Here is a 57,671-nt window from a genome sequence, read left to right on the forward strand (position 1 = left end):
TTTAAAAGCACTTATTTAAACAAATAAGTGCTTTTTTTATTGGCTATTTTAAAAGAGATTAATCTTTGAAAAGAGATGTTAATAGTGTTTTTAAAGCTATAAAACCCAAGACAATAGAACCAAAAGATATACTAAGCCCGATGATTAAAACAGGAATATACCAAGGATGTTCTTCATTTTTAAAAGCCTGATATATTATTATAGGCCCTGTAAACATAGCTATTAGCGTAAAAACAAATAATTTTGTGCTTTTTAATAATGCTTTTTTAGTTTTCATATAGAAACGACTTCTTCTTTCAAAAATAATTATTTAAAAGTATATTTAACATTCTGATTAATTATTTTATTAACCTTAGTCTGAATTGGATTGATTATAGTATTATTGTTTGCTTCCATTCCATCGTAGATATCTTATCTCGTAATGCATATATTTCTAATGAAGGAAAATAAACTCATTTAAATTTAAGCTGTTAAAAGAAAAGTAAATGAAAATTATTATAGCTCCTGATAAATTTAAAGATTCGATGAATAGTTTTGAGTTCTGTGGTATTGTAGAAGAAGGTTTATTAGCAGGTTGCCCGGGTATAGATATTATCAAACTCCCTATGGCTGATGGGGGTGATGGTACTATGGAAGTAATTGATCACTATATAGGAGGAGAACAGCTAAAGGTAGAAGTACAGAATCCTCTTTTTAAAAAGATAGAAGCTTCTTATTTGTTTTCTTCAGTTTCTAAAACAGCTTTTATTGAAATGGCAGCAGCTTCCGGCCTGAAGTTATTAAAACCTCAAGAAAGAAATTGCATGTACACTAGTTCTATGGGTACAGGTGAGTTAATTTTAGATGCTATAAAAAGAGGTGCAAAAGAAATATTATTGGGTATAGGTGGGAGCGCAACGAATGATTGTGGTATAGGAATGGCATCGGCATTTGGATATCGTTTTTTAGACAAAAAAGGAAATGAGGTTTTGCCTATAGGGAAACATTTATCAAAGATTTGTATGATAGATGATTCGAATGTTACTTCGTTGATGGAGAATGTTGTATTTAGAGTTGCATGTGATGTAACCAATCCACTTTATGGTAAAAATGGCGCGGCATATAGCTATGGGGCTCAAAAAGGTGCTAATATGGAAGAAATTAAGGTGTTGGATAAGGGACTTTGGGATTTTTCTAAAACTTTAGATACTCATTTTAATACTACTGTTCAAAGTATTAAAGGAGCCGGAGCAGCAGGGGGAATGGGTGCAGGTGCTGCTACCTTTCTCAAAGGTGAGTTAATATCAGGTATTGAATTGATTTTGGATTTAGCTAATTTTGATAAGTATGTCAAAAATGCTGATTGGGTTATTACGGGAGAAGGGCTTTTAGATCACCAAACACTTTCAGGGAAAACAATTTTAGGAGTATTGAAGCGAGCCAACACTTATCAAGCACCAGTAGCAGTTTTTTGCGGAGGCGTTACTATAAATGAAAAGACACAAAATGAGTTGGGGATTACCTATGTTACTTCTATATTAAGAAATGTTAGCAATCTCAATGAAGCCTTAAGCGTAAGTAAAGAAAACTTGTTTTTTACAGCTTTTAACTTTTCAAAACTCATTAGTTTGAAAAGAAAAAGAACTAAATAGTTGTCAAGGATAGCTTTGCTATATATTCTGCAATATACGGTTAAGTGTATTACTTGGACACATTGCCTGATTTGCTAATTTTTCATTCGGATTGTAATAACCACCTATATCAACAGAGCTTCCTTGCGCATCATTTAATTCGTTTACTATAAGAGTTTCATTTTTAGAAAGTTTTTCAGCAATGTCTGAAAATACATTCTTGATATCAGCATCTTTATCCTGATTAGCTAGTTCTTGTGCCCAATAAAGAGCTAAATAGAAATGGCTTCCACGGGTATCAAGTTCTCCAACTTTTCTAGAAGGGGATTTACCACTGTCCAAAAGTTTTTCTGTAGCATTGTCTAATGCTTCTGAAAGCACCAATGCTTTTTGATGGTTGTATTTTTCTCCTAAAAACTCTAATGAAACAGCAAGAGCTAAAAACTCTCCCAGAGAATCCCATCGTAAGTGCCCTTCTTCCATGAATTGTTGGACATGTTTGGGAGCAGAGCCACCGGCTCCTGTTTCAAAAAGCCCTCCACCATTCATAAGTGGAACAATGGAGAGCATCTTTGCACTGGTCCCTACTTCTAGAATAGGGAATAGGTCGGTTAAATAATCCCTTAATACATTCCCAGTTACAGAAATAGTATCTTTTCCTTCAATGATGCGCTCCAGTGTAAACTTCGTTGCTTTTACAGGGGACAGTATTCGAATGTCTAATCCTTTTGTATCATGTTCTGGAAGATATGTATTCACTTTTTTGATAAGTTGTCTATCATGTGCCCTATCTTCATCTAACCAAAATACTGCAGGTGTGTTTGTAGCTTTTGCTCTTTCAACAGCCAATTTAACCCAATCTTGAATAGGAGCGTCCTTTACCTGGCACATTCTCCATATGTCGCCAGCATCTACTTTGTGTTCAAAAATAACAGTTCCGGATTCATTTGTAACTTGGATTTTTCCATTTTCCGGAATTTCAAAAGTTTTATCATGGGAGCCGTATTCTTCAGCTTTTTGTGCCATTAAGCCTACATTCGGTACGGTACCCATAGTGGTGGGATCAAATGCCCCATGCTTTTTACAAAAAGCGATAGTGGTTTGATAAACTCCAGAGTAGCTACTGTCCGGAATTACTGCTTTGGTGTCATGTGATTTACCTTCAGCATTCCACATCTGTCCGGAATTACGTATCATAGCAGGCATAGAAGCATCAACAATAACATCACTAGGCACATGTAGGTTTGTAATGCCTTTATCGGAGTTGACCATTGCCAATTCTGGGCCATTTTCATAACATTTTTGTAAATCACTTTCAATAGCATCTCTTTTTTCTTTTGGAAGCTCTTGAATTTTGCTAATAAGATTACCCAGTCCATTGTTTGGATTTACACCTAACTCATCTAAAGTAGCTCTATACTTGGTAAATAAATCTTCAAAAAATACTTTTACTGCATGACCGAATATAATGGGGTCAGAGACCTTCATCATGGTTGCCTTCATATGCAAAGAGAAAAGAACATCTTTTTCTTTAGCGTCTTTTATTTGTTCTTTAAGAAATGTAATTAATGCTTTTTTACTCAATGTTGTAGCATCAACAACTTCTCCCTCTAAAACTTTGATATTTTCTTTTAAGATAAGAGTATTTCCAGTATTAGAAATGAACGTTATTTTGAGTGTATCAGGTTTAGAGAACGTAGTCGATTTTTCATTTGACCTAAAATCACCATGTTCCATGCTTGCTACGTGAGAGGTAGAATCAGAAGACCACGCTCCCATAGGGTGAGGGTTCTTTTTTGCATAATTTTTTACCGCCTTAGGCGCTCTTCTATCTGAATTCCCCTCTCTAAGCACTGGGTTTACAGCACTTCCTTTAATTTTATCGTATTGTCCTTTAATTTCTTTTTCTACTTCACTTTTAGGTTCATCGGGATAATTAGGAATTTTATACCCTTGCTTTTGTAGTTCTCTGATTGCTCCTTTTAACTGAGGGATGGATGCACTTATATTAGGGAGTTTTATAATATTTGCTTCCGGTTTTTTAACCAACTCTCCTAATTCAGCAAGATGGTCAGGTACTTTTTGATCACTGCTTAGATACTTTGGAAAAGCTGCAAGTATTCTTCCGGCTAAAGAAATATCTTTTGTTTCTATATTAATATTAAAAGGAGCAGTAAAAGATTTTACGATAGTTAACCATGAATAAGTAGCCAAGGCAGGAGCCTCGTCTGTTTTTGTATAAAGGATCTTAGGTGATTTTGTCATTTTAATGGATATAATTTACGAACTCGCAAATATACATTAATATGCCTTTTTTATGAAGTTAGATAATTAAAAAACGAAAGCCATATCATTATAATTGCTTATACTGACATGGCTTCCTAAGAAATAGTTCTACGATACCGTTTAACATTGCTGTTACCTACGTTGATTTTGATGATTCAAAATAACTTTCGGTTTCGCTTTCCTATCCCTTTTGAAACATCTCTATAATTATACTAACATTACTGTTGAATACAATAATAGTAAATGTTTCAAATGTTTTTTTATTCCTATACGTTTCATTAACATGAAGACTTTCGGCATATGGTTTACGTCTTGCATTTTACAAACACGCCCTCCATAACTTTCTATAAATTGTTCGTGCAACCGAAGTAACACACCAATGTTTATAGACTCATAAAAAAACAATTATTTTAAAGAACGTTTCTATCTGTAGACTTGATTAAATCTGTATCAAATATAGATGATGAAATAAAAAAAACAAATTATTTAACAAGTTAATAATCAACAAAATACAAACAAAAGATATTAACAAATGTTAATAATAAAAAAAACATCCTATAAAGGATGCTCTTCACATATTTTCTCTATGGAATACTAACGACGGATCTCTTTGATACGTGCTTTTTTACCAGTTAAGTTTCTGAAGTAGAATATCCGAGCCCTTCGTACTTTCCCTTTTTTGTTGATTTCAACTTTTTGAAGTGCAGGCATATTTACTGGAAAGATACGTTCTACACCAACAGTACCTGACATTTTTCGTATGGTGAACGTTTCATTTGCACCAGTCCCTCTTCGTTGTATTACAACACCTCTAAAAAACTGTGTACGTTTTTTTTCTCCTTCTTTAATTTCATAATAAACAGTGATGGTATCTCCTGCGGAGAATTTTGGGAAATCCTTTTTTTCTATAAATGTATCTTCTACGTATTTTACTAAAGCTTCCATGATAACTTTATTATATTAATTCAAGCCAACATTCACGTCTTTCGCCAGTGGTTGACCCAAAATAGGATGCAAAAATAAGGATTAATTGATATTAAACAATCAATATTTTAAAAAATTAGTGGTCTAACAAATCGGGACGCCTTGCTTTTGTTCTTTTATAAGCCTCCTCTTCCCTCCATTTATCAATTTCAGGAAGGTTACCACTCAATAATATTTCCGGAACTTTCATTCCTTTATATTCTGAAGGTCTGGTATATACGGGAGGAGCTAATAAATTGTCCTGAAAAGAATCGGTAAGCGCAGATGTTTCATCGTTTAATACTCCCGGAATTAAACGAATAATAGCATCACATAGTACTGCAGCTCCTAATTCACCTCCGGACAATACATAATCTCCTATTGAAATTTCGCGTGTAATAAGATAATCACGTACCCGTTGATCAACTCCCTTGTAGTGGCCACAAAGAATAATGATATTTTTTTGTATTGATAATTGATTGGCAATACCTTGATTTAGTGTTTCACCATCAGGGGTCATATAAATAACTTCATCATATATCCTTTCTTTTTTGAGTTCGGATATACATTTATCAATAGGTTCTATCATCATAACCATTCCGGCACCTCCTCCAAACTGATAGTCATCTACTGATTTATACTTATTGGAAGCATAATCTCTCAAATTATGAAGATGGACCGAAACCAATTTTTTTTCGATGGCTCTTTTTAGGATCGAAGCATTGAAAGGGCTTTCTATCAATTCTGGCAAAACAGTTATGATATCTATTCGCATTTGTTACAGCTCTCTTTTAGACTTACAGCGCTCTATAGAGTCTTTTACTTTTTTCAAAATATCATTAGATAATGTAGCTTTTCCGGCCAACCGGTAATGCTCAATGGCCTTGTCATAATCCCCTTTCTGTTCGTACATAATGCCAAACTCATTATATATAGTTGCTTTTGTAATGCCAGGAACCTTAATTGCGATGTCTAATAGTTCTTTTAGTTCATCAAATTTTTCAAGGGTGGAAAGTAAGATGGCATAATTGTAATATACACTAGGGTAGGAAGGGCTTTTTTCAATAGCCAGTTTGTAGAGTGTTTCTGCTTTTTCATAGTCTTTAAACTTGGCCTCATAAAGATACCCTAAATGGTTGTAGGCTTTTCCAAAGCTGGGATCGGTGTTGATGATTTCTTCAAGCTTGTTAGAAGCTTCTTCGTAATATCCGTCTTTGATATCCAGATTGGCTTGATTCAAAAGTTCTTCAAGGCGTGTAAGATGATCCATGTGCTAAGAAATTGATATACAAATGTATCAATTTTATTATGGAGATTCATAAGTACTATTGAAGATATTATTTTTCTACTAAGTTACGCTGTTTGATGCGCTCGTCTTGTAATTGCCTGCTAAGTTTTTGTTGACGTTCAAGGGCATTTCTTCGATGTGCTTCAAATTCATCTTCTAACTCGGAAAGGCGCATCTTAGCTTCTCGGGTAATTACATTACTTCTTTGAAACTTATAAATGAATAGGAATAATACTAGCGATAGAAAACTAATGACTCCCCACATGATTATATTGTAAGATGATTTTTGTATGCGCATACCGAAAAATGAAATACTGGATTTTTCAGCATCTACAGAGGTAAGTTGTTCATTTAGATCGTTTACATTTGTGTTTAACTGATTGATTTTGCCTTGTTGTGAATTGATTTGGTTATTAAGCTGGTTATTTAATGTTTTTGCAGTATTTAGAGAGTCTAATACGTTATTTTTCAAACGGGCAATCCATTCTTTTTTTATTACTTCATATTCTTGGTAGTTTCCGGATTTTTTAGTCACGTAGTCAAATTGACTTTCAATAGAACCACTATCAAGGGATAGTTTTTCAGGGTTGTTTTTTTGTGCAGCTAAAAAATGTACCGTAAACATTAAAGTTATCAACGTAAGCGCATATATTTTCTTCATCTCTTAGTTGTTTATATGGTTAATAAGGGGCTATATCTAGGGGTAACGTATATGTATACGAAAATATTGTACTGCTTGGAAGTTTCTGAGTACTAAAAATCTTTATTAATAATAATTGTACCTCCTTACTTTTGAAATGTATTTTGCCAGCCGGATTACTTGATGGCTGTATCCATATTCGTTGTCATACCATATATATAGGATGATGTTTTTTCCATCAGGGGACACTATGGTTGCATTGCTATCATATATGGCAGGTGCTGACGTTCCAACTATATCTGAGGAAACGAGTTCGTTACTCAATGAATATTTTATTTGCTCGACAAGATCTCCTTCCAACGCATATTTTTTCATAATAGCATTGATTCCGTTTTTAGAAGTTTCTTTTTCAACTTCTAAGTTCAGAACGACTAATGAGCCATTGGGAACAGGAACACGTATGGCATTAGAGGTCAGTTTTCCTGTTAATGAAGGGAGGGCTTTTGCTACAGCACTTCCGGCACCGGTTTCAGTAATAACCATGTTTAATGCAGCAGCTCTTCCTCGACGGTATTTTTTATGCATGTTATCTACAAGGTTCTGATCATTGGTGTATGCATGGATAGTTTCCAGATGCCCTTTTACAACTCCTAGAGAATCTTCGACAGCTTTTAATATAGGAGTAATAGCATTTGTAGTGCATGAAGCTGCTGAAAAAATTGCCACTTTGTCCGGATCGTAGTCTTTGTGGTTTACACCATGTACAATGTTTGGTACTCCTTTTCCGGGAGCAGTCAGTAATACTTTACTAACACCCTTAGCTTTTAAGTGTCTGCCAAGACCTTCTTCATCTCTAAAAGCTCCACTATTGTCAACAACCAGAGCATCTTTTATCCCATATTCGGTATAATCAACATCCTCAGGGTTATTTGTACTGATGATATAGACGGTAGTACCGTTAATTATAAGTGCGTTATTTTTTTCGTCAATAGCAACGGTCCCATGGAAATCACCATGTACCGAATCGTTTCGTAATAATGAAGCTCTTTTTTCCAATACTTCGGCATTAATAGCTCCTCTTGTCACAATGGCCCTTAAGCGAAGTTGATTTCCTTTTCCTGTTTTTAGCATAAGCTCACGGGCTAACAAACGGCCAATTCTTCCAAAGCCATATAGAATTACATCTTTTGGCTGTATCTCCTCTGCATTTTGTGCATCTTTTAATTTGTCGACTACAAAAGCTGTAGAATTGTTGTGCTTGTCATCTTGAAGGTGGTATTCATACGTAAGTTTTCCTATATCTAGTTTTGAAGGAGGAAGGTCTAATTTTTTTATAGCATTAGCAATTTCTACGGAATCAAACACAGAGATGGGCTTTTGAACAAAAGCACCTGCATATTCATGCAAGTTTATAATTTCGCTTACACTTTTGTCTATAAGTTGATTTCTAAATAAAACTAATTCAATAGCTCTATCATACCATAAGTCGTTTATGGTTTTAATAAACTCTACAGTTGCTTTTCGGCGATCAGCCTGGAAAGCGAGTTCTTTTTCGTAAGCATGTGTATAGTCCATAACTTCTGTGATTGAATCTTTTAAATAATGCGCAAAAGTATCAATTTCAATCGTTTTCGTGAAACAAAAAACAAAAAAATAAGCCCTCTTATAAGAGAGCTTAAAAACATAAAAAATACAGTTACCTGAAAATTAATCGTTCGCGTTCTCCATATTCATCAAGCATCACAATGCTAGTTGGTTCATAAGGAGATGTATTGCTAAACACTCTTTTTACATCGTCAATATTTTCAACATTGGTATCGTTAACTTCTATCAAGATTTTTCCAACTAGATCATATCCTCTAACAGAGTTTGCAACTTCGATGATTTTAACCCCTCTTCGTGTATTGTATTTATTGATGTCATTTTTTGATAGATTTTTGACAATTAGCCCTAATTCATTAATCACAAAAGTTTGATCTTTCAATAATGTCACCGGAAATGTTTTTTTAATCCCATCCCGATTTACAGTAACATTTATGATATCGTTAGGCCTTTTGGATTTGAGATAGCCTGATAAGTCGGCATATTTAGAGATGTCAATATTATCCAGTCTTTTAATGATATCGCCTTTCCGCAACCCGGCACGCTCGGCTCCGGAATCTTCCAAAACGTTTGAAATATAAAACCCCTGAGTATCATCTATCCCTAAAGTTTCTGCATTTATAGAGTTCAGTTCATTTCCTTGTACCCCCAGAATACCTTCTTGTACGTTGCCATATTCAAGGAGATCGTCTACCACTTTTTTCGCAATGTTACTGGGCACAGCAAAGGCATAACCAACAAAAGCACCTGTTTGTGACGTAATGGCTGTATTAATCCCTATAAGGTCTCCGTTGATATTTACTAATGCGCCTCCACTATTTCCGGGATTAACTGCAGCATCGGTTTGTATGAAAGATTGGTTTCTTCCGTCGCGTTCATTCAGATCACGGGCTTTTGCACTGATAATCCCAGCAGTGACCGTTGAGGTTAAATTGAAAGGGTTGCCAACTGCAAGGACCCATTCACCAATTTTAGTATTATCTGAATCGCCAAATGCTAGAAATGGAAGTGGCTCGTTTGATTCAACTTTTAGGAGGGCAATATCAGTAGAAGGGTCAGCACCAACAAGTGATGCTTCATAGGTACGGTTATTGTTTAATGTTACCTCTAACTTGGTTGCATTTTCGATTACATGGTTGTTAGTTACAATATATCCATCGGGAGAAATAATAACCCCGGAACCTGTACCGATTTGAGCACGTTCACGAGTGCTCCCAGAACCGTAGAAAAAATCAAAAATACTATTCGTCCCCCTGCTTACGGTCATATTTTTTACGTGAACTACTGCATGGACAGTTCTTTCAGCTGCTTCTGTGAAATCTATTTTGTCAGCATCTAAAAAAGGAGAAGCACTATAGTTTGTAGTAATAAAACGAGGAGTTTCTTCTTTTTGTTCAATAATATAACCCTCTTTTTCAAAGAAAACTTTGTATATGCCTAATGTAAAGAGGCCACCTAAAAAAGAAACTAAAAATAAGCTTAAAACTTTTTTCATGATACTTAGTTTTTATTTTCTTGATTAAACACTTAAAATTACTTTTTTATTATATCCTTTCTTTAAACTTTAACGGCAGTTTAACACTGATTGATATGCTGTCAAATTGTATATTTGCACTTCATTGAGCAATAAAAATGTTAGTACCATTTTATAAATATCAAGGAACAGGAAACGATTTTGTCATTATTGACAACCGTTCATTGTTTTTCGACAAAAACAATACCAAACTTGTGGAAAAATTGTGCAACAGAAAATTTGGCATAGGTGCTGACGGACTTATATTATTAGAGAACGATGACGTTTCTGATTTTAGGATGATCTATTTTAATTCGGATGGGAATGAAAGCTCTATGTGCGGTAATGGGGGAAGATGTGTTGTAGCTTTTGCAAGAATGTTAGGACTTATAAAAAATGAAACAACATTTAAAGCTATTGATGGGGAACACTATGCAAGAATTCAGGGAGATTTGGTGAGTTTACAAATGCAAAATGTAGCCATGATAGAGACCGGAGAAGGATATGTTTTTTTAAACACAGGTTCTCCACACCATGTGCAGTTTGAAAGCCAACTGAATACTATTGATGTGAAGAAAGAGGGTGCTGCGCTCCGCTACACAAAATATAGTGAAGAAGGGAGCAATGTTAATTTTGCAGAAAAAATTTCAGATGACATTTTTGCAGTCCGAACGTATGAACGGGGAGTGGAAGATGAAACACTTTCCTGTGGAACGGGAGTTACGGCAGTTGCTATCGCTGCAAATAAACTTGGCAAAACAGATGCAAATAAAATAAAGTTAAAAACCCCTGGAGGAGAGCTAACCGTTACATTTGAGCGCCAAAACAACATTTATGAAAATGTGTTCCTTACAGGATCTGCAACATATGTTTATAAAGGAGAAATTGTATGTTAAAGTTAAAGGGAGATAATCTTATATTAAGGGCTCTGGAGCCTGAGGATTTGGATTTTCTTTATACTATTGAAAATGATGAGGCAATATGGGAAATAAGCAATACACAAACACCGTATTCACGATTTGTACTAAAGAAATATTTAGAAAATAGCCACCAAGATATTTATACTGTAAAACAACTTCGCTTGGTAATATCCAATAAGGAAGGGATTTTTATAGGGCTTATCGATGTTTTTGATTTTGACCCTAAGAACAATAGAGCAGGAATAGGTATAATTATTGAAAAAGAATACCAAGGTAAGGGAATAGGGAAAAATGCCCTTTCAATTTTAATGGATTATTGCTTTGAAGTGTTACACCTTCATCAGGTGTATGCAAATGTTGGAGTTGATAATGAAAAGAGTATAAAACTTTTTACTGGGTTAGGTTTTGAAAATGTTGGCATAAAGAAAGATTGGAATCACAAAGGGGATACTTATGAGGATGAGATAATGTTCCAGAAAATAAATAACACATGTATATCCGTAAAATAGTACTTCTCACAGCTATGCTAGGAGCCTTCATTGGCCTTGCATTTGTTTATAGTATTTATACAACTATTTTTTCTTCAAACACATTGTTTAATAATGATCAGGCAACAATTTATATAGCTACAGGAGCAACTTTTACTGACGTGAAAGAACAGTTGTCTTATTTACTGAGTGACATGGATTCTTTTATTGCACTGGCAGAACGAAAAGGTTATATAACTAATGTGAGGCCTGGAAAGTATGTTTTAACAAAAGGAATGAGCAATAATGATATAGTAAACACTCTTAGAAGTAGAAATACACCAGTAACGCTAACATTCAATAACCAAGAAGCACTTGAAAAATTAGCCGGAAGGGTATCGAACCAAATAGAAGCTGATAGTATATCGTTAATAGAAGCATTTAAGGATAAAGCTTTTTTAGATAAATATGGATTTAGTGATGAAACTGCCATTTCAATGTACTTGCCCAACAGCTATGAAATTTTTTGGAACACAAGTGCCGAATCTTTTAGAGATCGTATGTTAAAAGAATATAACCGCTTTTGGGATGCACCAAGGGTTAGAAAAGCAGATTCTTTAAACCTTACGAAAAATCAGGTAATAACATTAGCTTCCATTGTCCATGAAGAATCTAAAAAAAGAGATGAACAACCGAGAGTAGCTGGAGTTTATGTAAACAGGTTGAGAAAAAACATGTTTTTACAAGCTGACCCAACCGTCATCTATGCCATTAAGAAACACACAGGAAGGTATGACACTATTATTAAGAGAGTGTTGTATAAAGATTTGAGAATAGAGTCCCCCTACAATACCTATAAGAATACCGGTTTACCTCCTGGTCCTATAGCAATGCCTGATGTTTCGGCTATTGATGCAGTTTTGAATTATGAGAAACATGATTACTATTACTTTGTAGCAGATACAAATAACTTTGGGTATCATAAATTTGCAAAAACACTCTCCCAGCATAACGCTAATAAACGTCAGTATACCAATTGGTTAAATAGCCAACAAATTCTTAGGTAACAGGGATAAGCACTAAGCATTAATGTAGTTTTAACATATTGATTCTCAGTTTAATAAAAAATTGTATCTTTGCACCTTGAAATTTTTAAGCAATTAGTTCGACTAATATTAAGACTTAAAGTAAACACATTTTATGAGAAAAAGTATATTAAAATTAATCATTTTAGTATCGGCTCTAGTAATTGTAAGTTTAGGCTTTACTTCGACAAAAAAAGTCAAAATTCATAAAAATTACCTTGTAACAGATTCCCCAAATCATACTGTAAATAAGAACCTATTCATTGAAGCCAATGTAGGTGTACATCCTCCTTTTTTAGGAAGGTCATTTATTGGTTTCAAAGAGGCACTGGCTTTTAAGGAGTCAAGGGGCGATTATTTTATTACCAATTATCTGGGGTATATGGGAAAATACCAATTTGGCGCTTCAACCCTTGAGCTTTTAGGAGTGTCTAATATCGATATGTTTCTTGCTACACCAGTAATCCAGGAACGGGCATTCATTGCCAATGTTGCCCGGAATAAATGGATATTGAGGAGGGATATTAAACGATTTGTAGGAAAACGCATTGATGGAATATTGGTCACAGAATCAGGAATATTGGCAGCGGCACATTTAGCAGGGGCCGGAAATGTAAAAAAGTATTTGCGTTCTGGAGGTACTGTCGGATTTGAAGATGCCAATGGTGTTTCGATTTTTTACTATATGAAGCGGTTTTCTGGATATGACACCTCATATGTATCCCCTAAAAAAGCAGCAAAAATTTAAAACGGGTATATATTTATTAAGAATGAAGCAACCTCGTCATATTAATTATGATGAGGTTCATTTTTTACAGGGGTTTGAATAATGAAAACACAAGGTCTTTTATTTAATTCTTGTGAACCATATAATTTCCATTCAGATATAGGCTTGGTTTTTACATGTTCTGTAATAAGGGTTATATCACAGGCTATACATAGTAGTGTGTTTGGGTTGAGATAATTAACCAAATCTTCCATTAAACGATCGTTTCTATATGGAGTCTCAATAAAAATTTGTGACTGATTTAGCTCTTTGGAACGCTTCTCTAGTTTCTTAAGCTCTTTTTGTCTTTCTTTTTTATCAATGGGTAGATAGCCATTAAAAGTAAAATTTTGGCCATTAAGACCACTGGACATTAATGCCATTATAATAGATGAAGGTCCAACAAGAGGAATTACCCTTATTCCTTTTTGATGTGCTAAAGCAACAATATTTGCGCCTGGGTCTGCTACACCAGGACACCCTGCATCAGACATTAAAGCAATATTTTGACCTTGAATACACGAAGTTAAGTATTTCTCAAGTTCAACATCATCTGTATATTTGTTGAGAATATGAAATTGTATATTAGACTGAGGTTTTCCTGAGCTCATTTTTTTTATAAATCTTCTCGCTGCTTTTTCACTTTCTACAATGTACTCGTCTATTTTTTCAATGATTGCTTTTGTAGAAACAGGCAATACTTCTAAAGGCTCGTTGTCCCCAATAGTTATAGGGATCAGGTATAAAGAACCATGGTCATTATTATCAAGCATTAATTTGGGACATTATAGCTCGCAAATTTACAAATAAAAATTGAAAACATTGTTGATTTATGTTATAGAAAATAACCTTCTAACAGCTTCTTGATATATGATCAATTATGGCATTACATGCTATATCTAATAAATCATAAACATGTTCAAACCCATTTTCATCTTCGTAATATGGATCAGGGACTTCATCTATGGGCAAAGAGGTTGTACTGAGTATTAGAGCAACCTTTTTCTTATATGCATGATTGGGAGCAAGTTTTATGACATCTTTATAATTAGAGTTATCCATTACAAAAATATAATCGAAAATTTCAAAATCTTCTTTGGTAAACCCTCTGCATTTTTGATCAGTAATGTCAATCCCGTATTTTTTTGCTATTTGAATGGACCGAGGATCGGGAGCGCTTCCAATATGGTAGCCAGCAGTACCTGCAGACTCTACAGATATATCAATATTTTTCACTTTGGATTTCAGGATACCTTCTGCTAATGGTGAGCGACAAATATTGCCTAAGCATACCATTAATATTCGGGTTGCCATTTTCTTATTGGGACAGTTTTTTGGTGAGGTCTTCTAGGTACTTTCTGAATTGCCGGTCTGTCTCTGCTAAATTATCTACTGTTTTACATGCATGGAGTACAGTAGCGTGATCCCGTTTCCCTATTTGAGAACCTATGCTAGCCAAGGAAGCTTTTGTGTATTTTTTTGCAAAAAACATGGCTAATTGTCTTGCTTGAACAATATGTCTCTTTCGTGTTTTTGATTGAAGGGTAGGAACGTCCATTTGGAAATAATCAGACACTACTTTTTGTATGTAGTCGATAGAAACCTCACGTTTAGTGTCTTTTACAAACTTCTGGACAATCTCTGTGGCTAAGTCAATCGTCATTTCTCTTTTATTAAACGAGGATTGGGCTATCAAAGAAATAATAGCACCTTCTAATTCCCGGATGTTTGTTTTTATATTGCGCGCTACATATTGTATGATGATATCATTTATCTGTACTCCATCCCGGTACAGTTTATTTTTAAGAATGGAGACCCTAGTCTCAAAGTCAGGTGTTTGTAATTCGGCAGATAACCCCCATTTGAACCTTGACAGTAAGCGTTGTTCAATATCTTGCATATCTACAGGAGCCTTGTCTGAGGTTAGAACAACCTGCTTGCCATTTTGATGCAAGTGGTTGAAAATATGAAAGAAAACATCTTGTGTTCCTACTTTGCCTGATAAAAATTGTACGTCATCTATGATGAGGACATCTATTAATTGGTAGAAATGAATAAAATCATTTCTGGTATTCTTTTTTACAGCTTCAATGTATTGTTGTGTAAATTTTTCAGCAGAAATATAGAGGACTGTTTTTTCGGGATGTTTTTCTTTTATCTCCACCCCAACAGCATGTGCTAAATGTGTTTTTCCTAAGCCTACTCCTCCAAAAATCAAGAGTGGGTTAAAAGAGGTTCCTCCCGGTTTATTAGCTACAGCTAACCCTGCAGAACGTGCCAATCTGTTGGAGTCCCCTTCTAAAAAATTATCAAATGTATAATTCGGGTTTAACTGCGATTCAATCTTAACATTTCTAATTCCCGGTATTATAAATGGGTTTTTAAGTTCAGGGCTTTTGTTTTTTATTGGTACGTCAACTTCTTGAGCCTGAACATTTGTTCTATTTGTGCTAGGGATTCGCTCAGTAAAGGGTTCTTTATTTCCATAGGTATTTTCCATCTTTATCACGTACATCAACTTGGCATTGTCACCTAATTCTCTTGTTAAAGCTACCTTAAGAAGCTTCACATAATGTTCCTCTAACCATTCATAAAAAAATTTGCTAGGAACTTGTATGCTCAATACGTTACCGGTTAATTTTACTGCTTTTATGGGCTCAAACCATGTTTTATATGCTTGAGGCTGAATATTATCTTTGATAAAAGATAAACAGTTTCTCCATACCGATTGCGCAGTTATATTCATTCCTCTTATAATTTTTTATTTTTAGGTTAGGCAAGAAGAAAAATGAATCTCATATATAGATATATCTTCTTGTTAGTTTAGGCTGAACAAATATGTGAACAAAAAAACTAAAAAAAAAACAAAATAGGGGTTGAATTTTTTATTTTTTTTTTGCATGCGAACTAATGTTAAATTTACATTTTGTTAACATTAGTGAAATAAGTTTAAATGTATGAAAAAATATCATGAAATAAAAGTAAGGGTGCGTTATGCGGAAACAGATCAAATGGGAGTGGTGTATCATGGTAATTATGTGGAATATCTGGAAATTGGCAGGGTAGAATGGCTTAGAAGTATGGGTATTTCATATCGTGAAATGGAAGAAAATGGGACAATACTCCCGATTATCTCTCTGAAAGTAGATTATAAAAAACCGGCAAAGTATGATGATGTGTTAACTGTTAAGACAATGTTATCTGGCAAGCCATCTATAAAGATCATTTTCAATTATGAAATCACGAATGAAAAAGGAGATCTTATAGCCATTGCAAGCACAACATTAGCTTTCATTGATAAGAAATCAGGAAAACCAATGAAGTGCCCGGAAATTATAAGTGATAAGCTAACGGATTAAATTATACTTTTTCAATAATGACCGGATAGAGTGATGTAAATGTATTCAGAATATCGGTAGCATTTTTTTTCCTAATTGCAATGATTATTTCTCCGTTCATTTCCATTTTTTGCGATTTTATTTCAAGTGCTTTCTCTTTGATGATCCGCATTACCTTATCCATATGTTCATATTCAAAGGATATTTTAAAATCAATATTGATTGTTCTTTCCACAATTTGCGCATTTGCTAAGGTCATTTGCGCAGTTGTTTTATAGGCATTTATAAGCCCGCCCACACCTAACTTAATGCCTCCAAAATAACGGACGACTACTAGCAAAGCATTAGTAATACCGAATGATTGTATTTGGCCATATATAGGCATTCCTGCACTATTACTGGGTTCTCCGTCATCATTTACCCGGTAGGCAGGATTGTTCACGCCCAATTGCCATGCATAACAATAATGCCGGGCACTATGGTGTCTTTTCTTAATTGATTCTAATTGGTTTTTTATTTCTGATTCATTTTCTACAGGAAAAGCATATCCATAAAACTTACTGTTTCTGTCTTTGAAGAGAACTTCTCCGGAAGAATGGACGAGTGTTTTATAGATATCATTTTCTAATCCCATATCACCGCTTCATAAAATCCTTATCAAGTAAATCGATTACGTCATCTTTACCAGGAGTTAGATGCCATGTTTTTATGCCTATTTGAGCAGCAGCATCTATATTTTCTTTGGTATCATCAATAAACAATGTTTTTTCGGGAATTAACCTATTTGTTTCAATAACATACTTATAAATAGTCATGTCTGGTTTTCTATGATGAATTTCGTGTGATAAGTAGAATTGTTCAAAACAACTCTTAAAACGTTGGTATTGTTGCAATCCCATAATTTCTTGAACCTGTTCTATGTGTAGCTCATTAGTATTGCTCAATAAAAAAAGCCTGTGGGTATTTTTCCTGGCTAAATTTTCTATAAAATCTAACCGGTGTTGGGGAAAGTCTAAAATAATAGCGTTCCATGCTTTTATCAGTTTGCTTTTAGGAACTTTAGGGAGTAGGCCATGATAATACCCCACAAGGTTATCAGTGCTTACAAGTCCTCTCTCATAATCCTCATTGATGCGATTCATCTCAGGAGTTAGTTCATTAAGCCCATAACTATTCATAATTCGGGGGGTGGCATGCTTGTCCAAATTGATAAAAATATCCCCAAAATCAAAGATGATGCTATCTATCATTGTTCCGTATTATTTTTAGTGTATCATTAGCGATAGTGCCCTGAGTTATTATTTTTCCAGATATTTCAGGGGCTTTAATTCCTAATTTTAAGTTTATTGTACTTTTAAAAATACGTGCTTCATCCCATAAAGCTGAATCTATAAAGGCTTGAATGGTTTTTGCCCCACCTTCAATAATAATACTTTGTATTTCAAGACGGTATAAAACAGCAGCAATTTGTTCAATTATATCTTCAGAAAAATTAATGAATTCAACTAATGTTTGTGTTTTATCAATGGAGAGAGGTAATTTTCCTCTGTGCTTTATATCGGTGATACAAATTGTTTCAGTGCTATCGTCCCATACATTATAATTTGAATATGTTTTTAGTGTACGGTCAATAATGACCCTGATAGGGTTATTTCCATGCCATGCTCTGGTCGTCAATTTTGGGTTATCGACAGTTATGGTGTTTGTGCCGACCAATATAGCTTGTTCTTCACTTCGCCATTTATGAACCAGTTGGCGAGAATATTGATTGCTAATCCATACAGGTTTTCCGGTCTTATTATTTGAGGGGCTAATAAAATTATCGGCACTTTGCGCCCATTTCAAGATAATATAAGGCCTTTTTTGTTTATGGTATGTAAAGAAGCGTTTGTTAAGCCCATTGCATTCATCTTGTAAAATCCCTACAGTTACATTACATCCGGCAGCCATCATTTTTTTTATCCCATTTCCTGATACATTAACATTCGGGTCTATGGTGCCGATTACTACATTTTTGATTCCTGTATTAATGATCAATTCACTACAAGGGGGCGTTTTGCCATAATGGCTACAGGGCTCTAAGTTAACATAAAGTGTAGCTTTTTTTAATTGACTTTTATCTTTTACCGCATTAATAGCATTAACCTCTGCATGAGGCATCCCTGCCTTTCTATGCCAGCCCTCTCCTATAATAGTATTGTTCACTATAATAACACTTCCTACAAGTGGATTGGGATAGGTGTTTCCCATACCATTTTTAGCTAACTCAATACATCTTTTTATATATTTTTCGTGTATATTCACTCCACAAAAATAATTATATAAAAAGAACATGGGCACTATTATTGTTCGAAACATAACAAAAGATGATAATGAAAGGGTTGCTATGATTATTAAGAATGTATTGGAGGATTTCAATGTTCCTAAAACAGGTTCTGCATATGCTGATGATTCACTGAAAGATATGTACAGTACTTATAATAAACCTAATACGATATATTTAGTTGCCGAAGAAAATGGTATGGTGATGGGATGTGCAGGTATCGCTAAACTTGATAATTATGAAGGGAATGTATGTGAACTACAGAAAATGTATATCCTGAAAGAAGGCCGGAGTAAAGGAATTGGGAAAAAACTAATGGAAGAATGCCTTGCCTATGCCAAGGACTTTGGTTACGATGCCTGTTATATAGAAACGATGCCCAATATGGATGTAGCTCAAAAGATGTATAAAAAATACGGATTTGAATACTTATCAGAACGAATGGGAGATACAGGGCATAGTGCTTGTCCGGTATGGATGTTGAAAAAATTATAACAGAATTCCAGGTGAAACTTAAAGTTATACAAGCGTTATTTCATAAGGAGTTAGACGTTATTTACGAGACTGAAGAAGTAAATCATTTTTTCTATATGTTGGCTGAAACATATACCGGAATAAAACCAATCATGTTGGTCTTGGAGCCTGAATTCTCTATAAGTAAGGAAGAGGAAAATCTTTTTTTTGAGGCACTAGCTTGTTTGAAAGAAGAAAAGCCTATCCAATATATTTTAGGAAAGGCTCATTTTTATGGATTGGATTTTATAGTGAATAATGAGGTGCTTATCCCACGTCCTGAAACGGAGGAGCTGGTTAAATGGATTATTGAAGATGTAGAAAACAAAAAACTAAAGATTGAAAAAGAAACTATTAAAATTTTGGATATAGGTACAGGAAGCGGCTGTATTGCAATTGCATTGGCTAAAAGCCTTCCTGAAACACAAATTTTTGCACTGGATATATCTCAGAAAGCTTTGGAAGTTGCTAAAAAAAATACATTGTTAAATGATGTAACAATAAAATTCATTGAAGCAAATATTTTAGAAGTCGACCATCTTACTGAAAAGTTTGACGTTATCGTTTCCAATCCTCCTTATGTGCGAATTACAGAGAAAAAAGAAATGAAAAAGAACGTAGCGTATTATGAGCCACATCAAGCACTTTTTGTAACAGATAACAATCCCTTAATTTTTTATGAAAAAATAGCAGCATTAAGTGTTGATTATTTAAAAAATGGAGGGCAACTATATTTTGAAATAAATCAGTACCTCGGTAATGAAATGATAAGCTTGTTAGAAGAGAAAGGATTTGTTGAAATACAACTTCAAAAAGATCTTTATGGAAATAACCGAATGGTTAGTGCCACAAAAACAATTAAAAACAACAAGAATAAGCATGTCTGAAATTCAAATTAAAATTGAGCAATTAAGAGAAGAACTTCGTGAGCATAATTACAATTACTATGTGCTCGACAATCCGGCTATTTCTGATTATGAATTTGATATGATGCTTGAAAAGCTTAAAGAACTGGAAGCTGCTCACCCTGAATTTTACGATCCTACCTCTCCGACACTTCGGGTGGGGGGCACCATAACGAAACATTTTGAAACGGTAGTGCATGAACACCGCATGTATTCGCTCGACAATTCCTACTCTAAAGAAGATTTAGAAGATTGGGAAAAGCGTATACAACGTATTTTAGGAGATGCTGATATTGAATTTGTCTGTGAATTGAAATATGATGGTGCTTCCATAAGCTTGACATATGAAAATGGTGAGCTGATCCGGGCAGTAACCCGGGGAGATGGCATACAGGGAGATGATGTAACTAACAATGTAAAAACTATTAAATCTGTTCCCTTAAAGTTAAAACCTAGCTATCCTTCTAAATTTGACATCCGTGGTGAAATTATTCTACCTTTTAAAGGTTTTGCGAAAATGAACAAGGAACGTATAGAAGCTGGGGAAGACCCCTATATGAACCCCCGGAATACAGCTAGTGGAAGCTTAAAACTCCAAGACAGCGCTGAAGTAGCTAGGCGGCCGTTAGATTGTTTGTTGTATACCATTGTTAGTAATAAGACCATGATGAAAACCCACTTTGAAGGGTTGGATAAAGCCCGTCAATGGGGTTTTAAAGTTCCGGGAGAAGCCAAATTGTGCAAAACAACAACAGAGGTTATGGAATATGTTACCTATTGGGAAGCACATAAACATGAACTGCCTTATGAAACAGATGGGGTAGTTGTAAAAGTTAACAATATTGCACAACAAGATGAGCTAGGTTATACAGCAAAGTCACCGAGATGGGCAATGGCTTATAAATTTAAGTCGGAACAAGCAACGACGATACTCGATACTATTTCCTATCAGGTAGGAAGAACGGGGGTTATTACACCGGTAGCTAATTTAGAACCTGTATTATTGGCCGGAACTATTGTTAAAAGAGCTTCTTTGCATAATGCTGATCAAATAGAAAAACTTGACATTCGTGAGCGAGATACGGTCTTTGTAGAAAAAGGAGGAGAGATTATTCCGAAAATAATTAGAGTTGATTTTTCAAAAAGACCACTAAATTCAGTGCCTACCATATATATTACAAATTGTCCTGAATGCGGTACTGAATTAATTAGAAAAGAAGGAGAGGCTCAGCATTATTGCCCAAATTATTATGGTTGTCCTCCCCAAATTACTGGGCGAATTCAACATTTTATATCCAGAAAGGCAATGGATATAGAAGGTTTAGGAGCAGAGACTGTAGAACTTTTATATAAGGAAGGGCTTATTAATAACTATGCGGATTTGTATGAGCTGACAGCAGATCAGATCATCCCTTTAGAACGTATGGCTGAGAAGTCAGCTGAAAATATGATAAAGGGTATAGAAGCTTCCAAGCAAGTTCCTTTTGAACGTGTGTTATACGCTTTAGGAATTCGTTATGTAGGAGAGACGGTCGCTAAAAAATTAGCAAGAGAGTATAAGTCTATTGAAGCAATACAGCAGGCCACATTTATGGAACTTGTAATGGTAGATGAAATAGGAGAAAAGATTGCAGAAAGTATTATAGAATTTTTCTCTAAGGAAGAAAACAATACAATTATTCTGCGGTTAAAACATTTTGGGGTTACATTTAATATAGACCCGGAAACAATTAAGGGTCAAACAAATAAGCTAAAAAACCTTATATTTGTAGTATCTGGCGTTTTTGAATCGGTTTCAAGAGACGAGTTAAAAAAACTGATAGAAAACAACGGAGGAAAAGTCGCTTCGTCCATATCTTCCAAAACAAGTTATGTTGTGGCCGGCAATAACATGGGGCCTAGTAAAAAAGAAAAGGCAGAAAAGCTAGGGATACCTGTTATTACGGAGTATCAATTTCAAGAAATGATATGAACATAACGGCTAACCATTTGTACAGGCTTTTCTTTTTATTTTGTACCTCACTTATCATAGGAGAGGTTTTTGATATTTTCTACATTTCAATATTAGGCAGAATTGTATTATTTCCATTAGTGTTCCTTATATATTTTAAGTCTGTAGAAAGGATTAATTATTTGATTTTTCTATTTTTCTTTCTGTGCTTTTTTGGTGATATATATTATGAAATTCTTGGAAATGAATCAATACAGTTATCACTTATTCTTTTCGGAATGAGCTACTTAATATTGGGCGGTTTTTCATATCGTCTTATTGAAAAGGATGGGTTGTTGAAGGTTGTAGCGTCATTAATTACAGTTATTGTAGTATGGATACTATATTATCAATTGTATTTAAAAGATGTTTTTAGTGATGAAACCACACCGTTATATCCCTATATTGTTGCATATGGTATTATCCTAGGGGCACTAAATATTTTAACAAACGTCAGTTTTTTTACGGATGGTTCTGAATTAACATTATATCTGATTATTATTTCGGTATCATTTGTTATAGGAGATGTATTAATGTCCATATATCTCTTTGCAAACCCAATAAAGACTTTTGAAGTTATAAACACAATATCGCATTTAGGAGCATACTATTTTATGCTGCGTTTTGCAGTAGTATATGGAAGGATTAGACCAGAATCGACGTTCCTGTAGCAACTTTTTTCTCACTGTCTAAAAAGAAATCAATTCGCCCCAGATGGATGCCATAGCAACCTACTTGATTGATAAGCATTTCTTCCCCTTTTTTGTTGATATGAATTTCCGGAGCGTCCAAGAAAGTATGCGTATGCCCTCCAATGATGAGGTCAATATTTTCTGTCTGCTTGGCTAATAGCACATCAGATATTATTTCAGGATTTCTGTAGGCATATCCTAAGTGTGATAAGCAGATAACAATATCGCATTGTTTCTCATGCTTTAATATATGGCTCATATCCTGAGCAATCTCTATAGGGTTTAAATATTTGGTCTCTTTAAAATGTTTTTTGGAAACCAACCCCTGGAGTTCAATACCAAGGCCAAACACACCTATTTTGACACCATCCACAATATAAACTTTATTCAGTTTCACATGCGTATCCATAATGGTATTGGTAAAGTCATAATTAGCAGAAAGGAGGTCGAAACCAGCATTAGGAAGTTGAGCATACAACCCTTCTATGCCATTATCAAAATCATGGTTCCCAATAGTTGCCGCATTATAGTTGAGCATGCTCATAAGCTTAAATTCGAGTTCACCACCGTAAAAATTAAAATAAGGTGTTCCTTGGAAAATGTCACCGGCATCAAAAAGCAATGTGTTTGAGTTTTCTTTTCGAATGGCTTCAACAACAGCAGCTCTTCTTGCTACACCACCCTGGTTTGGGTTTCTCGGATCATCTTTAGGCAAAGGATCAATGTGGCTATGTACATCATTGGTATGCAGAATGGTAATATGTTTTGATGTCTCTACCGTACAAGAAGTAGCGAATAGGCTTCCCAGCGCTATTCCTGTGGCTCCGGTTGCAGTTGTTTGGATGAAAATTCGTCTATTCATTGTTTTATGCTAAATCGGTCATCATGCTTAGCTATTATCGTATCCACCTTTTCAAAATAATCAATCATTGCATTTCTAATCAGATAATCAGTTTCAGTAACCCTGATAGGGTTTAAGAAGAAATCCATGTTATCCCCTCCTGTTAACAAATAATTAGACGTTGCTACATGATACGTTCGGTTTTTTACTATTGGTACACCTTTTATGGTCGCATTGTTTAATGTATAATCAGGGTTTAATATTAGTTTTAGTTTTGATATAGGATGCGCTCTTTTTCTTTTTACTAAGTAGTCAATTAACTCATACACTTTTTCACCGGAAAGCTCTGCAACAACAATAGTGTTTTCAAAAGGCATTACTTGATATGCCGTACGCGCATTTATAGCTCCTTTTGGCATAGGAGCACGAATACCTCCGTGGTTGAGAAGTACAAGATCAATCGTTTTCCCCGTACGTTTTTTAAATATTGGATTTGCCGCATCATAAACAATGTCTGCCATTAGGTTTCCAATAGCAGTGTTTAAAGGGCTGTCTGTTTTGGTAATAGCCTTTGGGTTGTATGCAAGCGTACTATCCAATATTTTGTTGATATGTAACCTATATGGGGCAACATATGTATCAACAGCGGCTACTTCAGAAACAGAATCATTGATATTGATTTTTTCCCCTGTTATTTTTGATGTTTTCAGTTTTTGTTGGCAGCTGAAAAAGCAAACAATTGTTACAAAAACAACAAAATGTTTTATTTTCACACACATATTATTTGTCGAGCACTAGATCTTTTATAATTGAATATACATACATTTGCAAGGCAAAGTAAAGATACATGTTTTTACAAAACATAAACCGTTATATAGCAAATAAAGCCCTAAAAAGAAAGCTAAAAGAAGCTCACTTGTCACAAGGCATTGGTGAAGGCAAGATAAAATCATTTGGGTGTATTGTGAATGTAGATGAATTTTCTGATGTTTCACTATTATATAAATTAATGGAAGATACAGGAATTCGAAAAGAACAATTTAAGATAATAGGATTTTCTAAAGGAAAGCGTGATCACACGCAATATAATATTCCAATAGTCACTCCTAAGAGTTTAGACTGGAAGGGAAAAATCATAAATGATGATTACCGGTTGTTTTCACACAAAGAGTATGATTTATTACTGAGTTATTATGGTGAGAAAGTGCCAAAAATATTGAATTTGGCAACCGTATATACAAAAGCCAAATTTAAGATAGGAATGAAAATGGCCAATGGAGCTTATAATCATATGATTTTTGATATAAATACCACATCGTATACTTTGTTCAAAGAGGAACTTATAAAATATCTAACTGTTTTTAAGAAAATATAAGATGCAAAAACTGACAGGGACCGGAATAGCATTGATTACCCCATTTAAGAGTGATTTGAGTGTTGATACAGTGTCGCTCAAGCGTATTGTAAACCATGTGATAGAAGGAGGGGTAGAATACTTAGTAGTATTGGGTACAACAGCAGAAAACGTAACCCTTTCAAAAGAAGAAAAAGAACAGGTAAAAGAAATAATAAAAAAAGAAAACAATAGTAGGGTTCCCATGGTTCTCGGAGTTGGGGGAAATAATACAATGGCAATAATAGAAGAGTTACAATCGACCGATTTATCATCTTATGAAGCAATCCTGTCTGTTTCGCCCTATTATAATAAACCAACACAAGAAGGGATTTATCAACACTATAAAGCAATAGCTAAAACATCGCCCATTCCTATTATCCTTTATAATGTTCCAGGTAGGACAGCGTCCAATATGAACCCCGAAACTGTTATGCGTTTGGCGAATGATTTTAAAAATATTATTGGTATAAAAGAAGCTGCAGGAAACATGGAACAGGCATTACGCTTATTACAAAATAAGCCTGAAGATTTTTTGATTATATCAGGAGACGATATGATGACACTTCCTATGGTATTGGCAGGAGGATCAGGCGTGATATCTGTCATAGGGCAAGGGTTTCCTGTTGAGTTCTCAAATATGGTAAGGCTAGGACTTAAAGGAACTGTAAAAGAAGCCTATGAAATCCATTATAAAATGATGGATATTATCGATATGATCTTTGAAGAAGGAAACCCTGCCGGGATTAAAGCGCTGTTACAAACCCAAGGACTATGTAGTGGTGATGTGCGATTGCCATTAGTAAAAGCTAGTCATAACCTAGCAGCTCGAATAGATCACTATGTGAAACATTTTTAATAGCAATGGTTGTTTCTTTACAGCTAACCAAAAGTTAAAACTATTCTAAAATACTTTCTAGCGCATTGATATTATCATTACTATTGCAATAATGTTTTTTTATTTGGATAGAATAGCTAATTTTGCCGAATGGTTCAAGGAAGAGTCTTTTTATTTCAACTTTTAGCATCATTGTTTCTTTTTACCTCATGTAATGAGTATCAAAAAGCATTGAAAAATGAAGATACAAAGGTAAAATATGAACTGGCTGAAAAATATTATAATGAAGGAGATTATAAACGAGCAGTACGTTTGTATGAACAAATAGTCCCTTCTTTTATAGGAAAACCACAGGGAGAACGTGTTATATATTTTTATGCAGACTCATATTATAAGCTGAAAGATTATTACCTTTCCGGTTACCAGTTTGAGCGTTTTTCCAGTGCATATCCTAAAAGTGACAAAGCAGAAGAAGCAGCTTTTTATGGGGCAAAAAGCTATTATTATTTATCACCGAAATACTCAATAGACCAGACAGATACCAATAAAGCAATAGGAAAGCTTCAGGATTACATCAATAGCTATCCTAATTCTGAACGGATTTCAGAAGCAAATGAGATGGTACAGGAATTGAGAGCAAAGCTGGAAAAGAAAGCATTTGAAACAGCCAAACAATATAACACAATACGTGATTATTATGCCTCAATAAGGTCGTTTGAACTGTTCCTTTTAGATTATCCGGGCTCTGTATATAGGGAAGATGCTATGTACCATAAATTTATAGCCAGTTATAACCTAGCTATAAATAGTATATATAGTAAACAAGAAGAACGGTTAAATGATGCTAAAGCAGCATACAATACATTAAAAAAATATTATCCGGCAACAAAGTATACCGAAGAAGCAGAAAAAATGCTTGCCACAATAGAACAACAATTAAAACGATTTAGTAAATAAGATAAGCACGATGAGTAATTTAAGAAATACCAAAGCTCCTGTATCTACAGTTACAATAGACAAAAATGAGTTTGACGCTCCAACAAATAATATTTATGAAGCGATCTCTATAGTTGCAAAAAGAGCAGATCAAATCAATGCGGAAATCAAAAAAGAGCTTATAGAAAAACTCGAAGAATTTGCTACATATTCAGATAGCTTGGAAGAAATTTTTGAAAACAAGGAACAGATAGAGGTTTCCAAATTTTATGAAAAACTCCCCAAACCACATGCCATTGCTGTCCAAGAATGGCTAGAAGGCAAGATCTATTATAGAAATACAGAAAAATAGTATACCATGTCCATATTAAGTGGCAAGAAAGTACTTTTAGGCATTACAGGAGGAATTGCTGCTTATAAATCAACGTACTTAATTAGGCATTTTATAAAAGAAGGTGCCGAGGTAAAGGTGGTAATGACCGAAAATGCCAAGAATTTTGTTACACCACTTACATTATCTACACTATCAAAAAACCCAGTTATAACATCATTTGTTGATGAAGAAGATGAAAATGCAATGTGGAACAACCATGTTGATCTTGCACTATGGGCAGATCTTATGGTCATAGCTCCTGCAACAGCAAACACATTGTCAAAAATGGCGAATGGGGTATGTGACAATGTATTGTTAGCCACTTACTTATCAGCCAAATGCCCTGTTTATTATGCTCCTGCAATGGATTTAGACATGTATAAGCATAAATCTACATTGCAAACATTTGAAACGCTAACACGATATGGTAATACAATGATTCCTGCCGAACATGGCGAGTTGGCCAGTGGTTTAGTAGGAGAAGGTAGAATGGCAGAGCCTGAAACCATAGTGGCATTTATAAAAGAAGTGATTTTAGATACATTGCCATTAAGAGGTAAAAAAGTGCTTATTACAGCAGGCCCTACCTATGAAGCAATAGACCCTGTCCGTTTTATAGGAAATCACTCCACAGGAAAAATGGGATTTGAATTGGCAAAACAAGCAGCTGATTTGGGGGCAGAAGTACAACTCATCAGTGGCCCTACTCATTTAGATATCCAGCATGAATTAATAACCATTACGAGGGTTGTTAACGCTCAAAGTATGTACGACGCTGTACATCGGCATTATAAGCTCACAGATATTGCTATTTTATCAGCAGCAGTATCTGATTATACTCCGAAAAATGTAGCTGCTAAAAAAATAAAGAAAAAAGAAACCTCTTTAGTAATTGAGTTAGAACCTACTAAAGATATCTTAGCGTCTTTAGGGAACATCAAGGAAAAACAATATTTAGTTGGATTTGCCCTAGAAACAGACAATGAAATAGAAAATGCAAAAGGAAAACTTACTAAAAAGAATTTAGATGCTATTGTTTTAAACTCGTTGAATGACGAAGGGGCGGGGTTTGGAAAACCAACAAATAAAGTTACCTTTATCGACAATGAATTGAATATTAAACCGTTTGAATTAAAAACGAAAAAAGAAGTAGCTGAAGATATTTTTAATGAAATACTGAAACGAATTCATGCTTAAAAAAGTACTATATATTCTAAGTTTTATTTTTTCAACAATTGCTTTTTCACAAGAGCTGAATTGTACTATTATTGTGAATTCAGAGCAGGTAAACCAAACTAATCAACAGATATTCAAAACACTGGAACGTTCTCTGAACGATTATGTCAATAAAACAAAATGGACCAATAAAGTTTATGCACCGCAAGAACGTATTAATTGTAGCATGCTTATTACCATAACCTCTTTTGACTCTAATGACCAGTTTTCGGGAACGATTCAAGTACAATCCAGTCGCCCGGTATTTAACTCGTCTTATGAAAGTCCGGTGTTCAATTATAACGACAAGCAATTTAATTTTAGATATCTAGAGTTTGAACCGCTATTTTATAACCCTAACTCTTTTGATTCTAATCTAATAGGAGTTATCAACTACTATGTATATATTATTCTCGGAATAGATGCCGACACATTTTCGGACAATGGGGGGGATGCTTATTTTAAGCAAGCCAGAGAGATTGTAAATTTAGCACAAGGGAGTGGTTATACAGGGTGGCGACAAATTGATGGAAACCGAACCCGATGGGAGCTCATAGATAATCTACTCTCAAATACCTTCAAAGAATACCGAACAGTAATGTACAACTATCATCGTTTGGGAATGGATATCATGGTTAAAAACCCCAAAGAAGCGAAGCAAACCATTTCGGAAAACATTCGGCTTTTTGAACCACTTATCGCCAGACGTCCTAATGCATTTTTATTGCAAACATTTTTTGATGCTAAGGCGGAAGAAATCTTAAATGTTTTTTCAGATGGTCCAAAAGTAAACGTGGTAACACTTAAAAACACGTTGAACAAGGTAGCCCCTTTCTATGCCAGCACCTGGCAAAAAATAAAATACTAACAAAATTTTGTTAGGTACAAATATGATTTATCTTTGAGATAAGATAAAAACGAAAGCATTGCTCACAACCCTTTCCATTAAAAATTATGCACTTATTGATACATTGGAAGTTGATTTTTCCGATGGACTGATTACCATCACAGGAGAAACGGGAGCCGGAAAATCTATACTTTTGGGAGGTTTGTCATTGGTATTAGGTAAAAGGGCCGATATGAGCACCCTTAAAAACAAAGAAGAAAAATGCATTATTGAAGCAACGTTTGCCATTGCGAACTATCATTTACAACCTTTTTTTGATAAGGAAAACATTGATTATGAATCCTATACGATTATTAGAAGAGAGATTCTCCCATCGGGAAAGTCTAGGGCATTTATAAATGACACGCCGGTTACTTTAGACACGCTTTCCGGTTTGGGTAACCGTTTGATTGATATCCATTCACAGCACCAAACACTACAACTTACCGAGAACCAATTCCAGTTTCAAGTAATTGATGCTGTCGGAAATAATTTGAAGGTACTGGAAAACTATAAAAAAGAATTAGCAGATTATCAAGAAGCAAAGCAGAAACTTCAAAAACTTATCAATTTTCAGGACGAAGCAAACAAAGAGCATGATTACAATTCGTTCCTATTAAAAGAACTTCAAGAGGCACAGCTACAAGAAGGAATGCTTGAGGAACTAGAAGCTATTTATGAAAAACTAAGTAATGTAGAAGCTATAAAAGAACAACTTGTAACTTCCCAACAATTAATAGAAGATGAACAAATAGGGGCTTTAAACACAATAGGGGAACTGAAAAATATTCTCCAGAAACTATCAGGGTTTGGAAATCAATTTGAACAACTATTTAATAGAATACATTCAATAACGATAGAATTGGATGATGTTTATGCTGAAATTCAGAATGTGGCAGAAGATATGGAAGCCAATCCTCAACAGTTAGAAGAAGTCAACACAAAACTCCAAAAACTGTATGACCTTCAGCGAAAACATAATGTGTTGGAAATAAGTGAGCTCATAGCCATACAGTCTGAACTGGAAGAAAAAGTAACAGTTACTGAAAATATAGATACGGAGATAAAAAATGCCCAGATAGTAGTTTTAACATATGAGAAGGAACTAGATAAATTGGCTGCTATAATACATCAGAATAGGATAAAAGCAATCCCAGGATTGGTAAACTATATGGAAGAGGCCCTATCAGAACTAGGCATGGAGAATGCCCGTTTTCAAATCACAATTGAAGAACAAGAAAATTATTTTTCAAACGGAAAAGACCTGTTAAACTTCAAATTTTCAGCAAATAAAGGTGCTGCTTTCGGGGAACTTAAAAAAATAGCTTCCGGAGGAGAACTTTCCCGGATCATGCTGACCATAAAAGCAGTTTTAGCCAAGCATATGAAGCTACCCACTATTATGTTTGATGAAATAGATACAGGGGTGTCCGGAAAAATCGCTGATAAAATGGCCGATATTATGAAAGAGATGAGTCGTAGCATGCAGGTTTTTACCATTACCCATCTTCCACAAATAGCTGCAAAAGGAAGCTCTCATTTTAAAGTCTATAAAGAAGACAAAACATTTTCCACAACAACACAAATGCGAAAACTTAGTGAAGAAGAACGCATCAAAGAAATAGCAGGGATGCTTGCCGGAAAAGAAGTAAGTGACACCGCATTAACACACGCTAAACAACTTCTCAATTAAAGCAATTTAGGTATCTTTGCCACTGGTAAATCTAAAAAACAAAGAAAACCATGTCATATAACTTATTAAAAGGGAAAAAAGGAATCATTTTTGGAGCATTAGACGAAAATTCCATTGCATGGAAAACAGCAGAGCGTGTGCATGAAGAAGGGGGGCAGTTTGTGTTGACAAATGCACCAATTGCAATGCGAATGGGTCAAATAAATGCTTTGGCGGAAAAAACAGGTTCGCAAATTATACCGGCCGATGCTACAAATTTGGAAGACCTCCAAACCCTGGTAACAAAATCAATGGAGATTTTAGGGGGCAAATTAGACTTTGTGTTACATTCTATTGGCATGTCAGTAAATGTTAGAAAAGGACGGGCTTATACTGACCAAAACTATGATTTCACAACAAAAGGTTGGGACGTATCGGCTGTTTCTTTTCATAAAGTGATGCAAACACTGCATAAAGCCGATGCCATGAATGAATGGGGAAGCATTGTAGCATTGACTTATATGGCAGCTCAACGAACATTTCCTGATTATAATGACATGGCGGATAACAAAGCTTATTTAGAATCGATAGCCAGAAGCTTTGGATATTTCTTCGGGAAAGACAAAAAAGTACGTGTAAATACGATTTCACAATCCCCTACACCTACTACAGCAGGGCAAGGAGTAAAAGGGTTTGATGGTTTCATAGCATATGCTGATATGATGTCGCCTCTTGGAAATGCTACAGCATTGGATTGTGCAAACTATACAGTTTCATTATTTTCTGATTTGACTAAAAAGGTAACTATGCAGAACCTTTTCCATGATGGAGGCTTTTCTAATACTGGAGTTAGTAACGAAGTAATAAATAAATTTATGGAATAGAATAATGTTCTAAGAATATGAAGCCACCTTGATGGTGGCTTTTTTGTTACTTAAATGGTTACTTTTGTATTATGAGCCGCTACTATTCTATTATAGTTCCCGTATATAACCGCCCTCAGGAAATAGAGGAGTTATTAGAAAGTATTGTGCTACAGACTTATAAAAACCGTTTTGAGGTAATTATTATAGAGGATGGAAGTGCCGAAACTTCAGGAAATGTTATTGAAAATTATAAAGCCAAACTTCATATTAACTATTATTTTAAAGAAAACTCAGGCCCCGGTGATTCCAGAAATTATGGGATGAAACGGGCAGAAGGCAACTATTTCATTATTTTGGATTCCGATTGCCTGCTCCCGCCCGAATACTTAGAACAAGTAGACAAAGCATTGAATAATAACTATGTAGATTGTTTTGGCGGTCCGGATAATGCACATGTATCTTTTTCTTTAATTCAGAAAGCGATCAACTATGCGATGACCTCCTTTCTTACTACTGGTGGTATTCGGGGGAAAAAGAACGCAGTTAATAAATTTGAGCCGAGAAGCTTTAATATGGGACTTTCAAAACAAGCATTTGAAGACACAAAAGGATTTAGGAATATACATCCGGGCGAGGATCCTGACCTGGCTATACGAGTTCGTAAAGCAGGTTACAAAACTTGCTTGATTGAAAAGGCCTTCGTTTATCATAAACGTAGGGTTTCCTGGAAAAAATTCTATCATCAAGTGTATAAATTTGGATTGGCAAGACCTGTTTTGAGCCGATGGCATCCTTCTAGTAGTAAAATAACATACTGGTTCCCTTCACTGTTCTTATGTGGTTTTGCAATGGGAATTGTATTGGCTATTTCAGGGTATTATCACTTAATTATGGTATATGGGGGATATTTCGGATTAATTATGCTAGATTCTGCTATTAAAAATAAAAATATTTTGGTAGCAATACTAACGGCATATGCGGTTTTAATTCAATTTTATGGTTATGGTGTTGCGTTTGTTAAATCAACATTGTTATTAAATATTTCCGGAAAAAAACCGGAAAAAATACTACCTGAATTATTTTATGAATAAAAAGATTGAGAAAATAACAGCTTTTATAGAAGGTGTTTTTAGAAAACGAAATGCAACAGTATTCTTATTGTTTTTTATATTTTCCTGCATACTTTGGTTTTTAATTAAGCTTTCAGATAGTTACACCGGAGAAACCAACATACGGATTAGCTATAAGGCCGTTCCTTCTGAAAAAATAATTTTAGGGGCACCTCCACAGAAAGTAAAGACAATTATAGAAGGTAGGGGGTTTCAAATATTAAGCTTTAGATTGTTTGGGAGAAAGTTGGAACTAGATGTCTCAAAAGCACTTTCTAAACATCAAAAAAACTATTTTACCGCGGATGCGATTAGACAGCAAATGAATATCCAATTTTCCAAAAACATTACCATTCAAGAGGTATTGACAGATACTGTTTTTATAGACTTGGGCATCAATAAAAGAAAAAAAATCCCTGTGATCCCTCAACTAACAATCAATTATGTAAAAGACTATGCGCTTTATGATAGTTTAATTGTTGACCCTTCACACATAATCGTAAGTGGCCCTGAAGACATAGTTGATACGATTTATTCCATAGCGACCCAAAGAAGGGTTTTAGACAATATCAATTCAAATATCGAAATCACAGAAGCGTTAATACTCCCTAAAAAAGAAAAATCATTATCTTTTAGTCATTCATCCGTAATCATAAAAGGCCAAGTAGTTCGCTTTTCAGAAAAAATATTAAAAGTCCCAGTAATTGTTACTAATAAACCAATAGATGTAAGTGTTCGATTATTTCCAAATGAAGTTCGAATAGTATGCCGTGGAAGGTTTGAAGATCTCAAAAACAGTAATATGGAGGACTTTATGGTTGTGTGTGACTACAATTCAATTACAGGATCATCAAATTATATGATTCCATCTATTAAACAAATACCTGAATGGGCAAAAGAGGCCGAGTTGTTGGATAAAAAAATAGAATTCTTAATTAAACGTGAATGATTGTTGGGCTTACAGGAGGCATAGGGAGTGGAAAATCAACGGTTGGAAATATGTTTGCCGGGTTGGGAATCCCAGTGTATATAGCAGATGAGGCTGCTAAAAACATTATGAATACCTCTGATAAGGTACGGAATCAAATAATCAGTTTATTTGGTGAGGCTGCGTATTCGGGAAAAGAGCCTAACAGAACATATATTGCAAAAATAGTTTTTAACAACCCGAAGAAATTACAGGAACTTAATAGAATTATACACCCGAAAGTTAAAAAAGATTTTGAAAAATGGGTTGAACGACAAAACGCTCCATATGTGATAAAGGAAGCAGCTATTTTATTTGAGAGTGGTGCAGATAAAGGATGTGACTATACAATTACAGTAACGGCTCCAACAGAAGAACGCATCGCAAGAGTTATGAAAAGAGATGAAACAACAAGGGAAGCAGTTATAGGCCGAATGAATAATCAGTGGGGAGAAGAAAAAAGAGTGGCTTTATCAGATTTTGTGATTGAAAATACAAGTCTTCATGATACAGCAAATCAGGTTAATGAGATTCACGAAATATTGATTAAAAAAAACACTTCGCTATAATTTTAACATTTTTGTTAAGTTTAGGTTAAAAGCAAACCCAAACCAAAGTGAAACTTTTAATTTTGACTAGATGAGTAAGAAATTATTCGTTTTGTTGGTAGTACTGATGAGTTTGTCGCTCATTGGAATCATATTTGTACAGGGATATTGGATAAAAGTTGCCATAGACAATAAAGAAGAGCAATTTACATACAATGTACAAGAGGTTTTAAAGACCGTATCAAATAATATCCAACAACGCGAAATCCGTGAGTTTTCCGATAAGCTCCTAAGCCTAAAAGACAGTATTGGAACATTAAAGGAAACACAGTTACGGGAAATCCTCTTTATAGACAGGGATGAGAAAAATAATGAAACATTTATTTATTCTCATGGAATTCTAGAAGAAGATTATGCAATCTCATCGGCGTTCTTTGAAAATAGTACTGATATAGATTCCACAAATGTCAAAAATTATAAGACAAAGCGGACCACAACAATTATTAAAAGTGAATATGGTTTGGACGGAAAACTTTCGACCCCTATTCAAAAAATTGAGAAATATGGAAACCTTTCTTCTATAGAAAAAGTCCAATATGAAAGTGTGGTTAAAGATATTGCTAAACGGACACCTATCCATAAGCGGATATCTACCAACGAGATAGAACTGCTTATGCAACGTGAATTGAATAGCAGAGGTATAGATATTGATTACGAATATGGTGTTTACAGTAAAGGATTGGCAACAAAAGTGCGGTCGCGTGGTTTTAAATTAAGTAATGAAACCCGTTACAAAACATCTTTATTCATAGATAATGATGGCGAAAGTAATTATGATTTACTAGTGAGCTTTCCGAAAAAGAAAAAATTTCTTTTCTCATCTATTATCGGCATGGCATTGCTATCTATTATGTTCACACTAATTATCATTTTGGCATATTCCAGTGCTTTGTACCAACTCATACGCCAGAAACAAATATCGGAGATAAAAACCGACTTTATAAATAATATGACCCATGAGTTTAAAACACCAATAGCAACTATAAATCTAGCTTTAGATTCTATGAAAAACCCTAAGGCATTCGGAGATTCAGAAAAGGTAAAACGTTATTTGCAAATGATACGAGATGAGAATAAACGGATGCATGCACAAGTGGAAAATGTGTTGAGGATATCTAAATTGGAGAAGAATCAGCTGGATATAAGTAAAGACCGTGTGGACATCCATGATATCATAAATGATGCTGTTATTCACGTTTCTTTAATTGTGGAAAACAAAGGGGGGTATGTTAACCAGCATTTAAATGCAAACAGGAGTGAAGTATTGGCCAATGATGTGCATTTTACGAATGTTTTGGTAAATATTTTAGACAATGCCATTAAATATTCGCCGGATGCTCCTAAGATTGATGTTTTTACGGAAGTTATTGGTAATAATATAATGATTAAAATTCAAGACCAGGGTCCCGGGATGAATAAAGCAGTACTAAAAAAAATATTTGAAAAGTTTTACAGAGAGCCTACAGGCAATATCCATAATGTTAAGGGACATGGATTGGGTCTTGCTTATGTAAAACGAATTGTTGAAGATCATCAAGGAGAAGTCTTTGCAGAAAGTGAAAAAGGCAAAGGCAGTACCTTTTATATAAAACTCCCCTTAATATAAAAATTATGGAAGAAGCGAATAAAAAAGTCTTATTGGTAGAAGATGACCCGAACTTCGGAATTGTCTTAAAAGATTACCTTACCATGAACAATTTTGATGTTGTTTTGGCAAAAAACGGTATGGAAGGGTTTGAAAAGTTTAAAAAAGACAATTACGATTTGTGTATACTCGATGTAATGATGCCTTATAAGGATGGGTTTACGTTAGCGAGGGACATTAGAGAGAAGAATGAAAACGTCCCTATCATTTTTTTGACAGCAAAAACAATGAAAGAAGATGTTCTTAAAGGCTACAAGGCTGGGGCAGATGATTATTTAAATAAACCTTTTGACTCGGAAGTATTGCTATATAAGATAAAGGCAATTATGCAACGTAAAGCTTCAGATTCATTAGCAGATAGCAAACAATTCGAGTTTCAGATAGGGAACTTTCATTTAAATTCAAAGCTACGGTTTTTAACCTTTAAGGATGAAGATCCTATAAAACTATCTCCTAAGGAAAATGAATTGCTACGCTTGTTAGCATTGCATGAAAATGACCTGATGCCCCGTGAACTGGCACTGACTAAGATATGGAGAGATGATAATTACTTTACATCCAGAAGCATGGATGTATACATAGCAAAACTCCGGAAATACCTAAAGAAAGATGAAAACGTGGAGATATTAAACATTCACGGAGAAGGGTTTAGGTTAGTTATAAAAAATAAAGTAGCGTCGTAATCTGACGTAGAGTAATAGTAAAAAGCCGGTTTGTCCGGCTTTTTTTATGGTATTTGTTGGGGTGTATTTTTAATTGTACAGTCAATATCATTTATAATATTCTGCAGATCAGTTTTGTGATCAAACCATTTTATAGCACTGTTTTTTCTGAACCAAGTTAGTTGTCTTTTAGCATACCGTCTGGTATTTTTTTTGATTTCTTCTATAGCTCCTTTCAACGAACACTTATTTTCCAAATGATTAAATAGTTCTTTGTACCCTACAGTTTGAAGTGCGTTCAGGTTTTTATACTTGTCGAGTCTTTTTACTTCCTCAAGTAAACCTTCTTCCATCATCCTGTCAACCCGCTTGTTGATTTGGTCATATAGTATATCTCTATCAACAGTCAACCCAACCAAAACACTATTGAACATTCGATTTTTCGATTGTTTTTTTAAAAAAGAAGAAAAAGGCTTATTGGTTCCTATACAAATTTCTAATGCACGAATGACTCTATGTGGGTTTTGAATGTCGGCTGTTTTATAATATTCAGGATCTAATTTTTTAAGTTGCGTTTGTAGAATATGAATCCCTTCAGCTTTATATTGGTAATTGAGTTTTTCACGAACAATGGGGCTAACTTCAGGAAAGTCGTCGAGCCCTTTGATGACAGCATTGATGTATAAGCCACTACCGCCCACCATGATTACAACGGTGTGCTTTTCAAATAACTCACTTAAGAGGGCAACAGCATCACTTTCAAAATCACCTACGGTATAGGTGTCAAAAATACTTTTATGTTGAATAAAATAGTGTGGTGCAGCATTAAGCTCTTCTTTTGTGGGAACAGCTGTTCCGATATCCATCTCTCTATAAAACTGTCGTGAATCTGCTGATATTATTACTGTTTTATAATGCTTTGCCAGGGCAATAGCTAAAGACGTTTTGCCTATTGCAGTAGGGCCAACAACGGTGATAAGGTATTTTTGGCTAATCATCTAACAACGCTCCACAATTATAACAATATTTTGCATCATCATTATGACTTTCTGTGCCACAATGATGGCATGATTGTGTATTGGTATGTATTTTTTTAGATTGTTGTTTTGAAAATTCAACAGTCACAATGCCGGTAGGGACTGCAATAATTCCATACCCAAGTATCATAATAAATGTAGCGATTGTTTGCCCTAAAGCTGTTTGTGGAGCAATGTCACCATAGCCGACAGTAGTAAGTGTTACGATAGTCCAATAAATGCTTCTTGGAATACTAGTAAAGCCACTTTCATCACTTTCAATAAGGTACATTATGGTACCCAGTATGACAGATAAAATAAGTACAGTATAAATGAAAATAGTGATTTTTGTCCTGCTTGCTTTTAAAGCTTGCCTAAGTAAGGAAGCCTCCCCAAGAAACCGCACAAGCTTTAAAATTCTAAAAATCCTCAACAAACGTAGGGCTCTTAAAGCCAATAATGCTTGAGAACCGGCTATAAAGAAAGAGATATACAAAGGAATAGTAGATAAAAAATCAACAATTCCGTAAAAGCTAAAAATATAATTACTTGGTTTTTTTATGGAAACAATACGGGCGATGTATTCAATACTAAAGAAAATTGTAATTATCCATTCGGCAAGAAGCAGGTACTTATGATAGTCGGCATCAATATGTTTAACACTTTCCAGCATTACTAATACAATACTGATTAGTATCAGTATTATTAATATTATGTCAAAGAGCTTACCCATAGGAGTGTCAGCTTCATAAATAATTTCATGGAGCTTGTGCTTCCAAGGCATACGCTTTTTATTTCTCATAAGTGTATCTAAAATATTAAAAATCCAAAATTTTTAAAACTTTTCTTTTCCTTAGGTAGGATTGAATAATATATGCCACATCGGGATCATTATTCATTGGAGTAATAATGTTTTTGAGTATTTCAATATTATTTATTTGATAGTTGAGGTTAAAGAAACTGATACCTTTAAAAATACCCTCTTCTATAAGAACGGCACTTCGTTCATCAACTTCTCGTCCTTTATCTATGACAACCACGCTCCGTTGGTCATAACTATATTCTTGAACCACCTTATTTATTCGTTCATTATATAAATCGGGTCCTTCTTCTTCAATACATGCTCCATGGCATTTCTTTATCGTATAATTAAAACAGTTTTTCTTAGCATCAGATAGGCCGTTGAGCTTAGGACATAGTTGATATGTTTCGGTAATACTATACAGTATATTTTTTGCTTCATGTATGGTATTGAAGGCAGTAATATAGTTTTTTGACCGGGTTACTTTATCAATGGCCATTCTGATATATCCATTCTGGTCTTTATAAGAAGTAAGGGTATAATTAAACAATTTTCGTTTTCTGGACCTATTCAGTTCAGGTTGGTTTTGTTTGATCTCTTCATTCTCTTTTAATAAAGCAATTAATTCGCTGCCCGTTTCTTCATATGTTACTGCAACCACTTCTTTCTGTATCCGTAATGCTTTCCGGTTAGTACTCGTGAAATGTTGATTGACTCTTTTCCTGATATTATTGCTTTTGCCAATGTAAATAATCCGGCCTTCTTGTCCATGAATATAGTATATTCCGGTAGTATTAGGTAATGCTTCTACAATATCAAGAAGTTTTGGAGTAATGTTGCCAGCTGCTTCTGATTTTATAGATTTTGTGATAATGGATTTTTTAGAATCTTTTGATAAAAGAAGTTTAAACAACTTTACTGTTGCTTTAGCATCACCATTTGCCCTATGTCGATCACTAATAGGGATTCCCAATGACCTGGCTAGCTTACCAAGGCTATAAGATTCTTTTTCTGGAATGAGTTTTTTGGACAATTCAACCGTACAAAGTGTTTTTTTCTTATATCTATATCCTAACCTTTTGAACTCAGTTCGCAAAATTCTGTAATCAAAAGAAGCATTATGGGCAACAATAATACAGTCTTCAGTAATCTCTACAACACGCTTAGCAATTTCATAAAACTTAGGGGCATTTTTGAGCATGTTATTATTGATACCAGTGAGCTTAACTACAAATTCTTGTATTTCCCGTTCCGGATTTACTAAACTTATGAATTGATCAATGATTTTATGGCCGTTATATTTGTAGATGGCAATTTCTGTAATACCCTCTTCATTATAACGTCCCCCTGTGGTTTCTATGTCGAGAATTGCGTACACTAATTTTGTTGATAATTTAAATAACGGAAATACCTCATTAATAATTCCTTTCTCCAAAGATACTACTTCCTATCCGAACCATGTTACTGCCACATTCTATGGCTAGTTGATAATCATTGCTCATGCCCATAGAAAGTATTTCCATAGATAGGTTGGAAATTGGAGGATAATCAGTTTTTATACGCTCAAAAAGCATTTTTAAATACATGAATTCTTTTTGTATTTGTGCAGTATCAGAAGTAAATGTTGCCATCCCCATTAAGCCCATTACTTTAATGTTTTTTAATTCTTTGAAAGTATCGGATATTAAAATAGCTTTTAGTTCCTCTTCATTCATCCCAAATTTAGTGTCTTCTTCTGCGATATGAACTTGTAATAAGCAATTGATAATACGATTGTGCTTTATTGCTTGTTTATTAATTTCTTTGAGGAGTTTAAAACTGTCCACCCCATGGATCAATGCTACAAAAGGAGCCATGTATTTCACTTTGTTGGTCTGTACATGCCCTATCATATGCCACATTATATCTTTGGGCATTTGTTCCCATTTCCGGGCCATTTCCTGTATTTTGTTTTCTCCAAAAACACGTAGTCCAGCTTCATACGCTTTCATTAGATCAGTAACTGGCTTGGTTTTTGAGACGGCCACCAGTATTACACCTTCAGGCAACGTTGATTTTATAGCGGCAATATTTTCTTTAATATTCATTGTTTGCTAAAATTCATATATAGTGAGCCCACTCCGTAATTTGGGTTCTATATAGGTGCTCTTTGGGGGCATTTGCAACCCTTCATCAGCAATGGTTTTCATCTCTTTTACCGTCACCGGTAAAAGACTAAACCCCACAGCAAACTGCCCTTCATCAATAAGGTCCTTCATTTTGATGACATTGTGTTTTCCTGATCCATATGCAATTTTATTGTCATTTCGCAGGTCTTTTATTCCTAAAATAGGCCCTAAAACTGTTTTATAAAGGATATGTGTATCAAGTTTACTCAATGCATCTGTAAATTCATAAAGTGTCTTACGCAAGTATAAAGAATAAAACTCCCCATCCAGGTACATACCAAAATGATGCTTTTTAGATGGTTTATACAATTGAACACCCCTATTTTCAATCCGGAACCAAGTATCCAAGTGCATTAAGAAGGCTTCTTTTGACAATCCGTTAAGATCCGTTACCATGCGGTTGAACTCGTATATTTTTAAATGTGACTCAGGGATTAAATAGCTCATAAAGAAGTTATAGGGTTCTTCTCCGGTATGACCTGGATTTTGAGTTTTCATATCTTCTGCCAGTAAGTATGAAGATGCTGACCTATGGTGACCATCTGCTATATATAAAGCCCCTATTTTATCAAATATATTTTGTAATTCAGAGATGACGATAGAATTATCAATTTTCCAAAAAGAATGTGTAACCTTATCAGGAGTTGTAAACTCATATTCAGGAGCTTCGCCCATGGTTTTTTGCAAAATGTCTTCCACTTCATTATTATCAGGATAAGTGAGGAGTACGGGTTCTGCATTAAAACCTACAATCTTCAGGTATTCTTTAAACAGCTGTTCCCGAAGTTGAAGTGTGTCCTCATGTTTTTTGATAAGGTTGTTTTTGTAATCTTCAGTGCTTACACCACATAAAATTCCGTAAAAAGTATTGCTTCGAGTTTTTATTTTATAACCATAAAAGGAAGCCAATTCATCTTGTGTTAAAATGGCGTCTTCTTTAAATTCTAAATAACGGTTGCGCACCAATGAAAAACGCTTAGTCCCTTTAATCGTTTTTTGAAATTTATACCCAGGGTTGATAATATGTAGAAAAGAGAAGGGGTTAAAGCGTAATTGTGCTTTTAATTCTTCTTTTGGATAATTTTCATACGATCGAGAAACCACAAAAGGAGCTTTGTCTTTTGTTGGTCGAACAGCTTTATATGGTTGTATTTTAGCCATTATAGATGCTACTTTTCAAATTGAGCAGCTACTTTTTCAGCCTTTTTGCTTTCAGAATAGTCATAAAAACCTTCTCCTGATTTTACACCCCGTTTACCGGCCATCACCATATTAACCAATAATGGGCAAGGAGCATATTTAGGGTTTTTAAATCCATCATGCATAACATTTAAGATGGAAAGGCATACATCTAATCCAATAAAATCTGCTAATTGCAAAGGCCCCATCGGATGCGCCATCCCGAGCTTCATCACGGTATCTATTTCTTGTACGCCAGCTACACCATTGTACAATGTTTCAATAGCTTCGTTTATCATAGGCATGAGTATCCTATTGGCCACAAACCCGGGGTAATCATTCACCTCCACAGGGATTTTATGCAATTTTTCCGAAAGCTGCATCACAGTATTTGTAATTGTGTCTGAAGTATTGTACCCCCGGATGATTTCAACTAATTTCATGATAGGCACGGGATTCATAAAATGCATTCCGATGACCATTTCCGGGCGATTAGTTACTGCAGCAATTTGAGTAATGGAGATAGAAGAGGTATTGGTTGCCAGAATCGTATCGTCAGCACAAAACTCATTTAATTGCTTGAAAATACCAAGTTTTAGATTTAGGTTCTCTGTAGCAGCTTCTACTACAAGCCCTGCATATTCTACACCGTCTTTTAAATCTGTGTACGTTGTAATATTGTCAATCGTATTTTTCTTCACTTCTTCACTGATAACTCCCTTGTTAACCATTCTGTCTAGATTCTTTATAATAGTGGCCATTCCTTTTTCTAAGGCAGTGTTTGAAATATCAATAAGTTGAACTTTAAATCCATGTTGGGCAAAAGTATGGGCAATTCCATTTCCCATAGTTCCGGCCCCTATTACAGCAACGTTTTGTATCATTATCTTTGTTTTTTAAAATGAATCGATTATTTGATGTGCTAATTTCAAAGCAGCAGCAGCTTGATTGAGTGTAACGATAGGCGTGGTATTAGTATTGATAGCATTCGCAAAGCTTTCTAATTCATCCAAAATAGCATTATTAGGTTCTATTTTTGGGTTTTCAAAATAAATCTGTTTTTTCTTGCCTTCTGCATTTTGCAATACCAGTGCAAATTCATCCGGTTTCTTGGGTGCATCTTTCATTTTGACAACTTCTACTTTTTTTTCCAGAAAATCAACGGATATATAAGCGTCTTTTTGGAAGAAACGTGATTTTCGCATGTTTTTTAAGGAGATCCTACTGGCAGTAAGATTTGCTACACAACCATTTTCAAATTCAATGCGCGCATTGGCAATATCAGGAGAATTACTAATGACGGAAACACCACTGGCATTTACATTTTTCACCTCTGAGTGTACTATGCTTAGAATAATGTCCAGATCATGTATCATTAAGTCCAATACTACAGGAACATCAGTACCTCTGGGATTAAACTCTGCAAGCCGGTGCGCTTCAATAAACATAGGATTTTCAACTGTATCTTTCACAGCAACAAATGCCGGATTGAAACGTTCTACGTGGCCTACCTGTCCTTTTACATTATGTTCCTTAGCGAGTCGGATAATTTTTTCTGCTTCAGCTAATGTGTTGGCAATAGGTTTTTCAATAAATACATGCCTTTCTTTTTTGATGGCCTTTTCAGCACAGTCATAATGGGAAAGGGTAGGGGTTACAATGTCAACTACATCAACTGCTTCAATGAGTTCATCAATGGAAGTGAAAGAATGGTATTTAAATTCTTTGCCAATTTTTTGTGCATTTTTTTCATCAGGATCATAAAAACCAACCAGTTCATATTTTTCAGATTGTTGTAACAACCGCAAATGAATCTTTCCTAAGTGGCCGGCGCCCAATACTCCTATTTTTAACATGAATGCAATGTTTTGAGCAAAAATAAGATTCTTTCATAGATTTAGCTATTATGATGTATAGTTTTTGATGAATTATGCCAACCATGCAATTGTTTGTATTATTTCAGGAATGCGTATTTTTATACGCTTTAATGTATATCTATTTTGAAAGATACTTATAAACATAAGGGAATGCGAAATCAGCTGGCGGAAATAGTTGCCGCTAAAGGCATTACTGATGAACGAATTATTGCAGCCATCCGTAAAATACCAAGACATCTTTTTATGGACAGTAGTTTCGAAGAACATGCATATAAGGATAAAGCGTTCCCAATTGCCGCAAACCAAACTATATCACAACCTTATACAGTAGCTTATCAAACAGAATTACTGGAAGTTAAAAAAAATGATAAAATATTAGAAATAGGCACCGGTAGTGGCTACCAAACAGCTGTTTTATTGGAATTAGGGGCAAAGGTGTTTTCTATAGAGCGTCAAAAAGAGCTGTTTAAGCGAACCAGCTTGTTTTTACCTAAATTGGGCTATAAAACCAAACGTTTAATCTTTGGGGACGGATATAAAGGTTTGCCGGAGGAAGCCCCCTTTGATGGGATCATTGTAACTGCCGGAGCACCGCAAGTGCCTAAAGCATTATTATCGCAATTGGCAATAGGCGGAAGGTTGGTAATTCCAATAGGGAAAGCTTCGCAAGTAATGACACTTTATATCCGGAAATCAGAAAAGGAGTTTGAGAAAAAAGAATTTGGTGATTTTCGGTTTGTGCCACTTTTGGAAGACAAAAATTAAGTCAAAAAAATGAAAAGTAGATTTTTGATTACTAAAAGAGGTCTAAAAATTTTAAACCAAAAATAAGACCATCTTGTAAAAAACCATTTTGATAGGAGCGCATGTAATCAAGTCTTAAAAATCGGAATTTTCCCCAACCAAGATTATCTATTCCTATAGCAAATTCACTATAAGGTTTGTTGTTAGATGTAGTCAACACATGAACTCCGGCAATGAGATTAAAATTCAACTGATTTATCAAGGGTAATTTTCCAAGAACATAGCCTTTAAAGTCATGCTCTATGTGTCCCTCAAAATACGAATCGTTAGTGCTAAGGGCGTAGTATGGCAATAAATTGAAATTATTAAGATAATTGCGAGTGCTACCTACATTGGTTTCATTACCATTAAAATGTTGAAAATCAATAAAAGACAGTTCGTCTGTATTCAAGAAACTTCCTGCTTTTAGTTTATAGCTGAATGTTCCTTTATTGGCAATATTGAAATTGTGGCTTATTCTGGCACGTATTTGTGAGAAGTTAAGTTTTTGTTCACTAGCTCCGAAACCTCCTTCGTAGGTTAGGTATAAAGTTGGATAATTACTTGGAAGGTTGTATTTAGCGTCTGGATAATCCAAATAATTTTGTTTAAAACGTATGCGGCCTGTAATGGATGTTTTAAAGATATGATGTGATTCAAATGCCGGAGAATCAAAATCGTTTGGCAAAAGTGGATTGTTGGAGGTAAACCTATCTTGGGTTATGGTATTAAACAACGGATTTCTTTTTTCATAGCCCAATGAAGTATAGAGTCGAAAACCATTGAAAAGTTCATTAGCAAAGTCGAGTTGTATATAGTTTTTTTCAAAAACTTTCATGAAATTACGCTCAAGAACGAGTGTCCGGATGGAGTTGACAGTTTGAGGGATAGGTTCTGATTCGTTGAATTGGGCAACTTTACCCCCACCTGAAAGGCTAATAATAGGCCTCGAAAAGTTGTTGAATTTATAGGAAACGGCTCCACTCACCCTGAAACGTTCATCCGAAAAACCATAATTAAAATGAGTGTCTATATTTAACCAACGCCCTTTCTCCTCGTAGCTTTTAAAGAACGAAATCCCGGCAGTTGAATGCCACCCTTGAACACTGTTGTACTGCGTTGCAAAAAGAGGGGGCTCAACCCTAACATTCCAGTTTTTATGAGAATTCTTGTAAGTATAACCAAACAACAAATTAGTTAATGAAAATCCGTTGTTTTTTTTATCAATAGAATCTAAATATTGTTTTGATTTCCTGATAATCTGGACACTATCTTTTTTTACATAATCATCTATTTCTTCAATGGTCAAGGGTATCGGACGTATTTTATTCCAGAAATCATCTCCTTTTTTATTTGCTTCTTTCTCAAAGGAAACAAGTGCTCTGGTAAATACAGCATCATCAATAGAGTCAAAACTATAATTGCTGTATGCAGCAGTAAAGCTTCCATTTCCTTCGATACCAAAAAAACCGAATTCAATGTTGAATACCTGTGATATGAGCAACCAAGAATCAATTGTTTCCGAATAGGTATAGTTTTGCTTAAAAGCGATGGTTTCAATAACAGGAATTTGGACTTGCTGCCCTGTAAGTTTAAATTCAACCCCGTATAAAGCCCATTGGTCTTCCACAATGTATAAAAAACCTTCACCAACACGATCTTTTGATCGCTTTGGAGCCACTCTTATTTTGTTGATTAAATTATTTCGATCATCATAAAAAGTACCTTCTAATTGATATGTGTAATAATTAAAAGCATAATCAGCAATCGGGGAAATGAGCTCAGTATTAAAATTAATAGTGTTCTGATAAAAGCTGAAATTGACATCGGAAGCACTGTTAAAACTAAAACCATTATCATTTCCGCTTAGCTTAGAGGCAATAATTTTTTCTTTTAAAGGGAAAGGCTTTTTGTAGGTTAGTTTTGATTTTGTTTCCGACAAGTATATAATACCACTTCTTGTAGAATCAAGGCCACCACCAAAGTCGCCCAAGTCCTGTCCTAGTATTTTTTCGGGAGCGTTTTTTAAACGGTAAATCCCTTTAGAATAAAAATCAGCAGTGTACTGATTTAGCTTGTCGAGATTCTCTTTTCGTTTAGCAATAACTTTCCGCATAATTTCATTAGCAGGATTTTCATTAGCAGAGAGCACAACTTCGTTTAATGAGATAGTTTCAGGGATCAACACTGCATTTAACACAAAAGGAAACTTTTTTATGGTCATTTCTTTAATGAGTGTCTCAAAACCCAAATATTGAAAAACAATATGATAAGAACCTTCTTTGTTGATATTCAGTTCATATTGACCCGAATCGTTTGTAGTTGTCCCTGTGGAAGTGTTTTTAAGATAAATGTTTACGTAAGGGAGTGGGTTGTTTTTTTCGTCTGTAACAATGCCTGTAACCTGCGCGGAAGTTTTAATAGAAAGACATCCGGTTAAGAGTATAAAAAGCAGATAACGTATCAAAGTATAAAGGAGGTGTTATAAGCCTGAAAGATAGTGGTTTTTATGCTTAGCATTTCTTAGATGATTGTTAATTATACGCTCTTTTTATCCGGTCTAAATTTCTCTTGGTGTCACGGTCTTTAATAGTTTGCCGTTTATCATATAATTTTTTGCCTTTGGCAAGTGCTATTTCCAATTTAGCATACCCTTTTTCATTGATAAACATTTTTAACGGAACAATTGTTAGTCCGACATTTTTAACTTCTTTATATAGTTTTTTGAGTTCTTTTTTATTAAGTAATAATTTGCGTTCACTTTTTGGTTTATGATTGAATTGATTCCCGTGGGCGTATTCTTCAATGTTCATATTAATAACAAACAGTTCCCCACTATCATTAAACTCACAAAAGCTTTCGGCAATAGAAGCCTTTCCTAAGCGTATGGATTTTATCTCCGTACCGGTCAGTACAATACCAGCTACGTATTTATCTAAAATCTCATATTCAAAGCGGGCACGTTTGTTTTGTATATTTATCTTTTTCTGCATATGGAAAGCAAAAGTAAGAACTATTCTGCAATAAATAATTTGAATATATCTTATGACTATTTTATGATGTTATATGATAGTGAAATGATATTTTTGCGACAGATATATTAAAACGAGTACCTATGAAACAATTAAAAATACTCTTTATTCTTCTAGTTATAGTTGTAGCTTGTAAAAAAGAACCTAAAAAACCTATCATAACTGCTCAGGAAGTAGTAGATAAAGCTATTGAGATAGCGGGAGCTAATAAATTTGACAAAAAAGAAATCCGGTTTGATTTTAGAGACAGGACATATGTTTCTTCAAGAAACAAATGGAAATATCAATATGAGCGGTTTAAAACGGATTCATTAGGGAATGTAACACATGACATCTTGAGCAATGAAGGATTTACGCGTTATATAAATGATACCCTTGCCACCGTTGCAGATACAATGGCTATACGGTACAGTAATTCAGTGAATTCAGTGCATTATTTTGCTTATTTACCATACGGATTGAACGACAAAGCAGTCAATAAGGAACTTCTGGGAGAAGTGACCATTAAGGATGAAAAGTATTATAAAGTTAAAGTCACTTTTGATCAGGAAGGCGGAGGCGAAGATTTCGAAGATGTATATGTGTATTGGTTTAATAAAGAAACATTCAAACCGGACTATCTAGCCTATGAATTCCATACGGGAGATGGAGGGCATCGTTTTAGAGAGGCCTACAAGGAACGTTATGTGAATGAAATCCGCTTTGTAGATTATGATAATTACAAACCACAGAATAAGAATGTTTCTGTTTATGAATTAGATAGTTTGTTTAGTGCAAATAAGTTGGAGTTATTATCAAAAATTGAACTAAAAAACATCAGCGTATCACCTCTTGATACCTTGAATTAATCTATTTTAAGTACAGTGCTTGTAACATGTGAATTGATAATAGTAATGATATACAGGCTTGCATTATCAGCATCGTCCATTTGAGGATATTTTTCTGCCCCAAGTAACTTGTTTGCCAACATAGGGGTCGTATTGCTATGGCCTACTATTAACACAGTTTTGCCCATAGTATCTTTCTTGAGACCATTAACATCAATTGTTCTTGGGTCATAAACAAGTACATCCATATTATTTTTTACTGCAGTTGGCGCAGCAGTTTGTCTGGTGCGCTTATAGTCAGTTGTATAAATACGGTCAAATACCACATCCTCAAACACAGAAGCCCATTTTAAAGCTCTGGCCATTCCCTCTTGGTTCAGTACAGGATCACGATTTTCCGGATTGCTCCTGTCTTTTTCGGCATGCCGAATTAAATAAAAAGTACTGACTTCATTACTGTTTTTTTGAGAATACGTATTAAAAGAGCCTAAAATCAAAGTCATTAAGGTTAATAAAAAATAATTTTTCATAATGGTTTTTTATAATGTTTCTAATGCAATTTGTATCATTTCAATAAAAGTAGTTTCCCGTTCCTCCGGAGTTGTATGTTCTTTGGAAACGAGACTATCAGAAATAGTTAAAATAGCGAGTGCTTGTACCCCATGTTTTGCAGCAATTGTATAGAGCCCTGCAGTTTCCATTTCAACACATAGCACACCATATTCAGCCCATTTTTTATAATAATTCGGATCATCCTGATAGAAAGTATCACTTGTCAACACATTTCCTGCTTTTATAGGGATGTTTTTATTTTCAGCTACTTGAACCGCTTTTTTAAAGAGTTTGAAATCAGCTGTAGGAGCATAATCTTCTCCTTTAAACGTAAGCTGATTGATACTACTGTTTGTAGAAGCAGCCATTGCGATGACAATATCCCGGATATTAACATATTCTTGGTAAGCACCTGCGCTACCAACCCGGATGAGTTTTTTGACATCGTATTGATTGATTAACTCGTTTACATAAATAGCAATAGACGGAACCCCCATACCAGTGCCTTGAACAGATATAGGCTTACCTTTATAGGTTCCTGTATAGCCTAGCATGCCTCTTAAATCATTGTACAATACAACATCTTCCAGAAAGTTTTCTGCAATCCATTTCGCCCGCATAGGATCACCGGGCAATAAAATATTTTCTGCAATTGCTCCTTTTTTTGCTTCAATATGAATACTCATTGGTTATATTTTTTCTTCATTAATAATGGCTACTCCACTCGACGTTCCTATGCGGGAGGCTCCTGCTTCTATAAACCTTATAGCATCTTTTCGGGTCTTGATTCCTCCGGAAGCTTTTATTTTAGCTTGATTATTAACTGCTTTTTTCATTAACAGGACATCATCAATAGTGGCACCTCCTGTACCGAACCCGGTAGATGTTTTTACAAAATCTGCACCGCCATCAACAGCCAACTTGCACGCGATTTCCTTTTCAGGATCATTGAGATAACAATTTTCAATAATGACCTTAAGTGTATAATTTCCTATAATGTCCTTCATGAAAGCAATCTCTTGTAGAACAGCATGGTTGTTCCCTGATTTTAAATAACCAATATTAATAACCATGTCAATTTCACTTGCTCCGTCTTCTATGGCTCTTTCTGCTTCATAAATTTTAGCTTTTTGTTCCATCGCCCCTAAAGGAAAACCTACTACTGAGCATATAGAAATATACGTATCCGACAAAAGGCTTCTGGCTGTAGAAACATAACAGCTATTTATACATACAGCATGAAATAGATACTGTTTAGCCTCAGTACATAACAAAGCTATATCATCATTTGATGTAGTTGCATTTAAATTCGTATGCTCTATATAGGATTTTAAGTTCAAATACTTACATTTTTAATTTTATTGAAAATCTTATAAAAACCGATAAAAAGAAAGGTTTGATCGATGAAATACATAAAAAACAACAAAAACTCCTAATCATTTTATTTGACTATTTGTTTGATGTAAGTTAAAAAATGACTAATTTAGCTAATAGTTTAACTTTAAAATATATTACCCCCAAATTAGTAAAAATATTGGTTAGATTAATTTTTATTTACCCCAAGAATAAAAATCATGAAAAACAACCTACTGATAAGTAACTTTTTTTGGATTCCCTTCATTTTTGTTATAGGACTTAGTTCTCAAAAAGGGAAAGCACAAACATTGGAGAAACCGTTATTAGGATTTGTTTATGCATGTCCAAGTAATGGTTTTAATAGTTTTAATGCGATCATAAGTTATGATCTTATCTTTAATTCTGATAATGAATTTATTGTAGAGCTTTCCGGACCTGAAGGGAGTTTTGATACTCCTACTATTTTGAAAACAATAACCGATCAAAATTTTTCATTTGAATTTGAAACTAATTTCTCATTCCCAACAGCTGTTGCAGGAGAAAATTACAAAATACGGATACGATCAACGTCCCCGGAACAGATAAGCCCTGAAAGTAATATTTTCCATGCATTTTTTGTTCCAGATACCAATCTTATATTGAACAATTATGAGGACATTGTTGCGTGCGGAGCAACAACAGCTACATTATCGCTAAATGTGGACATAGCTGCTTCATACTTATGGTTTAAAAATGGATTCTTTTATAAAGAAGGAGGAAGCAGTATAGAAGTAGATACATCAGGGGAATATTATGTAACCCCTTATTTTGGGGATTGCACCGGAAAAATTAATTCAAATATTGTAATAGTTGATTTTGGAGAAGAAATTATTGCTCAGATACAAGGAGGGGATATTGCGGAAGCTTGTCCTGGAGAAACACATACTTTTATAGCTGCTCCAGACAATGAATTTTATAACTATCAATGGTATAAAGATGGTGTATTGCTAGAAAATTTACCGGAATACACTCCACAATTAGGTGTTGCTGTTAGTGATGCAACTTATGGAAATTATAAAGTGGTGATAATAAGTAGTTCAGGGTGCGAAACAACCTCTAATACGATCACGCTCAAGGCACCTGATGTGAATGATACTGTTGAAGCAGCATCTCCAACAGAAAATATTTTAATTGGAAATGAACCATTGACACTTCAAGTAACAACCTCAATAACTAATCCGCAAGTAATGTGGTATAAAGATGGGGCACTCATTTCAAATGAGACAGGTTTAACTATACAGGTTAACGAGCCCGGTGAATATATTGCAAAAATAGCTGTTGCAGGAGCCTGTGTAGAAACTATTAATTCTTCCTTATTTAAAATAGAAGCTCCTACATCTTTTGCAGTATCAATAAATCATGCAGACACTTATGAGGCATGCAGTAATACATCTTCAACTTTGCAACTAACTTCATTAGTGGCTATAAGCCCCAACTTTGAAGTAGTATTAGAAGAAAATAGCTATAATCAATTTTCTTTTGAGTGGTTTTTAGATCAAGAAGCTGTTGGATCAACTTCTACCACACATGTTATTGAGGATTATAATCAAAATGGAAGCTACCAATTGCAAGCAACTTATAAAAATGTTAACTATACATCTAATACTCTTCAGGTATCCTTGGGGCTTCCGCAAGTTTCACTAAATACCAATGCGGTTGTTTTATGCCAAAATGGAGATACCATAATTCTTGAAGCATCACATTATGAAGAAGTGTCGTATGTTTGGTATAAAGACAACATCAATATAGGCACAACCCTTGAGAACAGTGTTGAGATAAATGAACCCGGAATATATCATGTGGAAGTAATTAAGGATAATTGTGTTACCAAATCTGATGAATTTGCAATAACATTATTTGATGAGAATGCTATTACTGTTTCCCCTTCAGATGTAATAACAATAACTAAAGGAGGCTCACAAGTCATTACAGCTTCGGGAGCAACCTCGTATCGATGGCAAAATGAGGAAGGGTTAACGTTGTCCTCTTCAGGGACCTTTGCAGTTTCTGAAGAAGGGGTTTACACTTTAATTGCTACAGAAGGTACTTGTGAAGTAATTAAAACTATAACAGTTACAGAAGTTGAAGTTGTTATGATACCAAACATCATAAGCCCTAACCAAGATAATATAAATGATCTATGGGTACTTCCGCCTCAATTTACTAATGATCCTGAAGTAGAGGTACTCATATATGACACTTATGGTTCGTTGGTATTGAGAACAAGGTCTTACCAAAATAATTGGCCGGAATCCTCTTCTATAGGAGAAGCTGAAGCTTCAATTTATTACTACTTCATCCAAAAAAATGATACATTGCTAGAAAAAGGATCGCTGACAGTTGTAAATAGATAATATTTTTGATTTTTTTGTTGAATGAAGAGGTGCAGACTTTTATTAGTGTTTTGTTTCCTGTTGACAGGAATATGTTTGACTGCACAACGCGGGATCCTCCCAATTGATTTACGGCAGCACAATCTTGTAAAATATAATACTAACCTATACAATCCTGCATTATCATTCACCAATCACGAAGCTATGAGTTTAAGTGTTTGGGGAAGGGTTCAATGGGTAAATGTGGACGATTCCCCTAAAACATACTTAATTAATTATCACGGGAAGGTTGGCGACTATTCAGGCTTTGGGTTGGCACTGTTTCAACACAATATAGGGTTGTTTACAGATTCGGGGGGTATAGTAAATTATTCGAGGGGCATTCAATTGAGTAGAAATGCGTGGCTCACATTTGGTGTAAACGTATTTGCATACAAGCAATCACTTAATCAGGCAAGCCTAATAACACCAACACCTGATCCGTCCTTTTTACAAGGAGATGAGGACTTTATTATAGCTGTTATGCCAGGGATCAACCTAACTGTTGGAAGTTTTGATATGGGCTTTTCTTCAGAAAATCTGTTTGATTATAATTTAACAGATTCTGAACAGCACACGAGTTATGACGACAAAATATTCCTGGGCCATATTAGTTATAGTTTCACCTTGGAAAATAACAATGAAATGACAATCCGGCCAACAGCATATGGAAAATCGATCCCATACCAAGACTTTCAATATGGAGGGAATATTTTGTTAGATGTGCCCGCATACGGATGGCTACATGCAGGCTATAATAACTTTTATGGCATCTCCGGAGGGGTAGGTGTGAAAGTAACTGAAGGGGTGTCGGTTGGTTTTGTATACGAATCAGGCACCGATTCATCAAGCAGGGTTTTTGGAGACACGTATGAGGCAATGGCAACTATAGAGTTTGCCAAGAGAGAAAGACCCCACAGAGAACAAAGAACAAGAACCAACAAAGTTCGCAATACACCAAAAAGAAACCAATCAAAAGAGATTGAAGAACAAAAGCCAGCGATAGAAAAAGATATTGAGAGAGATACTATAGCCCGGGAAAAAGTGGAGAAAGAAATTATAGAAACAAAACCGAAAACAGCGGATGTAACTAAAAAAGAAAACCTGCCAAATGACAAACTTTTTGATGAATCCAATCCTCGTTATAAAACAGTAGAACAGATAGAAGGAGAACAACGAGGGTTTTATCTTGTGGCAAATGTTTTTTCTCAAAAGAAATATTTCGAGGCTTTTGTGAAGGGCTTGAAGAATAGGGGGTTGAACCCTGAATACTTTTTTAACAATGAAAACAGTTATTATTATGTCTACCTAAAGAAGTATGACAAACTTTCTGAAGCTGAACATGATAAAAACAATGATTTCAATGGACTTTATAATGGGGAAATGTGGATTTTATGGGTTCGGTATGATTAGCCAGAGTTATCTTTTCAACTCTTTGATAATCACCTGATCAACGTGATTCATACCTTCTTTTAAATAAGCGGGGTTGTTCATAACAGTTGCCATAAAAACACTACCACAAATAAGGCTGTATAACTTTTTTGAAGTATCGTAAGGGTTGATAAAAGGGTTGATTTCATTTTTTGATTTTCCTTCTACAATACTATCCGCTATGATAGCTAGGATCTTTTCAATAGCAGTTTGGACTTCCGAAAGCAATCCTTCATACCGTCCATACGCATCCATTCCAACACTTAGAATAGGACAACCTCCAAGTTCTTTTACATGACTATTATAGAAGCGATAAAAATTAGTCAGTACAAATAGTTTTTGAATAGCGGAATCGGTAGTGTTTATTTGTGTATGGATTTTACCGATCAATACATCAACACTATATTTAAAGCATTGCAATGCCAAATCTTCTTTATTTTTAAAATTACCATAAATGGCTCCTTTCGTTAAATCGGTGGCCTCTGTGAGATCACTTAAACTTGTCCCTGCGTATCCTTTTTTAGTAAAGATCGGCGCAACCGTTTTAATGATATAATGGGTTGTTTTTGTTGCTTTTGAAGCCATAGTTATAAGAATAATAACAATAAAGATAGTAAAAGACCATTTGGTATAAAAAAAGCAACCATATTTTGGCTGCTTTCTATGTATATTTAAAGGAGTTTATTTTTCAACCAAATCATCATGATTTCTAAAGACTAGTTGGTCATCGAAAGCATCCAGTAATATAATACTATCCGTAGTGATCTTTCCACCTAAAATTTCTTTGGATAACTGATTAAGTACATCTTTTTGTATCACTCGTTTTACAGGGCGTGCGCCATATTGAGGGTCAAAACCCTTTTGAGCCAAGTATTCAATAGCTTCTTCTGTAGCATCAAGGGTAATGTGCTGTTTGGCAACCATTTTAATAACATTTTTCAATTGTAATCGTACAATTTCTTTAATGTCAGCAGTGTTTAACGGCGTAAACATTACAATGTCATCAATACGGTTTAAAAACTCAGGTCGTACAGACTGTTTTAACAGCCCTAATACTTCAGTTTTTGCAGCCTCAGTTGCGCTGTAGATATCCTGTATCGCTTCAAATTTTTCCTGAATAATATGGCTTCCTATATTACTCGTCATAATAATAATAGTGTTTTTGAAATCTGCCAACCTCCCTTTGTTATCAGTTAACCGGCCTTCATCCAATACCTGTAATAGGATATTAAAGGTATCAGGATGTGCTTTTTCAATCTCATCGAGCAATACGACAGAATACGGTTTTCTTCGTACCGCTTCTGTAAGTTGCCCACCTTCATCGTAGCCGACATATCCGGGAGGTGCACCCACTAACCGGCTTACTGAATGCCGTTCCTGGTATTCACTCATGTCAATGCGTGTCATAGCATTTTCATCATCAAATAAATATTCGGCCAATGCTTTTGCCAACTCAGTCTTTCCAACACCGGTAGTTCCCAGAAAGAGGAAAGAACCGATAGGCCTTTTTGAGTCTTGTAACCCGGCTCGGCTTCTTCGTATAGCATCGGAAACAGCCTGTATGGCTTCTTCCTGCCCTACAACACGTTTGTGCAGCTCCTCTTCAAGGTGCAATAGTTTTTCCCGTTCGCTTTGTAGCATTTTTGTAACTGGGATCCCGGTCCATTTTGCCACGACTTCTGCAATATCTTCACTAGTCACCTCTTCTTTTATAAGTGAAGTGTTTCCTTGCTGTTCTTGTAGCTGTTTTTGAAAGGTTTCTAGTTGCTCTTGAGCCTCTTTAATTTTTCCATAGCGTAATTCGGCTACTTTTCCATAGTCACCATCACGTTCCGCACGGTCAGCCTCAATTTTATAATTTTCAATGTCTTCTTTTGTACTTTGAATGTTGTCTACTACTTCCTTTTCACTTTGCCATTTAGCGAAAATTTCGTTGCGCTCTTCTTTAAGGTTTGCGAGATCGGCATTTAACGCCTTTAATTTTGTTTCATCTTTTTCCCTTTTTATGGCTTCAATTTCAATTTCTAACTGCATGATTTTCCTATCCAACACATCCAACTCTTCCGGTTTGGAATTAATTTCCATACGTAATTTAGAAGAGGCCTCATCCATTAAGTCAATTGCTTTATCTGGTAAAAACCGGTTGGTGATGTATCGCTGCGATAGCTCTACAGCAGCAATGATGGCATCATCTTTAATGCGTACCTTATGATGGGTTTCGTATTTTTCTTTGATACCCCGAAGAATGGAGATAGCACTTTCGGTATCGGGCTCATTAACAGTTACCTTTTGAAACCGTCTTTCCAGTGCTTTATCTTTTTCAAAATACTTCTGGTACTCATCCAAAGTAGTAGCACCAATAGCTCTTAATTCACCTCTTGCCAATGCAGGCTTTAAGATATTTGCTGCATCCATGGCACCTTCGCCACCACCGGCCCCTACAAGGGTGTGGATTTCATCAATAAAAAGTACAATGTCTCCATCAGAAGCGGTTACTTCTTTGATGACGGCTTTCAAACGTTCTTCAAATTCGCCTTTATACTTGGCGCCGGCAATAAGTGCCCCCATGTCAAGTGCAAAAATTTGCTTGTCTTTTAGGTTTTCAGGAACATCGCCTTGGATAATACGGTGTGCCAACCCTTCTGCGATGGCTGTTTTACCCGTGCCGGGTTCACCAACCAGAATGGGATTGTTTTTAGTTCTTCGCGATAAGATTTGAAGGATTCTCCTAATCTCCTCATCACGGCCAATTACCGGGTCTAATTTTCCGTCGTTGGCTAGTTGGTTCAAGTTCTTGGCATACTTATTTAGCGAGTTATAGGTTTCTTCAGCACTTGCAGAGGTAACACGGTCACCTTTACGAAGTTCTGCAATAGCACTTTGCAGCCCTTTTTCAGTAACGCCCTGATCTTTTAAGATTTGGGCAATCTTGCTTTTAGATTTAAAAACAGCTAAGATCAAATGTTCAATAGCAACAAATTCGTCATTCATTTTTTTAGCAATGATGCTTGCTTCATTTAATGTGGAGGCCGCTTCTCTAGAAAGTATCAAATCTCCCCCCGATACTTTTGGAAAACTTTCGAGTGTACTGTCCAACACCTGTTTGAGTAGGGAGACATTACTGTTTAATTTTTTCAATAGAAAGGGGAGTACGTTGTCATCAACTTCAACAATAGCTTTGAAGATGTGTTCGTTCTCAATTTGCTGATGGCCATATTCCTGGGCAAGTTGCTGTGCTTGTTGTATGACCTCTTGTGATTTTATAGTGAAATTATTTAAGTTCATATATTTTTAATTTTCAGTTCTTTTTCTGAATTTTAGTCAA

Annotated in this window: 57 protein-coding genes; 27 read left to right on the plus strand and 30 right to left on the minus strand. The window is 35.0% G+C overall.

The features are described from left to right. Nucleotides 1–58 precede the first annotated feature (58 nt). The gene (locus WBG21_RS00005) at nucleotides 59–277 is read right to left on the minus strand and encodes a DUF6095 family protein (protein ID WP_340073462.1); all 219 of its coding nucleotides are present in this window, start codon (nucleotides 275–277) and stop codon (nucleotides 59–61) included. Between the two features lie 208 nt (nucleotides 278–485). On the opposite strand from WBG21_RS00005, the gene WBG21_RS00010 reads away from it, so the two are divergent. Next, nucleotides 486–1,631: a glycerate kinase gene (locus WBG21_RS00010; protein WP_340073464.1), complete on the plus strand. Its 1,146-nt coding sequence runs from the start codon at nucleotides 486–488 to the stop codon at nucleotides 1,629–1,631. A gap of 18 nt (nucleotides 1,632–1,649) precedes the next feature. On the opposite strand, the gene WBG21_RS00015 is transcribed toward WBG21_RS00010, so the two are convergent. From WBG21_RS00015 to WBG21_RS00045, 7 genes are all read right to left on the minus strand, one after another. Next, entirely contained in the window at nucleotides 1,650–3,875 is a 2,226-nt protein-coding gene (locus WBG21_RS00015; RefSeq protein WP_340073466.1) for an NADP-dependent isocitrate dehydrogenase, read from the minus strand. A 615-nt stretch (nucleotides 3,876–4,490) separates the two neighbouring features. Next, nucleotides 4,491–4,841 (minus strand): 50S ribosomal protein L19, encoded by a 351-nt coding sequence (rplS, locus tag WBG21_RS00020; protein WP_340073468.1) that lies wholly within the window; start codon nucleotides 4,839–4,841, stop codon nucleotides 4,491–4,493. Nucleotides 4,842–4,956: 115 nt separating this feature from the next. Next, nucleotides 4,957–5,634, minus strand: a complete 678-nt coding sequence (gene trmD, locus WBG21_RS00025) for a tRNA (guanosine(37)-N1)-methyltransferase TrmD (RefSeq protein WP_340073471.1) — start codon at nucleotides 5,632–5,634, stop codon at nucleotides 4,957–4,959. A 3-nt stretch (nucleotides 5,635–5,637) separates the two neighbouring features. Further along, on the minus strand, nucleotides 5,638–6,129 hold the full coding sequence (locus WBG21_RS00030) for a tetratricopeptide repeat protein (protein ID WP_340073474.1): 492 nt from the start codon (nucleotides 6,127–6,129) through the stop codon (nucleotides 5,638–5,640). Nucleotides 6,130–6,196: 67 nt separating this feature from the next. Beyond that, a complete protein-coding gene (locus WBG21_RS00035) occupies nucleotides 6,197–6,808 on the minus strand; it encodes a tRNA (guanine-N1)-methyltransferase (protein WP_340073476.1) in 612 nt (203 codons plus the stop codon). 105 nt (nucleotides 6,809–6,913) lie between these two features. Beyond that, a complete protein-coding gene (locus tag WBG21_RS00040; protein ID WP_340073478.1) occupies nucleotides 6,914–8,362 on the minus strand; it encodes a glyceraldehyde-3-phosphate dehydrogenase in 1,449 nt (482 codons plus the stop codon). Nucleotides 8,363–8,483: 121 nt separating this feature from the next. After that, the gene (locus tag WBG21_RS00045) at nucleotides 8,484–9,884 is read right to left on the minus strand and encodes a S1C family serine protease (RefSeq protein WP_340073480.1); all 1,401 of its coding nucleotides are present in this window, start codon (nucleotides 9,882–9,884) and stop codon (nucleotides 8,484–8,486) included. A 137-nt stretch (nucleotides 9,885–10,021) separates the two neighbouring features. On the opposite strand from WBG21_RS00045, the gene dapF reads away from it, so the two are divergent. From dapF to WBG21_RS00065, 4 genes are all read left to right on the plus strand, one after another. Then, nucleotides 10,022–10,798, plus strand: a complete 777-nt coding sequence (dapF, locus tag WBG21_RS00050; RefSeq protein ID WP_340073482.1) for a diaminopimelate epimerase — start codon at nucleotides 10,022–10,024, stop codon at nucleotides 10,796–10,798. Beyond that, complete coding sequence (locus WBG21_RS00055) at nucleotides 10,792–11,331, plus strand: GNAT family N-acetyltransferase (RefSeq protein ID WP_340073485.1); 540 nt, start codon at nucleotides 10,792–10,794, stop codon at nucleotides 11,329–11,331. The genes dapF and WBG21_RS00055 overlap by 7 nt, the downstream gene beginning before the upstream one ends. Continuing rightward, nucleotides 11,313–12,356 carry an endolytic transglycosylase MltG gene (mltG, locus tag WBG21_RS00060; RefSeq protein WP_340073488.1) on the plus strand — a complete coding sequence of 348 codons (1,044 nt, stop codon included), beginning with the start codon at nucleotides 11,313–11,315 and terminating at the stop codon, nucleotides 12,354–12,356. The genes WBG21_RS00055 and mltG overlap by 19 nt, the downstream gene beginning before the upstream one ends. 133 nt (nucleotides 12,357–12,489) lie before the next feature. Then, nucleotides 12,490–13,122, plus strand: coding sequence for a peptidoglycan-binding protein LysM (locus WBG21_RS00065; RefSeq protein ID WP_340073490.1), 633 nt, complete (start codon nucleotides 12,490–12,492; stop codon nucleotides 13,120–13,122). 41 nt (nucleotides 13,123–13,163) lie between these two features. Here the strand turns inward: WBG21_RS00065 and WBG21_RS00070 are convergent, their stop codons facing one another. The 3 genes from WBG21_RS00070 to dnaA all read right to left on the minus strand — a co-directional run bounded on the left by WBG21_RS00070 (nucleotide 13,164) and on the right by dnaA (nucleotide 15,886). Then, nucleotides 13,164–13,913 carry an SAM-dependent methyltransferase gene (locus WBG21_RS00070; protein ID WP_340073492.1) on the minus strand — a complete coding sequence of 250 codons (750 nt, stop codon included), beginning with the start codon at nucleotides 13,911–13,913 and terminating at the stop codon, nucleotides 13,164–13,166. Between the two features lie 79 nt (nucleotides 13,914–13,992). Beyond that, nucleotides 13,993–14,454 carry a low molecular weight protein-tyrosine-phosphatase gene (locus tag WBG21_RS00075; RefSeq protein WP_340073494.1) on the minus strand — a complete coding sequence of 154 codons (462 nt, stop codon included), beginning with the start codon at nucleotides 14,452–14,454 and terminating at the stop codon, nucleotides 13,993–13,995. A 4-nt stretch (nucleotides 14,455–14,458) separates the two neighbouring features. After that, nucleotides 14,459–15,886 carry a chromosomal replication initiator protein DnaA gene (gene dnaA / locus WBG21_RS00080; RefSeq protein WP_340073496.1) on the minus strand — a complete coding sequence of 476 codons (1,428 nt, stop codon included), beginning with the start codon at nucleotides 15,884–15,886 and terminating at the stop codon, nucleotides 14,459–14,461. 211 nt (nucleotides 15,887–16,097) lie between these two features. On the opposite strand from dnaA, the gene WBG21_RS00085 reads away from it, so the two are divergent. Next, nucleotides 16,098–16,499, plus strand: coding sequence for an acyl-CoA thioesterase (locus WBG21_RS00085; protein ID WP_340073498.1), 402 nt, complete (start codon nucleotides 16,098–16,100; stop codon nucleotides 16,497–16,499). Nucleotide 16,500: 1 nt separating this feature from the next. Here WBG21_RS00085 and WBG21_RS00090 read toward each other — a convergent pair whose 3' ends face one another. From WBG21_RS00090 to ribD, 3 genes are read right to left on the minus strand one after another with little or no spacing between them, the layout of a single operon-like run. After that, complete coding sequence (locus WBG21_RS00090; protein ID WP_340073500.1) at nucleotides 16,501–17,112, minus strand: IMPACT family protein; 612 nt, start codon at nucleotides 17,110–17,112, stop codon at nucleotides 16,501–16,503. Nucleotide 17,113: 1 nt separating this feature from the next. After that, nucleotides 17,114–17,728 carry an HAD-IA family hydrolase gene (locus WBG21_RS00095; protein WP_340073503.1) on the minus strand — a complete coding sequence of 205 codons (615 nt, stop codon included), beginning with the start codon at nucleotides 17,726–17,728 and terminating at the stop codon, nucleotides 17,114–17,116. Next, complete coding sequence (ribD, locus tag WBG21_RS00100; RefSeq protein ID WP_340073505.1) at nucleotides 17,718–18,782, minus strand: bifunctional diaminohydroxyphosphoribosylaminopyrimidine deaminase/5-amino-6-(5-phosphoribosylamino)uracil reductase RibD; 1,065 nt, start codon at nucleotides 18,780–18,782, stop codon at nucleotides 17,718–17,720. The genes WBG21_RS00095 and ribD overlap by 11 nt, the downstream gene beginning before the upstream one ends. A gap of 28 nt (nucleotides 18,783–18,810) precedes the next feature. Here ribD and WBG21_RS00105 point away from each other — a divergent pair, with 28 nt between their 5' ends. The 4 genes from WBG21_RS00105 to WBG21_RS00120 all read left to right on the plus strand — a co-directional run bounded on the left by WBG21_RS00105 (nucleotide 18,811) and on the right by WBG21_RS00120 (nucleotide 22,880). Then, nucleotides 18,811–19,296: a GNAT family N-acetyltransferase gene (locus WBG21_RS00105; protein WP_340073508.1), complete on the plus strand. Its 486-nt coding sequence runs from the start codon at nucleotides 18,811–18,813 to the stop codon at nucleotides 19,294–19,296. Between the two features lie 11 nt (nucleotides 19,297–19,307). Beyond that, nucleotides 19,308–20,201 (plus strand): peptide chain release factor N(5)-glutamine methyltransferase, encoded by an 894-nt coding sequence (prmC, locus tag WBG21_RS00110; protein WP_340073510.1) that lies wholly within the window; start codon nucleotides 19,308–19,310, stop codon nucleotides 20,199–20,201. Continuing rightward, complete coding sequence (gene ligA / locus WBG21_RS00115; protein WP_340074237.1) at nucleotides 20,194–22,191, plus strand: NAD-dependent DNA ligase LigA; 1,998 nt, start codon at nucleotides 20,194–20,196, stop codon at nucleotides 22,189–22,191. Before prmC ends, ligA begins: the two co-directional genes overlap by 8 nt. Before the next feature lie 257 nt (nucleotides 22,192–22,448). Continuing rightward, nucleotides 22,449–22,880 carry a hypothetical protein gene (locus tag WBG21_RS00120; RefSeq protein ID WP_340073513.1) on the plus strand — a complete coding sequence of 144 codons (432 nt, stop codon included), beginning with the start codon at nucleotides 22,449–22,451 and terminating at the stop codon, nucleotides 22,878–22,880. Here WBG21_RS00120 and WBG21_RS00125 read toward each other — a convergent pair. Together WBG21_RS00125 and WBG21_RS00130 are read right to left on the minus strand one after the other, a co-directional pair. Next, entirely contained in the window at nucleotides 22,855–23,763 is a 909-nt protein-coding gene (locus WBG21_RS00125) for a bifunctional metallophosphatase/5'-nucleotidase (protein WP_340073515.1), read from the minus strand. The two genes, WBG21_RS00120 and WBG21_RS00125, sit on opposite strands and share 26 nt — an antisense overlap. Continuing rightward, a complete protein-coding gene (locus WBG21_RS00130) occupies nucleotides 23,760–24,521 on the minus strand; it encodes a 5'-nucleotidase (protein ID WP_340073517.1) in 762 nt (253 codons plus the stop codon). Before WBG21_RS00130 ends, WBG21_RS00125 begins: the two co-directional genes overlap by 4 nt. A 68-nt stretch (nucleotides 24,522–24,589) precedes the next feature. On the opposite strand from WBG21_RS00130, the gene WBG21_RS00135 reads away from it, so the two are divergent. From WBG21_RS00135 to WBG21_RS00195, 13 genes are all read left to right on the plus strand, one after another. Beyond that, on the plus strand, nucleotides 24,590–25,117 hold the full coding sequence (locus tag WBG21_RS00135) for a DUF6913 domain-containing protein (protein WP_340073519.1): 528 nt from the start codon (nucleotides 24,590–24,592) through the stop codon (nucleotides 25,115–25,117). Between the two features lies 1 nt (nucleotide 25,118). Then, a complete protein-coding gene (dapA, locus tag WBG21_RS00140) occupies nucleotides 25,119–25,994 on the plus strand; it encodes a 4-hydroxy-tetrahydrodipicolinate synthase (protein ID WP_340073521.1) in 876 nt (291 codons plus the stop codon). A 129-nt stretch (nucleotides 25,995–26,123) separates the two neighbouring features. Continuing rightward, nucleotides 26,124–26,930: an outer membrane protein assembly factor BamD gene (locus WBG21_RS00145; protein ID WP_340073523.1), complete on the plus strand. Its 807-nt coding sequence runs from the start codon at nucleotides 26,124–26,126 to the stop codon at nucleotides 26,928–26,930. A 10-nt stretch (nucleotides 26,931–26,940) separates the two neighbouring features. Next, a complete protein-coding gene (locus WBG21_RS00150) occupies nucleotides 26,941–27,261 on the plus strand; it encodes a DNA-directed RNA polymerase subunit omega (RefSeq protein ID WP_340073525.1) in 321 nt (106 codons plus the stop codon). Nucleotides 27,262–27,267: 6 nt separating this feature from the next. After that, nucleotides 27,268–28,479, plus strand: a complete 1,212-nt coding sequence (coaBC, locus tag WBG21_RS00155) for a bifunctional phosphopantothenoylcysteine decarboxylase/phosphopantothenate--cysteine ligase CoaBC (protein ID WP_340073527.1) — start codon at nucleotides 27,268–27,270, stop codon at nucleotides 28,477–28,479. After that, complete coding sequence (gene porD / locus WBG21_RS00160; RefSeq protein ID WP_340073529.1) at nucleotides 28,472–29,365, plus strand: type IX secretion system protein PorD; 894 nt, start codon at nucleotides 28,472–28,474, stop codon at nucleotides 29,363–29,365. Before coaBC ends, porD begins: the two co-directional genes overlap by 8 nt. 58 nt (nucleotides 29,366–29,423) lie before the next feature. Next, entirely contained in the window at nucleotides 29,424–31,076 is a 1,653-nt protein-coding gene (gene recN / locus WBG21_RS00165) for a DNA repair protein RecN (protein WP_340073531.1), read from the plus strand. Nucleotides 31,077–31,126: 50 nt separating this feature from the next. Next, entirely contained in the window at nucleotides 31,127–31,939 is an 813-nt protein-coding gene (locus WBG21_RS00170) for an enoyl-ACP reductase FabI (RefSeq protein ID WP_340073532.1), read from the plus strand. 71 nt (nucleotides 31,940–32,010) lie between these two features. Then, entirely contained in the window at nucleotides 32,011–33,012 is a 1,002-nt protein-coding gene (locus tag WBG21_RS00175; protein ID WP_340073534.1) for a glycosyltransferase family 2 protein, read from the plus strand. Then, a complete protein-coding gene (locus WBG21_RS00180) occupies nucleotides 33,005–33,979 on the plus strand; it encodes a YbbR-like domain-containing protein (protein ID WP_340073537.1) in 975 nt (324 codons plus the stop codon). The genes WBG21_RS00175 and WBG21_RS00180 overlap by 8 nt, the downstream gene beginning before the upstream one ends. Continuing rightward, entirely contained in the window at nucleotides 33,976–34,566 is a 591-nt protein-coding gene (coaE, locus tag WBG21_RS00185) for a dephospho-CoA kinase (RefSeq protein ID WP_340073539.1), read from the plus strand. Before WBG21_RS00180 ends, coaE begins: the two co-directional genes overlap by 4 nt. Nucleotides 34,567–34,636: 70 nt before the next feature. Continuing rightward, a complete protein-coding gene (locus WBG21_RS00190) occupies nucleotides 34,637–36,211 on the plus strand; it encodes a sensor histidine kinase (RefSeq protein WP_340073542.1) in 1,575 nt (524 codons plus the stop codon). Nucleotides 36,212–36,216: 5 nt separating this feature from the next. After that, a complete protein-coding gene (locus tag WBG21_RS00195) occupies nucleotides 36,217–36,933 on the plus strand; it encodes a response regulator transcription factor (RefSeq protein WP_340073544.1) in 717 nt (238 codons plus the stop codon). 44 nt (nucleotides 36,934–36,977) lie between these two features. On the opposite strand, the gene miaA is transcribed toward WBG21_RS00195, so the two are convergent. The 7 genes from miaA to WBG21_RS00230 are packed head-to-tail and all read right to left on the minus strand — an operon-like array spanning nucleotide 36,978 to nucleotide 43,933. Then, the gene (gene miaA, locus WBG21_RS00200; RefSeq protein ID WP_340073546.1) at nucleotides 36,978–37,910 is read right to left on the minus strand and encodes a tRNA (adenosine(37)-N6)-dimethylallyltransferase MiaA; all 933 of its coding nucleotides are present in this window, start codon (nucleotides 37,908–37,910) and stop codon (nucleotides 36,978–36,980) included. Then, nucleotides 37,903–38,730, minus strand: coding sequence for an ion transporter (locus tag WBG21_RS00205; protein WP_340073548.1), 828 nt, complete (start codon nucleotides 38,728–38,730; stop codon nucleotides 37,903–37,905). The genes miaA and WBG21_RS00205 overlap by 8 nt, the downstream gene beginning before the upstream one ends. A 16-nt stretch (nucleotides 38,731–38,746) precedes the next feature. Further along, entirely contained in the window at nucleotides 38,747–40,108 is a 1,362-nt protein-coding gene (locus WBG21_RS00210; protein ID WP_340074239.1) for an exonuclease domain-containing protein, read from the minus strand. A gap of 37 nt (nucleotides 40,109–40,145) precedes the next feature. Beyond that, on the minus strand, nucleotides 40,146–40,817 hold the full coding sequence (locus tag WBG21_RS00215) for a YggS family pyridoxal phosphate-dependent enzyme (RefSeq protein ID WP_340073550.1): 672 nt from the start codon (nucleotides 40,815–40,817) through the stop codon (nucleotides 40,146–40,148). A 6-nt stretch (nucleotides 40,818–40,823) separates the two neighbouring features. Further along, complete coding sequence (locus tag WBG21_RS00220) at nucleotides 40,824–42,059, minus strand: DUF1015 domain-containing protein (protein ID WP_340073552.1); 1,236 nt, start codon at nucleotides 42,057–42,059, stop codon at nucleotides 40,824–40,826. An 8-nt stretch (nucleotides 42,060–42,067) separates the two neighbouring features. Next, the gene (locus WBG21_RS00225) at nucleotides 42,068–42,958 is read right to left on the minus strand and encodes a 3-hydroxyacyl-CoA dehydrogenase family protein (RefSeq protein ID WP_340074241.1); all 891 of its coding nucleotides are present in this window, start codon (nucleotides 42,956–42,958) and stop codon (nucleotides 42,068–42,070) included. A 15-nt stretch (nucleotides 42,959–42,973) separates the two neighbouring features. Further along, nucleotides 42,974–43,933, minus strand: coding sequence for a Gfo/Idh/MocA family protein (locus WBG21_RS00230; RefSeq protein ID WP_340073554.1), 960 nt, complete (start codon nucleotides 43,931–43,933; stop codon nucleotides 42,974–42,976). 144 nt (nucleotides 43,934–44,077) lie between these two features. On the opposite strand from WBG21_RS00230, the gene WBG21_RS00235 reads away from it, so the two are divergent. Further along, complete coding sequence (locus WBG21_RS00235; protein ID WP_340073556.1) at nucleotides 44,078–44,719, plus strand: protein-L-isoaspartate(D-aspartate) O-methyltransferase; 642 nt, start codon at nucleotides 44,078–44,080, stop codon at nucleotides 44,717–44,719. Between the two features lie 31 nt (nucleotides 44,720–44,750). Here WBG21_RS00235 and WBG21_RS00240 read toward each other — a convergent pair whose 3' ends face one another. Beyond that, on the minus strand, nucleotides 44,751–47,204 hold the full coding sequence (locus tag WBG21_RS00240) for a DUF5686 and carboxypeptidase regulatory-like domain-containing protein (protein WP_340073559.1): 2,454 nt from the start codon (nucleotides 47,202–47,204) through the stop codon (nucleotides 44,751–44,753). Nucleotides 47,205–47,271: 67 nt separating this feature from the next. After that, nucleotides 47,272–47,730, minus strand: a complete 459-nt coding sequence (gene smpB / locus WBG21_RS00245) for an SsrA-binding protein SmpB (RefSeq protein WP_340073561.1) — start codon at nucleotides 47,728–47,730, stop codon at nucleotides 47,272–47,274. Nucleotides 47,731–47,852: 122 nt separating this feature from the next. On the opposite strand from smpB, the gene WBG21_RS00250 reads away from it, so the two are divergent. Further along, entirely contained in the window at nucleotides 47,853–48,617 is a 765-nt protein-coding gene (locus WBG21_RS00250) for a DUF6503 family protein (RefSeq protein WP_340073563.1), read from the plus strand. On the opposite strand, the gene WBG21_RS00255 is transcribed toward WBG21_RS00250, so the two are convergent. Genes WBG21_RS00255 through deoC form a run of 3 tightly spaced genes read right to left on the minus strand, consistent with a single transcriptional unit; the run spans nucleotide 48,614 to nucleotide 50,488 of the window. Beyond that, nucleotides 48,614–49,126 carry a phosphoglycerate mutase family protein gene (locus WBG21_RS00255; RefSeq protein WP_340073565.1) on the minus strand — a complete coding sequence of 171 codons (513 nt, stop codon included), beginning with the start codon at nucleotides 49,124–49,126 and terminating at the stop codon, nucleotides 48,614–48,616. The two genes, WBG21_RS00250 and WBG21_RS00255, sit on opposite strands and share 4 nt — an antisense overlap. A 9-nt stretch (nucleotides 49,127–49,135) precedes the next feature. Beyond that, nucleotides 49,136–49,834: a purine-nucleoside phosphorylase gene (gene deoD / locus WBG21_RS00260; RefSeq protein WP_340073567.1), complete on the minus strand. Its 699-nt coding sequence runs from the start codon at nucleotides 49,832–49,834 to the stop codon at nucleotides 49,136–49,138. Between the two features lie 3 nt (nucleotides 49,835–49,837). Then, on the minus strand, nucleotides 49,838–50,488 hold the full coding sequence (deoC, locus tag WBG21_RS00265) for a deoxyribose-phosphate aldolase (protein WP_340073570.1): 651 nt from the start codon (nucleotides 50,486–50,488) through the stop codon (nucleotides 49,838–49,840). A gap of 234 nt (nucleotides 50,489–50,722) precedes the next feature. Between deoC and WBG21_RS00270 the strand changes: the two genes are divergently transcribed. Continuing rightward, complete coding sequence (locus WBG21_RS00270) at nucleotides 50,723–52,897, plus strand: T9SS type B sorting domain-containing protein (protein ID WP_340073572.1); 2,175 nt, start codon at nucleotides 50,723–50,725, stop codon at nucleotides 52,895–52,897. A 21-nt stretch (nucleotides 52,898–52,918) separates the two neighbouring features. Beyond that, on the plus strand, nucleotides 52,919–54,328 hold the full coding sequence (locus tag WBG21_RS00275; protein ID WP_340073574.1) for a PorP/SprF family type IX secretion system membrane protein: 1,410 nt from the start codon (nucleotides 52,919–52,921) through the stop codon (nucleotides 54,326–54,328). 6 nt (nucleotides 54,329–54,334) lie between these two features. Here the strand turns inward: WBG21_RS00275 and WBG21_RS00280 are convergent, their stop codons facing one another. After that, nucleotides 54,335–54,931 carry a TetR/AcrR family transcriptional regulator gene (locus WBG21_RS00280; protein WP_340073576.1) on the minus strand — a complete coding sequence of 199 codons (597 nt, stop codon included), beginning with the start codon at nucleotides 54,929–54,931 and terminating at the stop codon, nucleotides 54,335–54,337. 96 nt (nucleotides 54,932–55,027) lie between these two features. Continuing rightward, on the minus strand, nucleotides 55,028–57,631 hold the full coding sequence (gene clpB / locus WBG21_RS00285) for an ATP-dependent chaperone ClpB (RefSeq protein WP_340073579.1): 2,604 nt from the start codon (nucleotides 57,629–57,631) through the stop codon (nucleotides 55,028–55,030). Between the last annotated feature and the right edge of the window lie 40 nt (nucleotides 57,632–57,671).

This window comes from Leptobacterium meishanense (genome assembly GCF_037645805.1).
Classification (GTDB): domain Bacteria; phylum Bacteroidota; class Bacteroidia; order Flavobacteriales; family Flavobacteriaceae; genus Leptobacterium_A; species Leptobacterium_A meishanense.

What these genes read in the sequence shown, in the direction of transcription:
- WBG21_RS00005 (WP_340073462.1), bottom strand. Translation starts at nt 277, where the DNA reads ATGAAAACTAAAAAAGCATTATTAAAAAGCACAAAATTATTTGTTTTT.
- WBG21_RS00010 (WP_340073464.1), top strand. Translation starts at nt 486, where the DNA reads ATGAAAATTATTATAGCTCCTGATAAATTTAAAGATTCGATGAATAGT.
- WBG21_RS00015 (WP_340073466.1), bottom strand. Translation starts at nt 3,875, where the DNA reads ATGACAAAATCACCTAAGATCCTTTATACAAAAACAGACGAGGCTCCT.
- rplS (WP_340073468.1), bottom strand. Translation starts at nt 4,841, where the DNA reads ATGGAAGCTTTAGTAAAATACGTAGAAGATACATTTATAGAAAAAAAG.
- trmD (WP_340073471.1), bottom strand. Translation starts at nt 5,634, where the DNA reads ATGCGAATAGATATCATAACTGTTTTGCCAGAATTGATAGAAAGCCCT.
- WBG21_RS00030 (WP_340073474.1), bottom strand. Translation starts at nt 6,129, where the DNA reads ATGGATCATCTTACACGCCTTGAAGAACTTTTGAATCAAGCCAATCTG.
- WBG21_RS00035 (WP_340073476.1), bottom strand. Translation starts at nt 6,808, where the DNA reads ATGAAGAAAATATATGCGCTTACGTTGATAACTTTAATGTTTACGGTA.
- WBG21_RS00040 (WP_340073478.1), bottom strand. Translation starts at nt 8,362, where the DNA reads ATGGACTATACACATGCTTACGAAAAAGAACTCGCTTTCCAGGCTGAT.
- WBG21_RS00045 (WP_340073480.1), bottom strand. Translation starts at nt 9,884, where the DNA reads ATGAAAAAAGTTTTAAGCTTATTTTTAGTTTCTTTTTTAGGTGGCCTC.
- dapF (WP_340073482.1), top strand. Translation starts at nt 10,022, where the DNA reads ATGTTAGTACCATTTTATAAATATCAAGGAACAGGAAACGATTTTGTC.
- WBG21_RS00055 (WP_340073485.1), top strand. Translation starts at nt 10,792, where the DNA reads ATGTTAAAGTTAAAGGGAGATAATCTTATATTAAGGGCTCTGGAGCCT.
- mltG (WP_340073488.1), top strand. Translation starts at nt 11,313, where the DNA reads ATGTATATCCGTAAAATAGTACTTCTCACAGCTATGCTAGGAGCCTTC.
- WBG21_RS00065 (WP_340073490.1), top strand. Translation starts at nt 12,490, where the DNA reads ATGAGAAAAAGTATATTAAAATTAATCATTTTAGTATCGGCTCTAGTA.
- WBG21_RS00070 (WP_340073492.1), bottom strand. Translation starts at nt 13,913, where the DNA reads ATGCTTGATAATAATGACCATGGTTCTTTATACCTGATCCCTATAACT.
- WBG21_RS00075 (WP_340073494.1), bottom strand. Translation starts at nt 14,454, where the DNA reads ATGGCAACCCGAATATTAATGGTATGCTTAGGCAATATTTGTCGCTCA.
- dnaA (WP_340073496.1), bottom strand. Translation starts at nt 15,886, where the DNA reads ATGAATATAACTGCGCAATCGGTATGGAGAAACTGTTTATCTTTTATC.
- WBG21_RS00085 (WP_340073498.1), top strand. Translation starts at nt 16,098, where the DNA reads ATGAAAAAATATCATGAAATAAAAGTAAGGGTGCGTTATGCGGAAACA.
- WBG21_RS00090 (WP_340073500.1), bottom strand. Translation starts at nt 17,112, where the DNA reads ATGGGATTAGAAAATGATATCTATAAAACACTCGTCCATTCTTCCGGA.
- WBG21_RS00095 (WP_340073503.1), bottom strand. Translation starts at nt 17,728, where the DNA reads ATGATAGATAGCATCATCTTTGATTTTGGGGATATTTTTATCAATTTG.
- WBG21_RS00105 (WP_340073508.1), top strand. Translation starts at nt 18,811, where the DNA reads ATGGGCACTATTATTGTTCGAAACATAACAAAAGATGATAATGAAAGG.
- ligA (WP_340074237.1), top strand. Translation starts at nt 20,194, where the DNA reads ATGTCTGAAATTCAAATTAAAATTGAGCAATTAAGAGAAGAACTTCGT.
- WBG21_RS00120 (WP_340073513.1), top strand. Translation starts at nt 22,449, where the DNA reads ATGAGCTACTTAATATTGGGCGGTTTTTCATATCGTCTTATTGAAAAG.
- WBG21_RS00125 (WP_340073515.1), bottom strand. Translation starts at nt 23,763, where the DNA reads ATGAATAGACGAATTTTCATCCAAACAACTGCAACCGGAGCCACAGGA.
- WBG21_RS00130 (WP_340073517.1), bottom strand. Translation starts at nt 24,521, where the DNA reads ATGTGTGTGAAAATAAAACATTTTGTTGTTTTTGTAACAATTGTTTGC.
- WBG21_RS00135 (WP_340073519.1), top strand. Translation starts at nt 24,590, where the DNA reads ATGTTTTTACAAAACATAAACCGTTATATAGCAAATAAAGCCCTAAAA.
- dapA (WP_340073521.1), top strand. Translation starts at nt 25,119, where the DNA reads ATGCAAAAACTGACAGGGACCGGAATAGCATTGATTACCCCATTTAAG.
- WBG21_RS00145 (WP_340073523.1), top strand. Translation starts at nt 26,124, where the DNA reads ATGGTTCAAGGAAGAGTCTTTTTATTTCAACTTTTAGCATCATTGTTT.
- WBG21_RS00150 (WP_340073525.1), top strand. Translation starts at nt 26,941, where the DNA reads ATGAGTAATTTAAGAAATACCAAAGCTCCTGTATCTACAGTTACAATA.
- coaBC (WP_340073527.1), top strand. Translation starts at nt 27,268, where the DNA reads ATGTCCATATTAAGTGGCAAGAAAGTACTTTTAGGCATTACAGGAGGA.
- porD (WP_340073529.1), top strand. Translation starts at nt 28,472, where the DNA reads ATGCTTAAAAAAGTACTATATATTCTAAGTTTTATTTTTTCAACAATT.
- WBG21_RS00170 (WP_340073532.1), top strand. Translation starts at nt 31,127, where the DNA reads ATGTCATATAACTTATTAAAAGGGAAAAAAGGAATCATTTTTGGAGCA.
- WBG21_RS00175 (WP_340073534.1), top strand. Translation starts at nt 32,011, where the DNA reads ATGAGCCGCTACTATTCTATTATAGTTCCCGTATATAACCGCCCTCAG.
- WBG21_RS00180 (WP_340073537.1), top strand. Translation starts at nt 33,005, where the DNA reads ATGAATAAAAAGATTGAGAAAATAACAGCTTTTATAGAAGGTGTTTTT.
- coaE (WP_340073539.1), top strand. Translation starts at nt 33,976, where the DNA reads ATGATTGTTGGGCTTACAGGAGGCATAGGGAGTGGAAAATCAACGGTT.
- WBG21_RS00190 (WP_340073542.1), top strand. Translation starts at nt 34,637, where the DNA reads ATGAGTAAGAAATTATTCGTTTTGTTGGTAGTACTGATGAGTTTGTCG.
- WBG21_RS00195 (WP_340073544.1), top strand. Translation starts at nt 36,217, where the DNA reads ATGGAAGAAGCGAATAAAAAAGTCTTATTGGTAGAAGATGACCCGAAC.
- miaA (WP_340073546.1), bottom strand. Translation starts at nt 37,910, where the DNA reads ATGATTAGCCAAAAATACCTTATCACCGTTGTTGGCCCTACTGCAATA.
- WBG21_RS00205 (WP_340073548.1), bottom strand. Translation starts at nt 38,730, where the DNA reads ATGAGAAATAAAAAGCGTATGCCTTGGAAGCACAAGCTCCATGAAATT.
- WBG21_RS00215 (WP_340073550.1), bottom strand. Translation starts at nt 40,817, where the DNA reads ATGAATATTAAAGAAAATATTGCCGCTATAAAATCAACGTTGCCTGAA.
- WBG21_RS00220 (WP_340073552.1), bottom strand. Translation starts at nt 42,059, where the DNA reads ATGGCTAAAATACAACCATATAAAGCTGTTCGACCAACAAAAGACAAA.
- WBG21_RS00230 (WP_340073554.1), bottom strand. Translation starts at nt 43,933, where the DNA reads ATGTTAAAAATAGGAGTATTGGGCGCCGGCCACTTAGGAAAGATTCAT.
- smpB (WP_340073561.1), bottom strand. Translation starts at nt 47,730, where the DNA reads ATGCAGAAAAAGATAAATATACAAAACAAACGTGCCCGCTTTGAATAT.
- WBG21_RS00250 (WP_340073563.1), top strand. Translation starts at nt 47,853, where the DNA reads ATGAAACAATTAAAAATACTCTTTATTCTTCTAGTTATAGTTGTAGCT.
- WBG21_RS00255 (WP_340073565.1), bottom strand. Translation starts at nt 49,126, where the DNA reads ATGAAAAATTATTTTTTATTAACCTTAATGACTTTGATTTTAGGCTCT.
- deoD (WP_340073567.1), bottom strand. Translation starts at nt 49,834, where the DNA reads ATGAGTATTCATATTGAAGCAAAAAAAGGAGCAATTGCAGAAAATATT.
- WBG21_RS00270 (WP_340073572.1), top strand. Translation starts at nt 50,723, where the DNA reads ATGAAAAACAACCTACTGATAAGTAACTTTTTTTGGATTCCCTTCATT.
- WBG21_RS00275 (WP_340073574.1), top strand. Translation starts at nt 52,919, where the DNA reads ATGAAGAGGTGCAGACTTTTATTAGTGTTTTGTTTCCTGTTGACAGGA.
- WBG21_RS00280 (WP_340073576.1), bottom strand. Translation starts at nt 54,931, where the DNA reads ATGGCTTCAAAAGCAACAAAAACAACCCATTATATCATTAAAACGGTT.
- clpB (WP_340073579.1), bottom strand. Translation starts at nt 57,631, where the DNA reads ATGAACTTAAATAATTTCACTATAAAATCACAAGAGGTCATACAACAA.